Consider the following 41,661-nt stretch of genomic DNA (forward strand, 5'->3'; position numbering starts at 1 on the left):
AGTAACACCCCCGCACCACGATCGGCCCGGACCACGCAGCAGCGCGGTCCGGGCCGATTCGCGTTGCGCGAACCGCACCGCGCCGCGGGCCCGCGCCAGGCAGAACCGGGCGTACCCGGCGGCCGTCGTCGCCCTCGCCACGGGCTGGGCGACACCTCACGCGCTCACGCTCGCGAGAACTGTCGCTCAGCGCGAAAGCCCGGCGACGGCCCGCGCCGCCGCGCCACGGCACCGCTCAGCGGCGGCGCCACCACCGCCGCGGCTTCGCGTCGGCCAGCGCCTGCTCCGCAGCCCGAGCGGCCGCCGCCATGCGCAGCTCGCGGCGCTCCCGCCAGGCGAGCACCTCGGCTTCGACGTCGCGCATCGGCGTGACCACCGGCGGCCCGCCGAGCAGCTGTCGCCGGGCCTCCTTCACCCGTGCGTTGAAGTCCACCAGGACGTCGCGCACATCGGTCTCGAGCGACAGGGCGTCGAGGGCGTCGTCGAGTTCGGCGTCCTCCGTCCGGAGCGCCAGGGCCGGTGGCGCGATGCCCCGGATGTCCTCGCGCTCGATCTTCGACTTGATCCACCAGTCGGGATCGTGTTGGCCGTCGATCCCGGGCAGCGGTTTGCCGTGGTAGGGGTTGCCCTCGAAGACTCCTCGGCGTTCGGCTTCGGCGATCTGCGCCCGCGCGTGGGCCGCGACGTCGGCGGCCTTGAGCAGCCGGCGTTCCTCGCGCTCCGACCGCACCTCGTCGGGGTCGAGTGACCCCCGCTCGATCTCCTGGTCGACGAGCTGCTGGTACCGGTAGCGCGCGGCCCGGCGGAGGCGGTCCATGCGTGCATCGACGTCGTTCATCGTCAGACCATGATGCCCCGCGCCCCCGACGGTTCGTCCAGCCCCGTCAGGACTTCTCTGAGACTTCTTCGATGGTCAGCGCCGCCTGGATGAGCGCCAGGTGCGACAGGCCCTGGGGGATGTTCCCCATGAAGTCCCCGTCGACGGCACTGAGCATCTCGCTGAACAGACCGACGTCGTTCGCCTGCGCCACCATGTCGTCCATCAGGTGCTTCGCGTCGTCGACGCGTCCGACGCAGGCCATCGCCGCAGCGAGCCAGAACGAGCACGCCACGAAGGGCGATTCCTCGTCCTGGATGCCGGAGTACCGGTACACGAGCGGGCCGTGCTGCAGCTGTTCCTCGATGGCCCGGATCGTGGACTCCATGCGGGGCCCGCGGTCGAACGCCGACATCGCGTGCAGCAGGATCGAGCAGTCGAGTGCATCGCTACCCGGGTACATGACGTAGTGGCCGAGCTCCTCGTTCCACCCGTTCTCGGCGACCCAGTCCTCGATGAGCTCGCGGTTCTCGATCCACTTGTCACGGGGGCCGTCGATCATCCCCGCGTCGTGCAGCTCGACCGCGGCGTCGAGCGCCTGCCAGCAGCCGATCTTGCTCGTCGTGTAGTGCTGCGTCTCCTGCAGCTCCCACATGCCCGAGTCTGCTTCCGGCCACCTGTGGCAGGCGTCGTCGGCCAGCCCCTGCAGCACCGACGCGGTCTTGCGGTCGAGCACGTTGCCGGCGCGGACGTACTGGCGCATGATCTCGAACACGTCGCCCCAGACGCCGAGCTGCAGCTGATCGCCCGCCCGGTTGCCGATCGTGACCGGCCCGATGCCGTTCCAGCCGGGGACGTCGCGTTCCTCGACCGAGTCGCTCTTGGACCCGTCGAGTGCGTAGAAGATCGGCATCGTCTCGTCGTGCTCGGCGATCGTGCGCATCACCCACGAGACGGCCGCGTGGGTCTCCTCGCGCAGCCCGAAGCGGGTGAGTGCGTGCACCGTGTACGCCAGGTCGCGCACCCAGGCGAACCGGTAGTCCCAGTTCTTCCCGCCGGTGCGGTCCTCGGGCAGGCTCGTCGTCGGTGCCGCGGCGATCGCACCGGTGGGGGAGAAGATCAGGAGCTTCAGGGCGAGGGCGCTGCGCTGGACGGCATCCGACCACGGCCCGTCGTAGCTGAACTCCTTCGACCAGGTCGCCCAGTTCTCGATCGTGCGGTCGACCCCCTCGAGCGTGCGCTCCGGCTCGGGCAGGAAGATCGGTTCGTCGTACGTGCCGACGATCGTCAGGATCGACTTCGAGCCCTCGGTCGTCGAGAACCGGCCGGAGAACCGGGGTCCGTCGTCGTGGACGGGTTCGAAGCCCTGCTCGACGATCGCGATGGTGACGCCGTCGATCCCGATGACGGTGCCGTTCGCGGTGTCGAGGCGTCGGGGTTCCGCGGTGTTCAGGATCGTGCCGGGCACGACGGCCCACTCCATCTCGACGGAGCCCTGGACCCCCTGGACGCAGCGGCCGATCTCGGCCCACGGCAGACGTCCGGCGACACCGGTGACCATGGCGTCGGTCACGGTGGCGGTGCCGGACGGGGTGGTCCACGTCGTCACGAGCACGTTCGTCCCCGGCAGGTAGGCCCGGGACACCTCCGCCTGGTCGTCGACGGGTCGCAGGGCGACGTGTCCGCCGTGCTCGGCGTCGACGATGCTCGCGAACACCGGCGGCGAGTCCATCGACGGGATCGGCAGCCAGTCGATCCGGCCGTCGAGCGCGATGAGGGCGACGGTCCGCCCGTCACCGATCGCGCCGTAGGAGCGGAGCGGCACGTACCCGTTCGTCCGTTCCTCGTTCTCGGTCGCGTCGGGGGTGTCTCGCGTGCGCTCGGTCATGCGTCCAGCCTGCCCCGGCCCCGGCGGCGACCATCAGGCGGACGTACCCCTCGTGGAGAACGCGCGACGCGCCTCCCGCCTGTGGAGAACCGCCGGAGCACCGCCGGAGCACCCGCGGGGGACAGCCAGGGCACCACCGGCGCGCAGCCGACACGCCCACATGACTTGCGCACCCCGGGCGTGTCGCACTACCGTCGTCCTCCTGCCGATCAGGCAGACCGCCCGCCCCGGGCACACCGGAAGGACCGCGCATGCGCGCCGTGCAGCACAACGAGGAACGCGTCGAGCTCCAGCTCGCCGCGGCCGCCGTGCTGCCCGAGCAGCAGCGGTCCCTCCGCTATCCCGCGTAGGCACGCGACGTCCCACGACGCCTCGTGCCCACCCGGCCCGGGGCGTTCGTCAGCACCGCTTCCTTCCGTCCGCCACGTCCGGCGACGACCAGGAGGCCCGGCGTGCGACCGTCTCGGACCGTCACCTCGACCGTCACGAAAGCGAGACGACACCATGAAGAAGATCAACGACCGGTTGCTCAGCTGGGCCTCGATGCTCGAGGACAACACCGAGCAGCAGGCCCGCACGACCGCGCGCATGCCGTTCGTGTTCCCGCACCTGGCCCTCATGCCCGACGCCCACCTGGGCCTCGGGGCCACCGTCGGGTCCGTCATCCCGACCCTCGGCGCGATCATGCCGGCAGCCGTCGGCGTGGACATCGGCTGCGGCATGATCGCGGTCCGCACGCAGTTCACCGCGAGCGACCTGCCCGCCGACCTGCAGGGTCTGCGCGAGCAGATCGAGCGCGCGATCCCGCTGTCGGCCGGTGCGTCGAACCGGAAGATCGTGGCGACCGCCGCACCCCGGATCGCCGAGCTCGAGGCGATGGCCGAGACCGCCGGGTTCGACCCCGACGGCGTGCACGGCGGCTGGCGCAACCAGCTCGGCACGCTCGGCTCCGGCAACCACTTCATCGAGGTGTCCCTCGACGAGCAGGACCGGGTCTGGCTCTTCCTGCACTCCGGGTCGCGGGGTGTCGGCAACAAGATCGCGCAGCGCCACATCAGGGTCGCCAAGAAGGCCATGGAGCGCTGGTGGATCCAGCTGGCGGACCCCGACCTGGCCTACCTGGTCGAGGGCACGCCGGAGTTCGACCGGTACATCGCCGAGCTGCGGTGGGCCCAGCACTTCGCCCTGCTCAACCGCGAGGAGATGATGGACCGCGTCGTCCGGCAGCTGTCCGAGGCCGTCGGCACGCCCGTCGACGAGCGCGAGCGGATCAACTGCCACCACAACTTCACGCAGCGTGAGACGCACTGGGGCAAGTCCGTGTGGGTCTCGCGCAAGGGTGCGATCCAGGCGAAGGCCGGTCAGCCGGGTCTGATCCCCGGGTCGATGGGCACGGCGTCGTACGTGGTCGAGGGGCTCGGCAACAAGCCGTCGCTCGAGTCGTCCCCGCACGGCGCCGGGCGGCTGTTCTCGCGGAGCGCTGCCCGGCGGACCTTCACCCACGAGCAGCTGCGCGAGGCGATGGTCGGCATCGAGTACCGCGACACCGACGCGTTCCTCGACGAGATCCCGGCCGCCTACAAGCCGATCGACCAGGTGATGACGGACGCCGAGGACCTCGTGTCGATCCGGCACACCCTGCGCCAGGTCGTCAACGTGAAGGGCGACTGAGACGCGCCCACCCAAGGATGGGAGGCCCGTGGCGGCCCCGCCACGGGCCTCCCGTCCGCCACGTGGCGGACCGCACGGCCCGGCGCGCCCCGGACAGGACGGCGCGCGTCGGGCACGCTTGTCCGTGATGAGCGACACGGCGGAGCACGCAGCGAAGGAGACCGGACGACAGGTCCGGCGAGCGGCCGACAGCCGTTGGTTCGAGGTCACGGCACGCGCCGGGTTCGTCGGCAGCGGCATCGTCCACCTGCTGATCGGGTACCTGGCGATCCTGCTCGGCATCGGGAACGCGTCCTCGGGCGGTGAAACCGACCAGTCCGGTGCGCTGCAGCAGATCGCCGCCGTGCCCGGTGGGGTGTTCCTGCTCTGGCTGATCGCCGTCGGCACCGCCGCACTCACCGTGCGTCTGGTCGTCGAGGCGATCGTCGGCGGACGGTCCGACACGACCCGCGGCTGGCTCGCCCGGCTGAAGGACGTGGCGAAGGCCGTGGTCTACGGCGTGATCGCGTACTCGTCGGCCTCGTACGCGCTCGGCGCCGGGTCGAGCTCGAGCAGCTCGTCGCAGAGCGCCGCGGCGAAGACCCTCGCGACGCCGGGCGGGGTGTTCGTGCTGGTGCTGGCCGGGGCGATCGCGGTCGCGGTCGGCATCGGCCTCGTGGTGATCGGCTGCCGTCGGTCGTTCCGGAAGCAGATCACGCGACCGTCGGGCCAACTCGACCGCGTGGTCACCGTCCTCGGCGTCGTCGGGTACGTCGGCAAGGGCATCGCCGTGGTGATCGTGGGCGTGCTCATCGCCGTCGCGGGGCTGCAGAGCGACCCCGACCAGGCCACCGGCCTCGACGCCGCGTTCGACGCCGTCCGGAGCATGCCCGGCGGGGTGTTCGTCCTCGTCGCGATCGGCATCGGGTTCCTGGCGTTCGGCGTCTACAGCTTCTTCCGCGCGCGCTTCGCCCGCCTCTGACCCGCTTCCGCGCCTGAGCGGGCGCGGACCCGCCCCGCGGTAGACGGGGTCGATGAGCACGAACGTCACCACCGGCCCCGCGACCGTCTTCGTCGACGCCCGAGCGGTCCTCGCCGAGAGCATCGTCTGGGACCCGTCCGCGCAGCTCCTCCGGTGGACCGACATCACCCTCGGCACCCTCAACACCGCCGGGGCCGACGGCACCGTCCGGTCGAGCGTGCCGCTGCCGCCCCCGCTGGCGAGCTTCCAGCCCCGCGCCTCCGGCGGGTTCGTCGCGGCCCTCGGCGACGCCGTCGTCGTGACGGACGAGCAGGGGGCCGTGGAGCGTGGGATCGCCCGCGTCACGCACAGCACCTCGGGCAACCGGTTCAACGAGGGCAAGTGCGACCCGTTCGGCCGGTTCCTGGTCGGCAGCATGAACGTGACCACCGGCGAACCCGACGCCGCGCTCTACTCGGTCGAGCCCGACGGCACCGTCCGGCTGCTCCGCGGCGGCTTCGGCGTGACGAACGGCATGGAGTGGTCGGAGGACGGCAGCACCATGTACGTCACCGACACCAGCGCCTCGACGGTCTTCCGGGGGTCGTACGGCCCGGACGGCGAGCTCGGCGAACTCGAGCCGTTGATCGTCGGCCACGCGCACGACGGCCTGGTCCGCGACGACGAGGGCTGCTTCTGGAGCGCGATCTACGGCGGTTCCCGCGTCGAGCGCTACGGTCCCGACGGCTCGCACCTGGAGACGGTGGAGCTCCCCGTCGCCAACCCGACGTCGGTGGCGTTCGGCGGCCCGGACATGTCGACGCTGTTCGTCGGCACGGCCCGCGAGAACCTCACCGAGCAGGACCTGGAGCAGGCGCCGCCCTCCGGCGCCGTCTTCGCGGTGCCGACCACGGTGCACGGCTTCCCCGCGAACACCTTCAGCGGCTGACCACGGCGTCGCCGCCCGAGCGGACGGCGGCCGGGTATCCTGGGCGACCGCCCGACCGGAGGAGACCCACGTGGACGACGAACGCCAGGCACCCCGTCCGGACCCGGCCGGGGAGCTCGCCCAGGCCGAGGACGCCGACGTCACGGTGCAGGTCGACCGGGTCGCACTCGACGGCACCTACGTCCGGGTGAGTTCGATCGGTGAGCCGGGCGAGCGGGCCTTCGTGCTCGTCGCGGGTCTCGGCATCGCGTCGACCTACTACGAGCGGCTCGCGCCGCACCTCAACGAGAACGGACCGGTGCACGCGCTCGACCTGCCGGGCTTCGCGGGCGTCCCGCGGTTCCGTGGGACGGTCTCGATCGAGCGGTACGCCGACGCGGTCGAGCGGGTCATCGACGACCTCGGGCTCGAGGACCCGGTGCTCATCGGGCACTCGATGGGCACCCAGGTCGTCACCGAGGTCGCCGCTCGCCGTCCCGAGCTCTCCGACCTCGTGCTCATCAGCCCCGTGGTCGACTCGTCGGCGCGCACGGTGCGGCAGTCGGCGTTCCGGTTCCTGCGGTCGACGCTGCACGAGCCGGCCGCGGTCCGCTGGCACGGCATCACGGCGTACGCGCTGTGCGGCTGGCACTGGTTCCGCAAGGTCCTGCCGCGCATGATCGCGTTCCCGATCGAGGAGCGTGCCGCGCACGTGCAGGCCCGCACCCTGATCGTCCGCGGCGAGCACGACGCGATGGTGCCGCGCGACTGGGTCCGCCGGCTGGCGCGCGTGTTCCCGTACGCGGTCCTGCGCGAGGTCGTCGACGGTGCGCACTCGGTGATGCACGCGCAGGCCGACGCGGTCGCGCGGCTCGCGGTGGCGCACGTCGACCACCGGATCCCGGACCGCGGCGTGTCCTCGCTGCAGCGGGTGCGTGACGACTCGACGGCGTCGGACCTGGCCCGGCTCAGCCCGGGGGACGCCTGGTTGCTGGTCAAGTCGCGGTTCATCGAGCTGTTCGGGATGGCCCGGAACGACGACGAGACGCTCGAGGCCGCCAAGTCCGCGCACGCCGTCGCGATGGCGGACGGCGACGACCTGCCGGTCGACCCGGCGGACCGCCGGGCGGTCGTCGACGAGGTCGCGCCGGAGTCGAAGTAGCCAGCACCGTCGAAGCAGCCAGCCCCGTCGAGGCGGCGGGCGCCGCGGTGTGCGGGTGACCGGCTGGAGGCCCGGTGCCGGTCCGACGGACCGGCACCGGGCCTCCAGGGCGTCGCGACCACCGCGACGGGCGAGCGATCAGGCCGTGATGCGGCCCGGCAGCATGTCGGGCGTCAGCGAATTCGCCTCGGCGAGCACCTTGCGGGCTTCGTCGGTCTTGTCCCACACGTTCCAGAGCAGCACACCCCGGACCGTGTCGTCGTCGTCCAGGTAGTAGACGACGCCGGTCACGGTGGGGTCCTGCCAGTCCTCGACCGTGCGGAGCTTCGCGCTGACCTGCCCCACGGCCTCGTACCCCATGTCGAAGACGTCGGAGTAGAACATCGGCGTGTGGTCGTAGGTCTCGTCGGCGTCGGCCAGGTTGCGGCCGGCCTGTCGACCCTGCTGCTGGGCGTTGTCGACGTGCTCCACCCGGCGTGTGCCGAGGATCCGGTCCGGGTACTCGGCGACGTCACCGGCAGCGAACACGGAGTCGTCGTCGGTGAGCAGCGTCGAGGACACCACGATGCCGTCGCGGACGGTGAGTCCGGCGTCGGCGGCGAGCTGCGTCGCGGGCTCGATGCCGAGCCCGGCGACGACCGCGTCGGCCTCGACCACGGAACCGTCGTCGAGCGTCAGTCGCACACCGTCGGCCGTCTCGGCGCCCTCGGACACCCGGCGGCCGGTGCGGAGCTCGACGCCGTGGTCGACGAAGCGCTGCTGGAACGCCCGTGCCAGGTCGTCGGGGAACATCCGTCCGCCGACGATCTCGTCCGGGTCGACCAGCGTGACGCGTGCGCCGTTCTGCACGATGCCCGCGGTGATCTCCTGCCCGATGTAGCCGCCACCGACGACGGCGACGTGCGCTCCGGCGTCGGCGAGCTCGCGCAGGCGGCGGTAGTCCGACGCGCTGCGGTAGTCGAGCACGCGTGCCGACGGGGACAGCCCCGGCAGCCCGCGGGGCTTCCCACCGGTCGCGAGCAGGAGCCGCTCGTAGCCGTGGGTCGCACCGTCGGCCGTCGTGACGGTCTTCGCGGCACGGTCGATCGCCGTCACCGCGGTGCCCAGGACGAACTGCGCCCCGGTCTCCTCGGTGTGCAGGTCGACCTTGTCGTCCCAGCTGAAGTCCGGGTCGGTCCAGAGCTTCTTCGAGAGCGCGGGCCGGGCGTAGGGGCGGTCGACGTCCTCGCTGAGGATCCCGATCGACCCGTCGGTGTCGAGCTCGCGGATGCCGCGGGCGGCCGCGTCGGCGACCATCCCGCCGCCGACGATGAGGTAGCGGAAGTCGGTCATGACGCCTCCTGGTTGTGCTGTGGTGCCACGATCAGATCGTCGCGACCGAGCCGGAGTCGACCCGGTAGTTGGCGCCGTTCACGAAGCTGGCCAGGTCGGAGCACAGGAAGGCCACGACGTTGGCGACCTCTTCCGGCTCACCGCGCCGCTTGAGCTCCATGTACGGCCGCTCCTCGTCGAGGAAGCTGCCGATGGCCTCGTCGAACGATGTGCCGCGCTGCTTGGCCCGCTTGTCCATCATCGCGTCGGTCATGGGCGTGTGGATGAACGCGGGCGAGACCGTGTTCACCAGCAGGCCCTCGGAGGCGTAGGAGCGCGAGAGCCCCTTGGCGAACGAGAGCACCCCGGCCTTGGCAGCGCAGTAGGGCAGTTCGTCGTCGTACGGTTGCGAGGCGTCCTCGGACACCAGGTAGACGATGCGTCCCCAGCCGCCCTGTCGCAGGTCGCCGATGAACTCGCGGGTGATCCGCACCGGCCCCATCAGGTCGATGTCGATCGTCTCCGCCCAGCCGGCCTCGTCGATCTCGTGGAACATGCCCTGGGCGCCGGTGACGCCCGAGGACTGCACCAGGATGTCGATCTCGCCGACGGCGTCACGCACCTTGTCGTGCAGGGCGGCGAGGCTCTCGGCGCTCCGGACGTCGGCCGCGAACGCGTGCAGCTTGCCGAGGGGAGCCTCGAGCTGGTCCGCACTGGTGTCGAGACGGCTCTGGTCGATGTCGGTGACGACCACGGTCGCACCCTCTGCCAGCAGGATGCGCGCCGTGTTCCAGCCGATGCCGGAGTCACCGCCGAAGACGAGTGCGGTCTTGCCCTGGATACCGAGGTCCACCCGGGCCCCTACGCGTGCGCCGACGCGTCGGCGACGGCGGGCGTGGTGGCGGACGCCAGCGGGGTGCTGGGCGCGCGGTTCTCGGCGGAGACCATCCAGGCGAGCTGCTCGAGGCGCTCGATGAAGCCGTGGAGCAGGTCCGCGGTCGTCGGGTCTTCCTCGTCGACCTCGTCGTGGACGTCGCGCATGGTGCCGGTCGCCTGGTACAGCCGGAGCGTGACCTGGTCGATGGCGTCGTGCGTGGTGATCTCGCCCGAGGGGAACGCGTCGAGGTGGCTGCCCGCGGAGACGGTCGCCGAGCGGCCGTCCGGCACGAGGTACAGCGCGCGCATGCGCTCGGCGGTGTCGTCGGCGAACTCGCGAGCGGCGTCGACGATCTCGTCGAGCTGCAGGTGGAGGTCGCGGAAGTTGGTGCCCAGGATGTTCCAGTGGGCCTGCTTGCCCTGCAGGTGCAGGTCGATGAGGTCCACGAGGACCGCCTGGAGGTTCTTGGCCATCTTGTCCGAAGCGTGCATGGTTGTGGCTCCTTTCGCGTCGGTGTGACCGTTCCGGTCTACGCGGTGCCGCAGTGCACGTTCTCAGTGCGCTCGGAGGCAGCGTCCCCCGACGACAGTCGGAGGCCTCGGCGCGACGGTGCTCAGTGCGACGGCGCGGGGTCGACCTGGTCGACCGCCTGGCGCATCTGCTCCAGGAAACCGGCGACGACCCGGGCCTCGGACGCGGGGAGTCCCTCGGCGATCGACATCATCCGGCGGTGCATCACGCCGAGCGTGGCGCGGACCTCGTCGTCGGTCTCGGTCGTCGGCGTGATGACGAGGGCCCGGCGGTCGGTGGGGTGCGGATCGCGGCGGACGTGGTTCGACTTCACCAGGCGGTCGATCAGGATCGTCGTCGACGCGGACGAGATCTTGAGGTACGCCGCGAGGTCCTTGGGGCTCACGGACGTGCCGGAGCGCTGCGCCTGCAGCAGGAACCGTACGGCGAGCAGGTCGGTCTCACCCATGCCCATCGAGTCACGGGTCCGGCGGCGCATGGCGGTCTCGGCGGACCGGTACCGGCGCAGGGCGTTCAGCACGGCGACCCCGCGCTGGGTCGCGTCGTCGTCCGGGAACCAGTACCCGGACGCCTCGGTGATCTCCTGCGTGGACATGGCGTTCAGGGTAACCCGTCTCGTATCTCGGTCGTCTAGCGGACTCCCGGGTTCCGCCACGACCGGTGCGTCCGCACCGGACGGACAGGAGGCCCGTGGCGGGGTCGCCACGGGCCTCCTGTCCGGTGGTTCGTCGCGTTACGCGGCTGCGGACTCGTCCGTGCCGGCCGCGGCCTCGGCGAGCGCGGTGAGCGCGCCCTGCACGAGCGTCGTGACCTCGGCGTCCTCGCGCGGGTGGGTCTCGGCGAAACGGACGACCGACTGCGGGATGGCGACCTTGACGTCCTCCAGGACCTTCGCGCCGGCGATGCCGGCGACCTTGCGGGCGTCGTCGTGGGCCCAGACGCCGCCGTACTGGCCGAACGCCGAACCGATGGCGGCGAGCGGCTTGCCGGACAGCGGCGAGGCGCCGAACGGACGCGATGCCCAGTCGAGGGCGTTCTTCAGCACGGCGGGGATGGTGCCGTTGTACTCGGGGGTGACGAGCAGGACGGCGTCCGAGGCGGCGATCGCGTCGCGGAAGGCGACTGCCGGGGCGGGCGGGGTGTCACCGTCGATGTCCTCGTTGTAGAACGGCAGGTCGACGATGCCGTCGAAGGTGTGCAGCTCGATGCCCTCCGGCGCGTGGTGCGCGGCGGCCTCGGCGAGCTTGCGGTTGATGGAGTCGGCGCGCAGGCTGCCGACGAGGACGAGGACGTTCGTCATGGAGCTCCTTCTGTTGCGGGATGCTGTTGCTGGACGGAAAGGTGTCAGCAACAACCAATGCGATCGTAGGGGGCGCTATTCCCGGTCCGCTGAGTACGGTGGCGTCGTGACCACGCTTCGGACCCCGGCCAGCACGCCACGAACCACCGACCCGACCTGGTGGCGCGACGCCGTCGTGTACCAGGTCTACCCACGCAGCTTCGCCGACACGGACGGCGACGGACTCGGTGACGTCGCGGGCATCACGAGCCGGGTGCCGTACCTGGCATCGCTCGGCGTCGACGCGCTGTGGCTCTCCCCGTTCTTCCCGTCGCCCCTGGCCGACGGGGGCTACGACGTCGCCGACTACCGGGCCGTCGACCCGAAGCTCGGGTCCCTCGAGGACCTCGACGCGCTGCTCCGGGCCGCCCACGAGCACGACCTGAAGGTCATCGTCGACATCGTCCCGAACCACACCTCGGACCAGCACGAGTGGTTCCGGGCCGCGTTGGCGTCCGCGCCGGGGTCGCCCGAGCGGGCGCGGTACGTGTTCCGCGAAGGGTCCGGTACCTCCGGCGAACTGCCGCCGAGCGACTGGGTGTCGAACTTCGGCGGCAGCGCCTGGACCCGGGTGCCCGACGGGCAGTGGTACCTGCACCTGTTCGCCCCCGAGCAGCCGGACCTGGACTGGTCGAACCCCGAGGTCCGTGCCGACTTCGAGGACACCCTGCGCTTCTGGTCCGACCGCGGTGTCGACGGGTTCCGCGTGGACGTTGCGCACGGGCTGGCGAAGGACCTGTCGACCCCGTACCGGCCGTCGGACGAGCAGGACCTGCCGCTCGACGGCTCCGACCCGCTGTACGACCGTGACGAGGTGCACGAGATCTTCGCCACGTGGCGTCGGGTGCTCGACGAGTACGACCCGCCCCGCGCCGCGGTCGCCGAGGCCTGGGCTCCGGCACCCCGTCGCGTCCTGTACGCCCGGCCGACCGAGCTCGGGCAGGCCTTCAACTTCGACCTGCTCGAGGCCCCGTTCGAGCCCGATGCGTTCCGTCGGATCATCGAGCGGAACCTGGCCGCCTCGGAGCAGTCCGGCGCCTCGAGCACCTGGGTGCTCTCGAACCACGACGTCGTGCGGCACCCCACCCGCTACGGCCTGCCGGACGGCACGGACACCGATGCCTGGCTCATGACCGACGGCACGACGCCGGAGCTCGACCGCGCACGGGGGCTCCGCCGGGCACGAGCGGCCACCATGCTGATGCTCGCGCTGCCCGGGTCGTCGTACGTCTACCAGGGCGAGGAACTCGGGTTGCACGAGGCCGCCGCGATCCCGCGCGACCTGCTGCAGGACCCGAAGTGGCTCCGCACCGGGCACACCGTGAAGGGCCGCGACGGCTGCCGGGTGCCGATCCCGTGGGCGCGTTCCGGGCCGTCGTTCGGCTTCGGGGACGCCGCGCCGCACCTGCCGCAGCCGCAGGACTTCGGGGAGTCCTCGGTCGAGGCCGAGGACGGCGACCCCGAGTCCACCCTGTCGCTGTACCGCGAGGCGCTCGCCGCCCGCCGTCGCCTGCAGCAGGGGGAGGCCCTGACGTGGCTGGAGTCCGGCTCCGAGGTCGTCGCGTTCGCACGGAACGACGGGTGGCGGTCGGTGACGAACTTCGGCACGGCCCCGGTGCCCCTGCCCGACGGCACGGTCGTCGCCGCGTCCGGGCCGCTCGACGGGGTCGCGCCGGGACTGCTGCCGGGTGAGACGACGGTGTGGCTGGCCTGAGCGGTCCGGTTGCGCCGTTCTTCCTCCACAGCCCGGAGGCCCGTGGGGGCGTTCCACAGATCATCCCGCCGCCGCCCGGGGGTGACGTCCCGGTCGCGAGCATCGGGGCATGACAGATCCCAGTGCTCCTGCTCCAGCTCCTGCCCCTGATCGCCGGTCGCGCCGGTCGTTCCGGTCGCTCCGCTCGCGGGTCGTCCGCCGTGTCGCCGCGGCCTGCGCCACGGTGACCGCGCTCGGCGTGCTCGCGGCGCCCGCCGTCCTGCCGTCCGGGTCGAGCGCCGCGGCCCTCGACTTCCCGTACGTCAACCAGTTCTCCAGCGCGTCCGGCGGCGCCCTGCACGGTGACGCCGCGGTGTCCGGCGGGCGGCTGCGGCTCACCGACGACGTCCTGAACCAGGCGGGAGCGTGGTCGACGAACGACACGTTCCCGTCCGACACCGGACTCGAGATCGAGTTCACCTACGCCATGTACACCGCGAAGGACGACCCCGGGGCCGACGGGCTGCTGCTGTACCTGGCCGACGGGGCCGCAGCACAGGGCGTCGGGTCCTTCGGTGCCGGCCTCGGGTACGCCTGCCGCAAGGAAGCGACCGAGGGCGGCGGGCGGCAGTGCGACCTGCCCGGCGTGCCCGGGGGCTTCGCTGCCGTCGCGATCGACCACTACGGCAACTTCTCGTCGCGCATCAACGGCTCCGGTCCGGGAGCGCAGCCCGACCACGTCGTGGTCCGCGGCTCGGGCAACGGGACAGAGGGGTACCGGTACGTCGCCGGTGCGACCGCTCCCGGTGGCACGGTGACCTCCGGCTCGACGCCCCGCACGGTCCGCATCACCCTGCTGCCCGACGACGACGGCGGGCTCTCCGTCACGGTCCGGCTGCAGGCCGGCTCGACCATGCGCACCGTCCTCGACTCGGTCCCGCTGCACGGCGACGGCCAGGCTCCGTTGCCCAGCACGCTGCGCCTGGGGTTCGCGGGGGCCACGGGCAGCCACGTCGACAAGCACGAGGTCGACGCGCTCCGGGTCTGGAAGCCCGCCGACCTGTCCGTCGAGCACGACCTGCCCACGACCGTGACGGCCGGTGAGTCGCTCCGCTACACCGTGACGGCGCGCAACCCCGGCCCGAACGCCGCCGACCCGAGCCCACTGCAGGTCGACGTGCCCGACGGCGTCGAGGACGTCACCTGGACCTGCACCGCCGCCGAGGGTTCCGCCTGCGCAACCGGGTCGGGCACCGGGGACGTCGCGACCGACCTGTCCCTGCCCCGAGGGGGTTCGGCCGTCGTCACGGTCGAGGGCCGGGTGGCCGAGGGCACGTCCGGAACACTGGAGAGCGTGGCGACGATCGCCCCGCCGACCTCGTTGTCCGACACGAACGAGGCCGACAACACCTCGCGAGCGAGCACGACGGCGACGGCACCGGTCGTCGCGGCACACGTCGAGACCGACAAGTCGGTGTCGCCGTCGACCGTCCAGCCCGGCGACGAGGTCGAGTACCTCGTCACCGCCCGGAACCGGGGCCCGTCGGTGGCGCAGCAGGTCGGTGCGGTCGACGACCTGCCCGAGGCGATGCGGTTCGTGGGCTCCGACGACGGGTGCACCGCCGAGGGCCAGCGGGTGACCTGCAGCTCCGACGTGTCGCTGGACGTGGGCGAGACCCTGGACTTCCGGATCCGTGCCGCGCTCGATCCCGCGTACCGGGGCGACGGCTCCGACGTCGTGAACGTGGCCACCGCGACGTCGCCGACCGACCCGGACGGTGGTGACCCGTCCACCGGCGTCGCGATCGTCGTCGGCCCGGACGACGAGGCGCCGGAGCCGAGCCCTTCGCCCACCACCGGTCCGGTGCCGACGACCGGCCCCGCCACGGACGACGGGGACGGTGACGCCGGTGGTGACGGCCCCGCGCCGGACGGTCGCGACGACGGGGACAGCGGCGCCGGTGACCCCGCGGCCGGTCGTGGTCCGGGTGCCCCCGTCGGAGCCCTCGCCTACACGGGCGCCGAAGGACTCGGCCTCGCCGCGGCGCTCGCCGCAGTGGCCGCCGCGGTGGGCTCCGTGTGCTGGTGGCTCGCCCGACGTCGTGTCCGGCTGGGCGCCCCGGACGACGACCCGCAGCAGCCCTGACACCACGGGGACGGCACCGCAGGACGGTGTCGTCCCCGTGCAGGGGGGTGTGGACGTCCACAGGGGGTCGAGTCCGCTCCGGTCGGGCGCTCACCACACCGGCGGTAGGATCGGATCCACGATCCGCATGCCCGAAAGAGGTCTCGTGTCCGACACCGTGGACGACGCCACCACCGTGGAAGAAGCGACCCAGCGCGCGCGGTACTGGCCGATCCCGATCCTCCGAGCGGTCCCCGCTGCGATCGTCGCGATGGTGATCACCTTCTCGACCAACCACGCCGCGGGCTACGGCCTGCTGCTCTTCGGCGGCTTCGCCCTGGTCGAGGGCCTCGTGCTCCTGTTCGCCGGGATCTCCCGACTGCCCCTCGACGGTCGTTCGCGTCGCACGACCCTGCTGCAGGCCGTCATCACCCTGCTCGCCGCCGTCGCCGCGATCGCGTGCAACGGCTTCGGGCTGCCGGCCTTCATCACGGTCATCGTCGCGTTCGCGGTGCTGACCGGAGCCCTCGAGCTGTCGCAGGGGCTCCGGGCCCGGCGGCGTTCGCCCTTCGCCCGCGACTGGACCACGATCGGCGGCCTCACGCTGCTGCTCGCGGTCGCCTTCCTCGTCACCCCGCCGGACTACTCCCAGCAGCTCGGTGGCGTGGAGAAGGTCACCGGCACCCTCGACGCCTCGATCGTGCTCGTCGGCCTGCTCGGTGCGTACCTCGCCATCACGGCCGTCTTCCACGTGATCGCCGGCCTCTCGCACAAGTGGGGCACGGCCACGCCGGCCGTCGCCCCGGACGGAGCACCACACGCATGACCACCCCCAGCCGACGTGACCGTCTGCGCCCGGTCGAGCTCCTCGGGATCTCCGCGATCATCGCGGTGTTCACCGGGCTCGTCGTGCTGTTCTCGACGCGGGAACTGCAGCTGGCCGTGATCTTCCTCGGCGTCGCGTTCATCGTGGTGGTCGTCGTGCTCGCGATGCTGCAGCTCGCCTCGTCGAGTGACCAGGACGACAACGACATGCTCGGCGGACACAAGACGCCGGCCGAGGGCGACGGCGACGACTTCCACTGAGTCCCGCCGCTGACGGCTGACGGCTGACGGCTGACCCCCAGTCCTGGGCGGACACGCCCGAGGTCACGAATCCGGAACGGTCCTGTCAGGATCGCCTGTCCTGCCGACACCTCTGAGTGAAGGGGGTGGGATGTGGATGTGACGACCGGCACCGACACGGACGAAGGACTCGTCCGTGCGATGGCACAGGGAGACACCGGCGCGCTCGCCCGGGCGTTCGACCGGTACGCCGCCACCCTCACCCGCTACGCGTGGGCGCTGGTCGACGACCGGTCCGACGTCGAGGAGATCGTGCAGGACGCGTTCCTGACGCTCTGGCAGCGCGCCGCGACCCTCGAGCTGCCGGCGGACACGGTGCTGCCGTGGCTGCTCGTCGTGTGCCGCAACCACGCCTTCAACACCGGGCGCAAGCAGGCCCGGCGCCGCACGGACGAGCTCCCGGAGCACCTCGCCTCGCCCGCCGACCACGACGAGGCCCGCGAGACCCTGCGCTGGGTCCGCGCCGAGATCGCCGCGCTCCCGGACCTCGACCGCCGCATCTGCGAGCTCTGCCTGCTCGAGGGGCACTCGTACGCCGAGGCCGCCGAACTCCTCGGACTCACGGTCGGCGCGGTCACCCAGCGGGTGTCCCGCAACCGTCGACGACTCAAGAAGGTGGTGATGCACGATGAACACTGAGCCTCCGCAGGGAGACGACCTGCAGCGCATGCTCGTCTCGATGAAGCAGAACGTCCTCGAACGTGCCACCCCGCTCCCGAAGCGTCGTCGTGGCCGGTCCGGGATAGTCATCGGTGTCGTCGCGCTGCTCGCCGTCGGCACCGCCACCGGCGCCGTCGCCCTGACCCTGTCGCAGCAGAACGCCGACCCGGTCGCCGCTCCCACCCAGACCCGGCAGCCCGAGCCTGCGCCGTCCTCCACGACGCCGAGCTCCGCCCCGATCACGGGTGCCCCGGTGCCGAAGCCCACCCCGACGTCGACACCGACCCCCGTCGCGGCGACGATCCCCACGGACTGTCGCGCGCTCGTCCCCGCCGAGGACTACGACCGCTTCTTCGGTGACACCCCGCTGACGCAGGCCGACCCACCGTCGGGTACCGATCGAGTGCCGGATGGTCAGGACCCGGAGGGCACCCAGTCGAAGGTCTCCTGCTCGTGGCGTGACCCGCGCGCGGACGTGTCCGGGATCGAGGTCCGGGCCGGGACCGCCACCGAGGCGACCATCCAGCGGGAGATCGAGGAGTTCCCCGCGTACGACGGCGGCGGGACCTGCACGGAGCGTGACGGCGGAACCTTCTGCCAGTCCCGCGGGATCGTCGAGCCGTACGGCGTCGAGAAGGCCTACACGTACTTCGCCCGCGGTGACACCTGGATCACCATCGAACAGACCAACGTCCCGACCGACGGGCTCCTGCCCGCCCTCATCGCGACGTTCTGGGGGGACTGACGGACTGGAGGCACGTGGCGGACCCGACCCGTGCCTCCAGTCCGTCGGTGGGGCCGAACCCACCGCCCCGCGTCACCCCACCCGCGCCGCAACGATGTCGCGCGCCAGCGTCCGGACCGCGCGGCTCGGCTCCGGGGACGTCCGGACCGCCAGACCGATGCGGAGCGGGTCGACCTCGTCCTCCAGGTCGAGCACCGCACCGTCGTACCGCACCCCCGAGTCCGGCACGACCCCGACTCCGAGCCCGGCCGAGGCGAACCGGATCACGGCGGGCATGTCGTTCATCTCCGCGACGATGCGCCGACGGATCCCGAGCCGCTCGAGTGCCCCGTCGAGGATGATCCGGTTGCCGAACCCGTGCGCCGTGTCGATGAACGGTTCGTCGGCGAGTTCGGCGAGCGACACCGACGACCGGCCGGCGAGCGGGTGGTCCGCCGCGGTGAACACCCGGAACGGCATCTCCCGCAACGGCTCCACGACGACGCCGGCGGGCACGGTGGGCAGGCCCGTGTAGGCGATGTCGAGCCGCCCGGCGACCAGGTCCTGCACGAGGCCGGTCGTCCCCGACGGCGAGGTCATCAGCTCCACGGCGACGAGCGGGTGCTGCCGCCGGAACCGCTGCAGCACGCCCGTGAGGTCGACGATGTCCATGCTCGTGAAGATGCCGAGCCGCACCCGACCCCGCAGGTCGGCGTCGTCGGCGGTGGCCAGGTCACGCATCCGGTCGAGGGACTCGAGCACCGCGCGGGCATGGGGGAGCAGGTCCTCGCCGGCGGGGGTCAGCACGAGCTGTCGGCCGGTGCGGTCGAAGAGCCGCACGCCGAAGCTGCGCTCGAGCGAGGCGATGCCCGCGGACACCGTGGACTGCGCGGCCCAGAGCCGTTCCGCCGCCCGGGTGACGCTGCCCTCGGCGGCGACGGTGACGAACTGTTCGAGCAGTCGGGTCTCCATCGTCCGAGTATCGAACAGATCGATCGTGCACATCAAGCGCATCCGTTGGACTCGATGCACCGCGAGCGCGATCATCGGAGCATGTCAACCGTCACCGACACCCCGACGGGCACCGTCCCCGCCACCACCGCCGCTCCCGCATCCGCGAGCGACCGTGTCGTCGCCCCGCGCGGACGCCGTGTCCACACCCGTCGGCGCCACGGTTTCGGCTTCTGGGTCGTCGCCTTCGCGTTCCTCGCGGTGATGGCCTTCGCGACCGTCCCCGCACCCCTGTACGTCATCTACCAGGCCCGCGACGGCTTCCCGACCTTCACCACGACGGTCATCTTCGCGGCGTACGGGGTCGGGGTCGTCGGGTCGCTGTACCTGGCGGGACACCTCAGCGACGTGCACGGACGCCGTCCGCTCATCCTGGTGTCGATCGCCCTCGAACTCGTCGCCGCCGTGCTGTTCCTGCTCTGGAACGACGTCACCGGCCTCATCGTCGCCCGGCTCGTGACCGGCCTCGGCGTCGGGACGCTGACGGCGACCGCGACGGCACACCTCGGTGAGCTCCGGGTCCGTGCCACCGGGTCGAGCGACTCCGCGAAGGGCGCGAGCGTCGCTGCCGGGGCGGTGAACCTCGGTGGCCTGTCGCTCGGCGCCCTGGTCGGCGGAGCACTCGCCGAGTTCGTCGGGCAGCCGCTCATGGTCCCGTACGTGGTGTTCGTGATCGCGCTGGCCGTCGCGTTCGTGCTCGTGCTGGCCGCACCGGAGACGGTCGACCGTCCCGAGCAGCCCGTGGCCTACCGCCCGCAGCGCATGCAGGCGCCGGAGGGGCAGGGTGCCGCGTTCTGGGCCGCCGGGGCAGCCGCCTTCGCCGCACTCGCCGTGCAGGGGCTCTTCACCTCGGTCGCGCCGAGCTTCCTCGGTACCACCTTCCACGTCACCGACCGCCTGGCCGCCGGCGCCACGACCTTCGGGGTCTTCGCCGCGAGCGCGTTGTCGCAGATCGTCTTCGCCCGACTGTCGCAGCGGGCGCAGATCCGGCTCGGCATGGTGCTGCTGGTCGTCGGGCTGGTCGTCCTGGCCGTCGCCGCGGTGCTGCTGCAGGTCGCCGGGTTCATCGGCGGCGGGGTCGTCGCGGGTGCCGGCGTCGGCCTGCTGTTCCGTGCCGCGATCGGCAGTGCCGCAGCACTCGTCGGACCGGAGCGTCGGGGTGGCGTGCTCGCAGCCACGTTCCTCATCGCCTACGCCGGGCTCACCGTGCCGGTCGTGGCCGTCGGGGCAGCGCTGCTGGTGATCCCGACGCTGCCCGTCCTGATCGGGTACGTGGTGCTCGTCGCCGTCCTGGCCCTCGTCGCCGGCACCCGGCTGGCCGCGCGCGCCTGACGGCGGGCGGGCTTGGCGTCCGCCTCCCGCACCCGGAACCGGGTTCCGTCCTCCGTGATCCGGCCTGGAGGCGCGACCCACCTCCGGCATACTGGGCGCGTGCCCCAGAACCGCAACCGTCCCGTGATCACGGGGATCGCGGCCGTGGTGGCCGCGGGTCTCCTCGCCGGCGGGCTGTTCCTGACGGCACGGCAGGGCGCGGACGACCCGACCATCGACGTCGGCTCGGCCGCGCGGACGCCGAGCGACGCGTCGACCGCCACCGGCGACGGCACCGTCACGATCACCCGCATGGGGCCGGACCTGCCCGGGTCCGCCGCCCTGGCGCGGTGCGACAGCACTACCCAGGCCGCGGTCGCGCAGTACGAGACCCAGGCCCTGGGCCGCGTCACCCTGCAGTGCGGCACCGCGGCCCAGGGGTACGAGCACATCCGGGTGCGCCACACCGCTGACTGGCGCGACGTCGTCACCGGGCACGGCTCGCGCGACTGGGACGACGCCATGCTCACGGCGGTGCAGACCGCGCTCGAGGACCCCCGCCCCGGGTTCCCGCTCGACGTCGGCGACGGCAAGGTCTGCTACGCCGCACCCGTCCGGTTCGACGACGGTTCGCGCCCCGACGACGAGCCGTGGGTGAAGGTGATCGTCTCGGCCACCACCGACCGGGTGATCACGGCGTACCCCACGCGCACCGACGACTGCTGACCCGGCACCCGCGGACACCCGTTCTGCGACAGACCACGCGTCGATCACCTGGTGGATCGTCGCGGAACCGGGGCGCTGACGCCCGCACGCCCGAGCGCGGGACCCTACGCGTGCACCTCGTACTCGTGCCGCCGGTGCGACACCGGCTCCAACTGGAAGGTCGAGTGCTCCACCGGCACGTCGAAGTGCTCCGCCACACACCGCTGCAGCTCGTCGAGGATCGCAGGGGCGTGCGCTGTCGAGAAGCAGTGGTCGTCCACGACCACGTGCGCGGTCAGGTTCGGTACCCCGGTCGCCACGAGCGTCGCGTGCAGGTCGTGCACCGCGATGACGTGGTCGAGCTCGAGGATGTGGCCGCGCACGTCGTCGAGGTCGAGCCCCGGCGGCGTCGACTCGAGCAGCACGTTCGCGGTCTCACGCAGCAGCCGGATCGCTCGCGGCAGGATGAGCAGACCGATCAGGATCGCGGCGACGGAGTCCGCCCGCTCCCACCCGGTCAGCATGAGCACGATCGCCGCGATGATGACGGCGACCGACCCGAGTGTGTCGTTGAGGACCTCGAGCCGGGCGGCCCGCGAGGTGAACCCCTCGCCCGATGCCCGCAGCAGCACCGCGTAGGCCACCAGGTTGCCGACGAGGCCGACGATGCCGAACACGAGCAGCGGCCCGGAGTGGATCTCCTCCGGCACGACGAGCCGCTGGGCCGCCGAGATGATCACGTAGACCCCGACGGCGAGCAGGATGGCGGCCTGTGCGGTGGCCCCGAGGACCTCGGCCCGCTGGAAGCCCCAGGTGCGCTGCGCGGTCGGCGACCGGCGGGCGAGCCGCGTCGCGACGAGCCCGATGCCGAGTCCGCCGGTGTCGACGACCATGTGCCCGGCGTCGACGAGCAGCGCGAGCGAACCGGTGACCACGGCGCCGACGACCTCGGCCAGCAGGATGCCCGCCGAGATGCAGAACGCGATGAGCAGGGCGCGCTCCGAGGCGTGCCCGACGCCGTGCCCGTGGTCGTGTCCCATGTGCGACATCGTAGGGATCCGCACCGACGACATGCCAGGATCGAACCGTGAGCCGGTCGCGCTGCGCCTGGTCCCCACGCGTGTGACGCTCGTGGAACGATTCGATGACGAAGCCGACCTGCAGCGCGTGTCCCTGGTGCTCGCGGCACCGGTGGTCGGCACGCTGTACCGGTACGAGGGGGCGTTCCGGTACGAGATCGCGCCGGACACAGAACGGGGATGAGATGAGCGACCAGAAGGGCCGCGTCGTGATCGCGGGAGCGAGCGGCTTCGTGGGGCAGTACCTGCGGGACGCCTTCACGGAAGAGGGCTACCAGGTCGTCACGATCGGGCGGACCGGCGACGCCGTGTGGGGCAACACCATGCGCATCCGGGAACTCGTCGACGGCGCCGCCATCGTCGTGAACATGGCGGGCAAGAGCGTCAACTGCCGGTACGGCCGACGCAACCGCGCCGAGATCATGCGCTCGCGGGTGGACACCACGCTCGAGCTCGCCGAGGCCATCCGGACGTCCGAGCACCCGACGCCGCTGTGGTTGAACGCCTCGACCGCGACGATCTACCGGCACGCCGACGACCGCCCGCAGGACGAAGCGACGGGGGAGATCGGCGAGGGGTTCTCGGTCTCGGTGGCGCGCGCGTGGGAGGACGCCTTCTTCGGCGCCGACCTGCCCGGCACCCGTCGTGTGGCACTCCGGATGGCGATCGTGTTCGGCGACGGCAGCGCCCTGCTGCCGCTCCTCCGGCTCGCCCAGGCCGGCCTCGGTGGGCCGCAGTACGACGGGCCGTGGGTGCCGACCCGATCCCGGCTCCGCGCCGGCACCTACCACCACCACCGGCCCACCCACGGTCGGCAGCGGTTCAGCTGGGTGCACATCGCCGACGTCCTCGGGTCGATCCGGTTCCTCCGCGACCACCCGGAGATCGAGGGGCCGGTGAACGTGTCGAGCCCGAACCCGTCCGACAACCGAACCGTCATGGCGACCATCCGCGACGCCGTCGGGCGCCGGTTCGGGGTGCCGACGTTCCGGTGGATGCTCGAGCTCGGGTCGTTCGTGATCCGCACCGAGACCGAACTCGTGCTGAAGAGCCGGTGGGTGGTGCCGACCCGGCTGACCGAGGCCGGCTACGAGTTCCGCTACCCGCACCTGCGTGGGGCGCTCGCCGGGATCATCGCGGAGCGTCGCCAGCACCGGGGCTGAGCACCGTAACCGGGACCCCGTCGATCGGGGCCGGGGCCGGTGCCGGGGCCGGTGCCGGGGCCGCGGCTGGCGCCGGGTACGCTCCCGGCCGTGGCCCGCGGGCCGGGCGCGACGACCACAGCACGGCGGCCACGACGACCGCGCCGGCGAGCACCTCGACCAGGTCGGGCACCTCGCCGAAGGCCGCCCACGACGCGAGCACCCCGACCACCGGCACGAGCATCGAGAACGGTGCGACCGTGCTCGACGGGTAGGCCGCTAGCAGCCGTGACCAGATGCCGTAGCCCACCAGGGTGGCGACGACCACGATGTACAACAGGCCCAGGTCGGCGGGCAGCGCGGCCGCCGTGAACGCCGAACCGAGTGCGGTGCCGATGCGGTCCGGCCCCTCGACCACGAGCGACAGCACAACCATCGGGACCGGTGGCACGACGGACCACCACAGGGTCAGGTGCAGCGGGTTCGCGGCTCCCGCTCGTCGGGTCGCGACGTTGCCGATCGCCCACCCGAGCGCACCGCACAGTGCGAGCACGACCGGCAGCAGCGCGGCGGTCTGCGAGCGGTGCAGGGCGATCGCGGCGAGGGCGGCCACGGCGACGGTGACCCCGACGACCTGCCGTCCGGTCAGCCGCTCGCGCAGGAACACCCCGGCCAGCACCACCGTGAACGGCGCGGAGGCCTGCAGCACCAGCGAGGCGAGCCCCGACGGCATGCCGGACGCCATGCTGAGGTACAGGAACGAGAACTGCAGCACCCCGAGCCCCAGGCCGACGAGCAGCAGCCGCCCGAACGGGATCCGGGGCCGCGGCACGAACAGCAGCGTCGGGACCGCCAGGATCGCGAACCGCAGCGCTGCGAGCAGGAACGGCGGGAAGTGCTCGAGCGCGAGTGCCGTCGCGGGGAAGTTCAGTCCCCAGACCACGGCGACGACGACGGCGAGGAGACGGTCTCGGGCGGTCATGCTCCTCATCGTCCCGGGCACGACGTTGTAGGTCCATCGAAACCTTCGCGAACCACGATGTAGGGTCCCTGCATGGTCGACTTCGACGTGCAGCTGCTGGCGGTCCTGCGGGAGCTCGCCGAGCGGGGGAGTGTCACCGCCGTCGCCGAGGCCACCCACCGCACACCGAGCGCCGTCTCCCAGCAGCTGCATACCCTGCAACGGCAGGTCGGGGTCCCGCTGGTCGAACGCGTCGGCCGCGGGGTCCGGCTGACCCCGCACGGCGAGGTGCTCGCCGGCCTGGCGTCCGGGGTCGCCACCGCCATCGCGCGGGTGGACGCCGCCTGGCAGGAGCACCTGGGCGGGACGACCGGACCGGTGTCGCTGGCGATCTTCCCGTCGGCGGCGGAACTGCTGCTGCCCGGCGTGCTCACCCGGATGCAGGCGCACCCGGGCATCGCGTTGACCCTGGTCGACGTGGACGTCAGCGAGGGAGACTTCGCACCGCTCGCGGCGGACCACGACGTGGTCGTCGGGCACCGGTCGGACGGCGTCCGACCGGCCGACCAAGGATCGGTGGAGACCGTCCCGCTGCTCAGGGAGCCCCTCGACGTGGCCCTGCCACCAGGCCACGCCCTGGCCGGCCGCGCGCGCGTGGGCATCGACGAGGTCGTCGGGGAGACGTGGATCGGCGTCCCGGAGGGGTACCCGATCGACCGGGTCCTGCACGCCATGGCCGCGGCGACGGACACCCCGCCGAGCGTCGCGTTCCGCACGATCCACCTGCCGCTCATCGAGAACCTGGTGGCCGCCGGGCACGGCATCGCGCTCGTCCCGCGGTACACGACGGGCACGCGGGCCGCCGGCCGCTTCCACCTGGCCGAGCTCGCCGACGTCCGTGCCGGACGTCGCATCGAGGCACTCGTCCGCCCCGACCGTGCCGTCCGTCCCGTGGTGCGCACCGTCCTGGAGGCCCTGGTCGCCGTCGCCCTGGACGTCACCACCTGAGACGGTTGCGCCTACTGCCGGGCGCACGCCGTGCCTCCAGGCCGTGGGCGGGCCACGGGCGGGCCGCGGCAGACGCGCTTCTGTGGCGGCGTGACCGCGTCAGCGCACCTGGAACGGGGTGCCGAGCGGCAGGCGCTCCGCCAGCGCGGTGATGTGGTCGTTGTGCATGCGGATGCAGCCGTGCGATGCGGCGGTGCCGATGCTGGACGTGTCGTCGGTGCCGTGCAGCCCGATCTGTCCGGGGCCGCCGCCGAACGAGTTGAGCACGTCCGAGAACGCCGTCGTGCCGTACGCGTACGGGCCGTAGCCCTCGTTCGTCGGCGCGAGCAGCTCGGTCAGGGCGAACCGACCGGTCGGCGACGGGGTGCCACCGGTGCCGGTGGCGACGGGGTAGCTGTCGACGACCTTGCCGGCCTTGTACAGGTCGAGGGTGTTCGTCGAACGGGTGACGACGATCGCGTACGGGTCCTCGGACAGGGTGACGGCGCTGGTCGGCACCCAGCCCGTGCTGCCGTTCGGGCGCTGTGCGAGCTGCACCTCGGCCCAGCCGTCCTGCTGGTCGACGACCCGGAGGACGAGCGGGGCTCCGGACGCCTGCGGGTTCTCGAGGGTCTGCGTCGCCTTGCCACCCGCGCTCGCGCTGACCGGGACGGACGCGCCCGTGGCGGCAGCGACCGTGGTGCTGGTCGGGGCGTCGATCCCGTCGACCGGTGCTGCCGATCGGGTCGGCTTCGGCGTCGTCGGGGTGGGGGTCGGTGCGGCGGCGGACCGCGTGGGGGTCGGGGCGGGTGCGGCTGACAGGGGGCCGAACGCGACGAACGCGACGGCCCCCGCACAGACGACGGCCACGGCGGCGGCGATCACAGTCGCACGCCGCCGTGGCTCGGTCGGGAGGATCGGCAAGATCAGCCCGTGAAGGTCGCCGTTCCGGGCACCGGGACGGCAACCGGAGCCGTGCCCGGGTCGCCGGCGGCGGCCGGGTCGGCGATGAAGGAGCCGTCGGCCGAAGCGGTCTGGCTCGAGGATCGGCCTTCGAGCGTGGCGGTGTACGCGCCGGCGCTCACGGCACCCTCGGGCAGGACCACCACGACGACGACGTCGCCCTCATCGTCCGCCACCGAAGCATTGGTGCGGATCGAGTAGGTCTCGCCGCCCTGCGTGACGGTCGCCGCGACGGACTCGTTCGGGGCGAAGCCTGCACCCGTCACCTGGAATCCGGTGAGGGTCTGCGAAACGCGCAAGGACGTCGGCGCGTCGGCGGTCGCGGTGGGCTGCGGCGTGAAGTACGTCGTGGTGTCGTCGACGCGGAGCGCGGAGATCGAACCGCTGGCGTCGGCGGCGAGGGCCTGGCCGTTGACCTCGAGCGGCGAGGCGAGGCTCTTCAGCTCGGTGCCGGGCACCTCGGCGGTCGGAGCCGGAGCGCCGTTCACGGTCGGGGCCGGGGTGGGCTGGTCGGTCGGGGCCGGCGTCTCGGTGGGCTCGGTCGGCGGAGTGGTGATCTCGCCGGCGATGTCGAGGCCGACGTACACGACGTAGCCGACGACCTCGGCGTCCGCGTCACGCAGGTCGGCGGCGAGCTCGGCCGACGACTCGACGTCACCGGTGGAGGGGTCGATCCAGTTCTTGGTGCCGTCGACGCTCGCGCCGCCATCCGTGACGGGCTCGTCGGTGGCGAAGACCACGGACTGCGCGGTGGAGTCGCCGCCTGCCTGCACGGCGAGACCGAACGACGTCGCCCCGGTCGTCGTCATGCTGATGCCGGAAGCGAGGGCCGGGACGGCGCTCGGGGCCACGGGCTTGTTCAGGCCACGGATCAGTGCAACGGCTTCGCCCTCGGAGACCGACAGGCCGTCCTCGTCGATCGTGGCGTGGTCGGTGATCGTGCCACCGCCGCCCACGTCGGTGATGTCCGCCCAGTACCACTGGTCGGTCAGCGGGAACGTGCCGGTCGGCGCGGCCGTGAAGTCGTCGGCCGAGTCGGTCCAGGTGACGATGGCCGAAGCGGAGCCGTCCGTCGACAGGGCGGTCGAGACCGTCGGGACGAGGGCGGCGGAGACGCCGAGCACGGTGGCGCCGACGGCGGCCGCGGTGATGCGAGAACGAAGCACGGTGTGGAGATCCATCCGGTCAGTGGACAGGGTGCATCCACTGCGACGCCCCCCCGTGCTGAGATGTACTCAGCAGCTCCAACCTATCGAACCGCTCAGGTTTCCGCATCCCCCAGCTCGCGCCGCCGCGCTCAGACGTCGAGGTGGTCGACCAGCTCGTCCGCCAGGCCCGTGTAGGTCGCCGGCGTCAGGTTGGTCAGCCGGGCCTTCGCGCCGTCCGAGATGTCCAGGCGGTTCACGAAGACGATCAGGTCCTGCTGGCTCACCCGCTTGCCCCGCGTGAGCTCCTTGAGCATCGCGTAGGGGTCCTCGATGTTCGACTGTCCGGCGGTGACCTCGGCGCGGATGACCGTCTGGATGGCCTCGGCGAGGACCTCCCAGTTGTGGTCGAGGTCGTCGGCGAGCTTGGCCTCGTTCACGGCGATCTCGCCCAGACCACGGCGCAGGTTGTCGAGCGCGAGCAGCGAGTGCCCGAACGCGACGCCGATGTTCCGCTGCGTCGTGGAGTCGGTCAGGTCGCGCTGCAGGCGGCTCGTCACGAGCGTCTCGGACAGCGTCGAGAAGATCGCCGACGAGATCTCGAGGTTCGCCTCGGCGTTCTCGAACTTGATCGGGTTGATCTTGTGCGGCATGGTCGACGACCCGGTGGCACCCGCGACGGGGATCTGCGTGAAGTACCCCATCGAGATGTAGGTCCACACGTCGGTCGCCAGGTTGTGCAGGATCCGGTTGGCGTGACGCACCCGGTCGTACAGCTCGGCCTGCCAGTCGTGCGACTCGATCTGCGTGGTGAGCGGGTTCCACGTCAGGCCGAGGCCCTCGACGAACTCGCGGGACAGGGCGGGCCAGTCGGCCTCGGGGTCCGCGGCGAGGTGCGCGGAGAAGGTGCCGGTCGCGCCGGAGAACTTGCCGAGGTACTCGCCGCCCTCGATCTGGGCGAGCACGCGCTCGAGCCGGTAGACGACGACCGCGAGCTCCTTACCGAGCGTCGTGGGGGTCGCCGGCTGGCCGTGCGTGTGCGAGAGCATCGGCACGCTCCGCAGCTCGACGGCGAGCGTCCGGAGCTTCTCGAGCACGGCCCGGAAGCCGGGGAGCCAGACCTGCTCGACGGTGTCCCGCACGGTGAGCGCGTAGGACAGGTTGTTGACGTCCTCGCTCGTGGCGGCGAAGTGGGTGAGCTCGGCGATCGCGTCGAGCCCGAGCTCGGACAGTCGGCGGCGCACGAAGTACTCGACGGCCTTCACGTCGTGACGGGTCGTCGCCTCGATCTCGGCGAGCTCCGCGATCTGGTCCTGGCCGAAGGTCTCGACGATCCGACGGAGTGCCGCCTTGTCGTCGACGCTGAGCGGCGACGTGGTGAACATGGCGTGGTCGGTCAGGAAGATGAGCCACTCGACCTCGACCACGATGCGCGCGCGGTTGAGGCCGGCCTCGGAGAGGTGCTCGCCCACCGTGTGCACGATCGGGTAGTAGCGCCCGTCGAGCGGGCTGATCGGCTGCGGGGGAAGGGGGGTCATGGGGCTCCCTGACGGACTGCCGGCTCGAGCTGGTGGAAGAGCGCCCGGCAGGCCCGTTCGACGGTCGAGAGCACTCGGTCGAACTCGTGCCGGTCCGCGTAGTACGGGTCCGGCACGTCGGCCTGCTGGGGCCAGGCGGCGTCGTACCGCAACAGGAGCGTCACCTTGGCGGAGTCGTCCATGGTCGGGGCCCACGAACGCAGGATGCGCTCGTGGGAGCGGTCGAGTGCGACCACCAGGTCGAGGTCCGGGAACCGGTCCGGGTCGAACTGACGGGCGCGATGCCTGCTGCCATCGTATCCGCGCGCCGCCAGCGCTGCGATCGTGCGCTCGTCGGCGGGTTCACCCACGTGCCAGTCACCCGTGCCGGCCGACTCCACCTGGAAACGGTCCGCGAGACCGGCGTCGGCGGCGATCTGCGCGAACACGACACCGGCCATGGGGGAGCGGCAGATGTTGCCGCTGCAGACGAACGAGACGCGGAACGGGGCGTCGACGTCCTGGGTCATGAGCACATCATGACGCAGGGCGGGGTCCTCCGCGAGGTCCGCCGACCTCACGCCCGCTGGCGGTTGAGCACCGGCCGGGCGAAGAGCCCGATCAGCCAGGCGAAGACCGCGAGCACGAAGGCACCGACGATGCCCCAGCCGAAGGAGTCGACCTCGAGCCCGAAGCCGAACGCCTCCGAGATGCCGGCGACGATGAGCAACAGGATCGCGTTGACGACGAACGAGATGAGCCCGAGCGTCAGGATGTAGATCGGGAAGGCCACGATCCGGATCAGCGTGCCGATCACGGCGTTCACGAGGCCGAACACGAACGCCACGAGCAGGAAGGTGAGCACGGTCGCGGTGGTCCCGCCGTCACCGAACGGCGTCACGGAGACGCCGCTGACGATCAGCGTGGTGAGCCAGAGCGCGAGGGCGTTGACGACGAGGCGGACGAGGAATCGCATGCGTCCATGATGCCCTCCGCCACCCGCGCACGGGCCGGTAGCCTGAACCCGTGACCGAGCAGCGTGTGCACATCCGGCCCGAGGTGGCCGTCCTCCCCGCCTACAAGCAGGGACGTCAGGCGTCCGACTCCGCCTTCAAGCTGTCGAGCAACGAGAACCCGTTCCCGCCGCTCCCCGGGGTCGTCCAGGCCGTGCAGGCCCAGACGTCGTTCAACCGCTACCCCGACGCCACGGCCCTCGCCCTGCGCGCCGTGCTGGCCAACCGCTTCGGGCTGACCGCCGAGCAGGTGCACGTCGCCCCGGGCAGCGTGGCGATCCTGCACGAGCTCGCCCGCGCCACCTCCGGCCCCGGTGACGAGATCGTCTACGCCTGGCGTTCGTTCGAGGCCTACCCGGGGGTCGTCACGGTCGCCGGTGCCACGAGCGTGCAGGTGCCGAACCGTGCCGACGGCGGGCACGACCTGGACGCGATGGCCGCTGCCGTCACCGAGCGCACCCGCATGGTGCTCGTCTGCTCACCGAACAACCCGACGGGGCCGATCGTGACCGCCGCGGAGTTCGACGCGTTCATGGCAGCGGTGCCGCAGTCGGTGCTGATCGTGCTCGACGAGGCATACGCCGAGTTCGTGACCGACGAGGCAGCGGTCCACGGCCACCCGCTGCTCGCCGCGCACCCCAACCTCGTGGTCCTCCGCACCTTCTCGAAGGCGTACGGGCTGGCCGGCCTCCGGGTGGGCTACGCGCTCGGTCCGGACTACGTCCTCGACGCCGTCCGTGCCTGCGCCATCCCACTGTCCGTGACCGCCCAGGGCCAGGCTGCAGCGCTCGCCAGCCTGGAACGCGAGGCCGAACTGCTCGAACGCGTGACCGAGATCGCGGCGCTGCGCGACCGGATCGTCGCCGAGCTCCGGGCCCAGGGTTGGGACGTCCCCGACGCCCAGGGCAACTTCCTCTGGCTGCCGACGGGGGACCGCACGGCAACCGCCGCGGCCGCGTTCGAGGACGCCGGGATCATCGTCCGGGCCTTCCCGCCGGAGGGCATCCGCATCTCGATCGGCGAGCACGAAGCTGTGGGAACGCTCCTCGAAACAGCCCGCTCACTTGTGGGGGACCTCCAGGTGGCCGACTAGTGGCTGGCGCTACGCTGGCCCGCATGTCATTCCGCGCCGCGGCTCCCGCGACGACCACCGTCCGGCTCCTCGACCCCCAGGGTCGGTTCGTGGAGACCGACGAGAACGCCGAGTTCGCCGCCGCCGCGCGAGCGATCCCGGACGAGACCCTGCTGGCGATGCACCGCCGCATGGTGCTCACCCGTCGGTTCGACCACGCCGGCCACAACCTGCAGCGCACCGGCCAGCTCGGCCTGTGGGTGCCCAGCCACGGGCAGGAAGCTGCGCAGACCGGCTCCGCCTTCGCCCTTCGCGCCCAGGACCACGTGTTCCCGTCGTACCGCGAGCACGCCGTCACGATGCACCGCGGCGTCGAGCCGATGGAGATCATCGCGATGTACCGCGGGCAGACCCACGGCGGGTGGGACCCGGACCAGCGCGGCAACACGCACATCTCCACCCTGGTGATCGGCTCGCAGACCCTGCACGCCACCGGGTACGCGCTCGGCCAGAAGCTCGACGGCGACGTCGGCACGGGCGACCCGGACCGCGACGCCTGCTCGATCGTCTACTTCGGCGACGGCGCCACCAGCCAGGGCGACGTGAACGAGGCCTTCGTGTTCTCCGCGTCGACCAAGGCGCCGGTCGTCTTCTTCCTGCAGAACAACCACTGGGCCATCTCGGTGCCGGTGTCGGTGCAGTCCCCGACGCCGCTCGTCGACCGCCCGCGCGGCTTCGGGATCCCGAGCGTCCTGATCGACGGCAACGACATCCTCGCGTCCTACACGGCCTCGGTCGTCGCGACCGAGCACGCCCGCAGCGGCCAGGGCCCGGCCTTCATCGAGGCCGACACCTACCGCATCGGTGCGCACACCAGCTCGGACGACCCGAGCCGCTACCGCGCCGACGGGGAGCTCGAGGAGTGGGTCCTCCGCGACCCGATCGTCCGGTCCGAGGCGTACCTGCGCTCGAAGGGCGCGACGGACGAGCAGTTCGCCGCGTTCGACGCAGAGGGCGAGGACATCGCCGCCGACGTCCGCCGCCGAACCGTCGCCCTGACAGCACCGTCCGTCGACGTCATGTTCGACAACGTGTACCGCGAACCGCACCCGCGGATCGCCGAGCAGAAGGCCTGGCTCGCCCAGTACGAGGCCGGCTTCGAAGGGGGCGCCCACGCATGAGCACCACCGAGCAGCTCTTCGACTACACCCTGCGCTCCCACCCGGGCGCCGGCGAGGTCCCGAGCGACCCCACCCCGACCCTGCCGATGGCCAAGGCCCTGAACGCCGGGCTCGCCGCGGCCATGGAAGCGGACGACAAGGTCCTGCTGATGGGCGAGGACATCGGCCAGCTGGGCGGCGTCTTCCGCATCACCGAGGGCCTGCAGGACCGCTTCGGGCCCGAGCGCGTGCGGGACACCCCGCTCGCCGAGGCCGGCATCATCGGCACCGCGATCGGCCTCGCCCTGCGCGGCTACCGCCCGGTCGTCGAGATCCAGTTCGACGGCTTCGTGTGGCCCGGTTTCGACCAGATCACCTCGCAGCTCGCGAAGATGGCGAACCGCCTGCCGGCGCACATGTCGTTGCCCGTCGTCATCCGCATCCCGTACGGCGGCCACATCGGCGCCGTGGAGCACCACCAGGAATCCCCCGAGGCGTACTTCGCGCACACCCCGGGTCTGCGGGTCGTCAGCCCGAGCACCCCGAACGACGCCTACTGGATGATCCAGGAAGCCATCGCGTCCAAGGACCCGGTGGTCTTCCTCGAGCCGAAGTCGCGCTACTGGCCCAAGGGCCAGGTGGACCTGGTCGACGGCCACGTCCCGATGCACACCACCCGCGTCGCCCGCACCGGCACCGAGGTCACCCTCGTCGGCCACGGCGCGATGGTCGCCACCCTGATGCAGGCCGCGGACATCGCCGAGGCCGAGGGCACCAGCTGCGAGGTCATCGACCTCCGCTCGATCTCGCCGATCGACTGGGAGCCGCTGGTCGCATCGGTCCGCAAGACCGGTCGCCTGGTCATCGCGCAAGAGGCCTCCGGCTTCGTCAGCGTCGGCAGCGAGATCGCCGCGACCGTCGCCGAGCGGGCGTTCTACACGATGCAGGCACCGCCGCTCCGGGTCTCCGGGTTCGACGTGCCGTTCCCGGTCTCGAAGCTCGAGCACCTGCACCTGCCGGATGCGGACCGCATCCTCGAGGCCGTCGACCGCGCCCTCGCCTACTGACCCGTCCGACCGAGGACCCGTCCGACCGAGCTCGACCAGATCCACGAAGGAGCCGTAGTGGCCGCCGCCGAATTCCCCCTGCCCGACGTGGGTGAAGGTCTCACCGAGGCCGAGATCGTGCAGTGGCGCGTCGCGATCGGCGACGAGATCGCCGTCGACCAGGTGCTCGTCGAGATCGAGACCGCGAAGTCGCTGGTCGAGCTGCCGTCGCCGTTCGCCGGCACCGTCACCGGCCTGCTGGTGTCCGAGGGTGACACGGTCGAGGTCGGCAAGCCGATCATCCGCGTCGACTCGGACGCGTCGGTCGCGTCCGGAGCCGCGCTCACGCCCCCTGCCGAGCAGCCTGTCGAGCAGCCCGTCGAGCAGCCTGGAGGCGCGACGCCCGTCGCCCAGACCGCCCCGGTCTCGCCGGTGGTCGCGTCCACCCCTCCGGCCGCCGCCGCCCCGTCGGCCCCGGTCGCGCAGACCCCTCCCGCTCCCGCGGCAGCCGCGGCCCCGGCACCGGTCGCGCCTGCTCCGGCTGCTGCCCCCGCGGCAGCTGCGGCACCCGCGACGCCGGCCCAGCCGGTCGCGGTCGACGCCTCCGTCCACGGGACGGACGAGTCCTCCGGCGCCGTCCTCGTCGGCTACGGCTCGGCGACCTCGTCGCCGTCCCGTCGCAAGCCGGGCGCCCGCCGGGCCGCAGCGCTCGCGGCTGAGGCGAGCCGTGCCTCCAGTGCGGACACCGCGGCGGCGGCCGAAGCCTCCGTCGACCCGGGCGAGGAGCGCACGGCCGAGGCCATCAGCGCTCTCGGGACGGGCTCCGCGCACAAGCAGAGCACCGCGACCAACGTGCTGGCGAAGCCGCCGATCCGGAAGCTCGCGAAGGACCTCGGCGTCGAACTGACCGAGATCGTCGCGACCGGTCTCGCCGGCGAGGTCACCCGCGACGACGTCATCCGGCACGCGAAGCAGGCCAGCGTCTTCCGCAACATCGAGACGCCCGAGTGGGGCGAGGTCCGCAGCGAGACGATCCCGGTCAAGGGCGTCCGCAAGGCCATTGCCACCGCGATGACGACGTCCGCGTTCACGGCACCGCACGTGTCGCTCTTCGTCGACGTCGACGCGACCCACACGATGGAGTTCGTCAAGCGGCTCAAGGCCTCGCCGACGTTCGCCGGCGTCAAGGTCTCGCCGCTGCTCATCGTCGCGAAGGCCGTCATCTGGGCCGTCCGCCGCAACCGTTCGGTGAACTCGACCTGGACCGACCGCGAGATCATCGTCCACCACTTCGTGAACCTCGGCATCGCCGCGGCGACCCCCCGCGGGCTCATCGTGCCGAACATCAAGGACGCGCAGGACATGTCGCTGCTCGAGCTGGCGCAGGCGCTCGAGGAACTCACCCTGACCGCCCGCGACGGGAAGACGACGCCGAAGCAGATGGCGAACGGCACCGTGTCGATCACGAACATCGGTGTGTTCGGCATGGACACCGGCACCCCGATCCTCAACCCGGGCGAGGTCGCGATCGTCGCCATGGGCACGATCAAGCCGAAGCCGTGGGTCGTCGACGGCGAGGTCCGCTCGCGCATGGTGACGACCATCGGTGCCTCGTTCGACCACCGGGTCGTCGACGGTGACGTGGCCTCCCGCTTCGTGCACGACGTCGCTTCGGTGCTCGAGGAGCCCGCGCTCCTGCTCGACTGAGCGCCGGTCAGCGGCTCTCTCGTCGGTCGTTCCGCTTCGTGAGCAGAAATGGTCGGGTTGCTTCGAGCCACTCGACCATTTCTGTTCCCCATCTGCGGGCTTCCGCAAACGTCGCGTGGTGTTCACACGGATGTCGGGGGTCGGCGGCATGATCAGTGCATGGTCCACCAGCTCCTGACCCCCTCGCAGGAGATCCGAACGGATCGCCTCCTGCTCGCCCCGCTGACGCCGGCCGACATCGACGACGTGCACGCGCTCTTCTCGGACGCCCGCACGTGGCAGCACCTGCCCACCGGACGGCACGTGGCGCGGAGCTCGAGTGTGGACATGGTCCAGCGCAAGATCGGCGGTCGTGCGCGGCACGGCCTCGGGTCGTGGGCTGTCCGCAGCGCCTCGGACCACGCCTTCGTCGGCGTCGGGGGGATCGACATGACCGCCGGCGGGGTCTGGAACCTCGGCTACCGCCTGGCGCCGGCCGCCTGGGGGCAGGGTTTCGCGTCCGAGATCGCGCTCGCTGCCGTCCGTGCCGCCGGCGACACCGCTCCCGACGTCCCGGTGACCGGCCGGGTGCTCACGAACAACCCTGCTTCCGCCGCTGTACTGCGTCGAGCTGGGCTGTCGCTGGTGTGGCAGGGGGCTCCCGCCGCGCAGAACCGTGCGGCCGCCGGCGTCGAGGGGCAGGTCTGGACCGATCGGCTGCTCTCCGACGAGCAGTTCGCCTGGCTCGTCGCCAACGCCTGACCCGTCAGCGAGCGGGTCCACTGAGCGTGATGCTCCGTGCGGCGCGCGCTTCGACCGATGACGAGTGTGTCGCGATCAGGACGGCCGCTCCGTCGGCCGCCAGTTCGTCCAGCAGGTCGAGCACCATCGCGGCGTTGCCGTCGTCGAGGGCACTCGTCGGCTCGTCCGCGAGGATGACCGACGGACGCTTCACCAGGAGCCGTGCCATCGCGACGCGCTGCTGCTCGCCGCCGCTGAGCTCGTGGACCCGGTCGGTTCCGCGTCCGGCCAGACCGACACGTTCCAGGGCCTCACCCGTCCGGAGGCCTCGGTGTCTCCGCCGTCCGTCCGGCAGGCGAACCACGTCGACGTTCGACTGGACCGTCATGTCGGGTACCAACCCGAAGTCCTGGAACAGGTACCCGAGGTGGCGCCGCCGGATCAGTCGTGCTCGCCGCTCGTTCGAGCCTGCCGACTCACCGTTGATCCGGATCGTGCCGCCGTCGAGCGCATCGATGTGCCCGACACAGTCGAGCAGCGTCGACTTCCCGCAGCCGCTCGGCCCGACCAAGCCGACGATCTCACCCCGTGCCACATCGAACGTCAGGTCGTGCCACAGTGCATGGCCTCCGCGACGCTTCGACGCGTTCCGTACCTCGATCATCGTGATCCGTTCCCTCGGTTGCGTGCAGTCCTCCGTGCCGTGACGGCCATGACGACGAGGCTGGTGGCGCTCACCGCCGCGAGTGTCACGAGGGCGAGCGCCGCGGCGACTCCGGCCGACTGCACGACCGGGTCGAGTGCCGATCTGAGCCCGCTTCCGTCCGGCCGTTGCGACCACCAGGTGTTGACGACGGCGATGACGGCGATCGATACCAGGCCGGCTTCGATCGTCAACAGGCCAGCATCGGTGCGGACGGGCGAGACGCCACTGGTGAACTTCGCGAACATCGCGCGGCCGTGACGGCGTCGGTGCGCGATCGTGGCGACCATACCGAGCATGACGCTGACGGCGAGGGTGCTGACCAGGGTGCCCGTCCCGATCGCCACGGTCATCGCTGCATGCCGTGCCTGTTCCGCCGCAGACTGACCCACCGCGACGACCGCGCTGAACTCGGTGCGGAGGCCCGATGCGCCGATCGACCGCTCGGCGGCAGCACGGGATGTGAAGACGACGTCTCCGGTCGACAACCACGATCCGAGTTCATCGGCCGAGAAGACGTCGCCCGGTGTGGGGACGACCACGATCACGGCGTCTTCGAGCCACGCGCGCGACGACGCGTCGTCCGGGTACGAGTAGACCTGCTGACGTGCCAGCGTGCCACCGGTGACGTGCTCGAGGAGGGCCGCGGGTGCGTCCCGCAACTGCCATTCGGTCAAGCCCTCGACGAGCCGCTCGCGGGAGAGGCCACTGTCGGCGGGCATCCACACGGCGATCTCCGCGCCGTCGGTGGTGATGCGGGCCCCGTCCTCGGAACGGACGTCCTGCAGGTCGAGGTAGCCCTGGTCGACGACGAGCGCAGGGACCGTGGACTTCCCGCTGCCACTCGACACCTCGACCGCAGCGGCGAGGAACGCATCACGCCGTTCGAGTGCCCCGCCGGCGAAGTCACCGATGCTGTCCCAGTAGGCCTGCTCCTCGACCGGGCGCGGATCCGGGGTGACCCAGAGCTGGACGGTTTCGCCGGCCGCCCGCAGATCCCGTTCAGCCGTCCCCTGTCGTGCGGTGGTCACCGCGCCGGTCAGTTCGAAGACGGCCGCGACGAGCACCAGCAGCGCGGGCACCCGCGCGATCTGTGCGACGAGCAGGAGCGCGCCCGCTGGTCGAGCGCCTCGCAGTGCGCCGACCAACGGCTGTCGGCACGCGACCACCGTGCCCATCGTGTGCGCGACGACGACCGGTACGAGCAGCCCCACGCAGAACGCGGAGATCGCGACGGCGAGGGTCGCCGCCGAAGCGAGCCCGTTGTAGAACCAGAGCCCGATGGCGGCGACGGGTACCCCGATGGCGGTGACGAGCACGGCGGTCCGGAGCTCAGCCAGTTCCTGGATGACGATGGCGGCTGTGGTGTCTCCGTGCAGTCGGCGGACTGCGCTGCGGCGAGGGGCCCCGACGGTCGTCATCAGACAGAGCGCCACGCATCCCGAGACGAGTGCTCCGACCAGGGCCAGGGTCTGATCCAGGCCGTCGGTGACGCCGATGCGTTGCAGGAGCGGCACGCGCTCCACGCTGACCTCGTACCCGGCGTCGGCCAGTGCGCGCACGGTGGCTCGCCGAGCGTCGTCGTCCCCGAATACCGAGTACGAGCCGGTCGGGTCGAACTGGTCGAGTTCCGACATCGGACGGACGGTGGTGACCATCGACCTCGTGAAGTCCTCGTACCCGTCGAGGAGCCAGCCGGCACCGCGGCTCGAAGGCGCGTCGGTGACGAGCGCCACGCGGCGCGTCGTCGGAGCCGCGCGGTCCGCCACCATCCGCGCGATCGTCGCGTGCTCGGCCTCGGCGACCTGCTTGAGTGCGGTCGCGACCCGCTGGTTCGATCCGGTCTCGGCACCGGCGGCAGCGGTCACCACGGACGAGGCGCCCACGATGCCGGCTTCGCTGACCTGCACCAGGCCGACGAAGCCCAGGACGGAAGCCAGGAGGGGTGGGACGAGGTAGGCGAGCGTCACCGAGCGGATGTTCATGGTCCCCCTTGCGGCGAGCGTGAGCCGGAGCGGACGGTCGCTCGGGACCGCCCGCTCCCGGTCTCAGCAGTTGTGGTAGTACGCCTTGTTGCCGCTGCGTGCCTTCGGTGTCATCGCCATCGCGTACCGGCCGCCTGGCACGTTCGTGACGCGCTTCGACTTCTTGCCGACCGCAGTCGCGCCGTGGCACCGCTTCTCGCGGAAGTAGTTCGACCAGGTGTCGTCCTTGCCGACGCCCCACTGCCAGAAGCTCCCGCCCCCGCCGTCGTTGTTGGTACCGATGCCGCTGGTCTCACCGCCTGCACTCCCGCCGGATGCAGCGACGGCCACTCCGCCGGCTTCCGACCCTGATCCCATGACCTCGAACTGCGCAGCTGAGGCCGCCGTCGCAGTGCCCGTGATCAGGCCGACGGTGAGACCGAGGCCGACGAGCATCTTCGTTCTGGACTTGCGCACGACTGTTTCCTCCCATGTGCCCCCCGATGAGGCTCGACCGATCGTGGCAGCCATGCACAACTGATGTCAAGAATCTGAAATGCATGTGTCACCGAGACCGGGTTGGCTGACGTTGGTCTTCCCGGCCTGACTCGCTACTGTGATGGGGACTGGTCATGTCCGCGCATGACCACCGCCCAGGACCAGCAACGGAGCACGAGGGACGCATGACGAGCCGCATCACCGAGGGTGCCGAACCGAAGCACCAGCAGCTGCGGCGCATCCTGCTCGACCTCGTCACCACGCGGCTGGCTCCCGGTGCTGCGATCCCGTCCGAACGGCAGCTCATCGCCGAGTACGGCGTCTCACGGATCACCGTGCGTGAGGCCCTCGGGCAGCTGGTCAACGAGGGCTACCTGGAGCGCGTCCGTGGCAAGGGCACCTTCGTGGCGCACCGGCCCGTGCAGTCGACGCTGCACCTCGCCTCGTTCACCGAGGAGATGCGGGCGATGGGACACGAGCCGACCACCGTCGTGCTCGTGCGCGAGGAGCGGGTGCCGCCGGCCGACACTGCGGCGGCCCTGCGGATCGACCCCGACGTGCCGGCCTTCCACGTGAAGCGCCTGCGGATGGCCGATGGTGCCCCGGTGTCGATCGACGACGCCTGGCTCGTGGCCGATGCGTTCCCGGGCCTGCTCGACCATGACCTGTCGGGGTCGGTGTACTCGATCATCGCCACGGAGTACGGCACCCCGATCGACCGCGCGCAGCAGACCGTCGCGGCGAACCCGGCGGCCGACGACGTCGCGACGCTGCTCGGCACGAAGACCGGAGCGCCGGTGCTCGAGTTCGACCGGGTGTCGTACGCGGGGGAGCGGCCCGTGGAGCACACCCGCAGCTGGTACCGCTCGGACCGCTACCGCGTGCAGATGGAGGTCACCGCGACCCCCGCGGTCGCGTAGTCCGCCCGACAACGCGAAAGCGACTGTGTGCTGCGGGTGTTCCGCAGTACCCAGTCGCTCTGGCGAGGAAGAACCCCTAGACCTCGTACAGGGTGTCGCCGTCGAGCACCGTGGTGCCGACGGTTCCCTGGTCGATGCTGTCCGGCGTCGAACCGAGCACGACGACCGGGCAGATCGGCGAGTACCCGGCAGCCGAGATCACCGAGGGGGTGAACCGGACGACGGGGTCGCCGGCGGTGACGGTGTCGCCCTCGGTCGCGAGGAGCTCGAAGCCCTCGCCGGCGAGCTTCACTGTGTCGATGCCGACGTGCACCAGGACGTCGGCACCAGCGGCACCCTGCAGGGCGAATGCGTGCGGGTGCAGCTTGACGATGGTGCCGTCGACGGGGGCCACCGCGGTGACCGCACCCTCGACACCCGTCGGGTCGACCGCGACGCCGGCGCCGACGAGCTGCCCGGCGAACACGGGGTCGGGCACGTCGGCGAGGGCGACGACCGGTCCGCCGAAGGGGGTGCGGACGACGGTCACAGTTCGTCCTGGATGTCCTGCGCGAGGTTGTCGGCGACCGTGCCGACGATGACCTGCCAGCCGGTGCCGCCACCGACGACGGCCTGGGCTCCGGCTGCCTGCAGGGCGGCCTTGTCGACCAGGTCCCCGTCCTCGACCTCGACGCGGAGGCGCGTGATGCAGCCCTCGACCTCTTCGATGTTCTCGGCGCCGCCGAGTGCGGCGATGATGTCGGCTGCCTTGATGTCGGCCATCGTTTCCTCCTCGTTAAGGGTTTGCGTCGCAGGTTGACACCGGACCGCTCTCGGATCAGACTACGGAACTGGTCATGACCGGACAGGACCGGACCTGGCGACACCGCCGAGGTTACCTGCGCTGGCTGCACGACTCAACTCACCCCGACAGCTCCACCCAATGACGAGAGGACCTCCGATGAGCGCCACCACTGCCGCGGATGTGCCGGAGAAGAAGAAGCCGAAGAAGCAGTCACGGCTGTTCGCACAAGCCCAGCGCCTCGGACGGAGCCTGCTCCTGCCGATCGCGGTCATGCCCGCCGCGGGCATCCTGCTCCGCATCGGCCAGCCAGACCTCCTCGGGGCGATCCCCGGCTTCGGCAAGTGGGCCGGAGTCATCTCGGCTGCTGGCAACGGTGTCTTCAACTGGCTGCCGTTGCTCTTCGCGGTGGGCATCGCGATCGGCTGGGCGAAGAAGTCGGACGGCACCACCGCCCTCGCCGCGGTCGTCGGCTACATGGTCATGTTCGAGGTCTGGAAGGTGATGTCGCCGATCGTCCTCGACGGCGTGAAGGACGCCAACGGCGACCAGGCGATGATCAACTTCGGGGTGCTCGGCGGCATCGTGATGGGGCTCGTCTCCGCGGTCATGTGGGAGAAGTTCCACCGTACGAAGATGCCCGACTTCCTGGGGTTCTTCTCGGGCCGCCGCCTCGTCCCCATCCTCACCGCGGTCGCGGGTCTCGTCATCGCCGTCGCGATGTCGTTCGTCTACCGCTACTTCGACATCGCGCTGACCGCGGCGGGGACGGCCGTGGCCGACAACGCCGTCATCGGCGGCGGCATCTTCGGCTTCGTGAACCGCATGCTCATCCCGATCGGGCTGCACCAGCTGCTCAACTTCTTCCCGTGGTTCCAGCTCGGCAGCTTCACGGGCGCGGACGGCGTGATCTACCACGGCGACATCGCTCGGTTCCTCAACGGCGACCCGACCGCCGGCATCTTCCAGACCGGCTTCTTCCCGATCATGATGTTCGCGCTGCCCGCCGGTGCCCTGGCGATCTGGCGCAACGCCAAGCCGCAGAACCGCAAGCTCGTCGGCGGCATCATGATCTCCGCCGCACTGACCTCGTTCGTGACGGGCATCACCGAGCCGCTCGAGTACTCGTTCATGTTCGTCGCGTTCCCGCTCTACGTGATCCACGCGGTGCTCACGGGTACGTCCCTCGCCCTGGTGAACGCCCTGGGGATCCACGACGGCTTCTCGTTCTCGGCCGGTGCGATCGACTACGTGCTGAACTTCGGCAAGGCGGACGGTGCGATCTGGCTCATCCCGATCGGCCTCGGCTACGCGGTCGTCTACTACTTCCTGTTCAGTTTCGTGATCAAGAAGTGGAACCTCCGCACGCCCGGGCGTGAAGAGGACACGATCGCCGAGAACACGATCGACGCGGCCACCAAGCCGTAGACGCGAGCGTCTCTGAAACGGGAGGCCCGGTGCCAGC

42 protein-coding genes are annotated in these 41,661 nt (G+C 71.4%); 22 read left to right on the forward strand and 20 right to left on the reverse strand.

The genetic code is table 11. The features are described 5' to 3' along the window. Positions 1-235: 235 nt before the first annotated feature. Positions 236-838, reverse strand: coding sequence for a DUF1992 domain-containing protein (locus BIU95_RS08690; RefSeq protein WP_017886505.1), 603 nt, complete (start codon positions 836-838; stop codon positions 236-238). A 46-nt stretch (positions 839-884) separates the two neighbouring features. Further along, complete coding sequence (locus BIU95_RS08695; RefSeq protein WP_042538339.1) at positions 885-2,705, reverse strand: glycoside hydrolase family 15 protein; 1,821 nt, start codon at positions 2,703-2,705, stop codon at positions 885-887. A gap of 504 nt (positions 2,706-3,209) precedes the next feature. Here BIU95_RS08695 and BIU95_RS08700 point away from each other — a divergent pair. From BIU95_RS08700 to BIU95_RS08715, 4 genes are all read left to right on the forward strand, one after another. Then, entirely contained in the window at positions 3,210-4,376 is a 1,167-nt protein-coding gene (locus BIU95_RS08700) for an RtcB family protein (RefSeq protein ID WP_071251473.1), read from the forward strand. Positions 4,377-4,503: 127 nt separating this feature from the next. Beyond that, a complete protein-coding gene (locus tag BIU95_RS08705; protein ID WP_017886500.1) occupies positions 4,504-5,337 on the forward strand; it encodes a DUF1206 domain-containing protein in 834 nt (277 codons plus the stop codon). A 52-nt stretch (positions 5,338-5,389) separates the two neighbouring features. Next, positions 5,390-6,265, forward strand: coding sequence for an SMP-30/gluconolactonase/LRE family protein (locus tag BIU95_RS08710; protein ID WP_071251474.1), 876 nt, complete (start codon positions 5,390-5,392; stop codon positions 6,263-6,265). A 70-nt stretch (positions 6,266-6,335) separates the two neighbouring features. After that, positions 6,336-7,406, forward strand: coding sequence for an alpha/beta fold hydrolase (locus BIU95_RS08715; protein ID WP_071251475.1), 1,071 nt, complete (start codon positions 6,336-6,338; stop codon positions 7,404-7,406). Between the two features lie 138 nt (positions 7,407-7,544). Here the strand turns inward: BIU95_RS08715 and BIU95_RS08720 are convergent, their stop codons facing one another. The 5 genes from BIU95_RS08720 to BIU95_RS08740 all read right to left on the reverse strand — a co-directional run bounded on the left by BIU95_RS08720 (position 7,545) and on the right by BIU95_RS08740 (position 11,425). Next, positions 7,545-8,738: an NAD(P)/FAD-dependent oxidoreductase gene (locus BIU95_RS08720; RefSeq protein ID WP_017886497.1), complete on the reverse strand. Its 1,194-nt coding sequence runs from the start codon at positions 8,736-8,738 to the stop codon at positions 7,545-7,547. A gap of 31 nt (positions 8,739-8,769) precedes the next feature. Then, the gene (locus BIU95_RS08725) at positions 8,770-9,570 is read right to left on the reverse strand and encodes an SDR family NAD(P)-dependent oxidoreductase (protein WP_017886496.1); all 801 of its coding nucleotides are present in this window, start codon (positions 9,568-9,570) and stop codon (positions 8,770-8,772) included. A gap of 8 nt (positions 9,571-9,578) precedes the next feature. Further along, a complete protein-coding gene (locus BIU95_RS08730) occupies positions 9,579-10,085 on the reverse strand; it encodes a Dps family protein (RefSeq protein WP_017886495.1) in 507 nt (168 codons plus the stop codon). A gap of 122 nt (positions 10,086-10,207) precedes the next feature. Beyond that, on the reverse strand, positions 10,208-10,720 hold the full coding sequence (locus BIU95_RS08735) for a MarR family winged helix-turn-helix transcriptional regulator (RefSeq protein ID WP_017886494.1): 513 nt from the start codon (positions 10,718-10,720) through the stop codon (positions 10,208-10,210). A 138-nt stretch (positions 10,721-10,858) separates the two neighbouring features. Next, complete coding sequence (locus tag BIU95_RS08740) at positions 10,859-11,425, reverse strand: NADPH-dependent FMN reductase (RefSeq protein WP_017886493.1); 567 nt, start codon at positions 11,423-11,425, stop codon at positions 10,859-10,861. Positions 11,426-11,531: 106 nt separating this feature from the next. On the opposite strand from BIU95_RS08740, the gene BIU95_RS08745 reads away from it, so the two are divergent. From BIU95_RS08745 to BIU95_RS08770, 6 genes are all read left to right on the forward strand, one after another. Continuing rightward, entirely contained in the window at positions 11,532-13,178 is a 1,647-nt protein-coding gene (locus BIU95_RS08745; protein WP_071251476.1) for a glycoside hydrolase family 13 protein, read from the forward strand. A 109-nt stretch (positions 13,179-13,287) separates the two neighbouring features. Then, complete coding sequence (locus BIU95_RS08750; protein ID WP_139179715.1) at positions 13,288-15,303, forward strand: DUF11 domain-containing protein; 2,016 nt, start codon at positions 13,288-13,290, stop codon at positions 15,301-15,303. A gap of 145 nt (positions 15,304-15,448) precedes the next feature. Continuing rightward, on the forward strand, positions 15,449-16,108 hold the full coding sequence (locus tag BIU95_RS08755; protein WP_017886490.1) for a DUF308 domain-containing protein: 660 nt from the start codon (positions 15,449-15,451) through the stop codon (positions 16,106-16,108). After that, on the forward strand, positions 16,105-16,368 hold the full coding sequence (locus tag BIU95_RS08760; RefSeq protein ID WP_017886489.1) for a hypothetical protein: 264 nt from the start codon (positions 16,105-16,107) through the stop codon (positions 16,366-16,368). The genes BIU95_RS08755 and BIU95_RS08760 overlap by 4 nt, the downstream gene beginning before the upstream one ends. Positions 16,369-16,506: 138 nt before the next feature. Next, positions 16,507-17,046: an RNA polymerase sigma factor gene (locus tag BIU95_RS08765; protein WP_017886488.1), complete on the forward strand. Its 540-nt coding sequence runs from the start codon at positions 16,507-16,509 to the stop codon at positions 17,044-17,046. Then, positions 17,036-17,812 carry a hypothetical protein gene (locus tag BIU95_RS08770; RefSeq protein WP_139179716.1) on the forward strand — a complete coding sequence of 259 codons (777 nt, stop codon included), beginning with the start codon at positions 17,036-17,038 and terminating at the stop codon, positions 17,810-17,812. Before BIU95_RS08765 ends, BIU95_RS08770 begins: the two co-directional genes overlap by 11 nt. 72 nt (positions 17,813-17,884) lie before the next feature. Here the strand turns inward: BIU95_RS08770 and BIU95_RS08775 are convergent, their stop codons facing one another. Further along, positions 17,885-18,763, reverse strand: a complete 879-nt coding sequence (locus tag BIU95_RS08775) for a LysR family transcriptional regulator (RefSeq protein WP_017886487.1) — start codon at positions 18,761-18,763, stop codon at positions 17,885-17,887. A gap of 81 nt (positions 18,764-18,844) precedes the next feature. Here BIU95_RS08775 and BIU95_RS08780 point away from each other — a divergent pair, with 81 nt between their 5' ends. Together BIU95_RS08780 and BIU95_RS08785 are read left to right on the forward strand one after the other, a co-directional pair. After that, positions 18,845-20,134, forward strand: coding sequence for an MFS transporter (locus BIU95_RS08780; RefSeq protein ID WP_017886486.1), 1,290 nt, complete (start codon positions 18,845-18,847; stop codon positions 20,132-20,134). A gap of 99 nt (positions 20,135-20,233) precedes the next feature. Further along, entirely contained in the window at positions 20,234-20,839 is a 606-nt protein-coding gene (locus tag BIU95_RS08785) for a hypothetical protein (protein ID WP_017886485.1), read from the forward strand. A gap of 104 nt (positions 20,840-20,943) precedes the next feature. Here BIU95_RS08785 and BIU95_RS08790 read toward each other — a convergent pair whose 3' ends face one another. Continuing rightward, complete coding sequence (locus tag BIU95_RS08790) at positions 20,944-21,858, reverse strand: cation diffusion facilitator family transporter (RefSeq protein WP_017886484.1); 915 nt, start codon at positions 21,856-21,858, stop codon at positions 20,944-20,946. Here BIU95_RS08790 and BIU95_RS08795 point away from each other — a divergent pair. Together BIU95_RS08795 and BIU95_RS08800 are read left to right on the forward strand one after the other, a co-directional pair. Further along, complete coding sequence (locus BIU95_RS08795) at positions 21,857-22,081, forward strand: hypothetical protein (protein ID WP_017886483.1); 225 nt, start codon at positions 21,857-21,859, stop codon at positions 22,079-22,081. The two genes, BIU95_RS08790 and BIU95_RS08795, sit on opposite strands and share 2 nt — an antisense overlap. A gap of 1 nt (position 22,082) precedes the next feature. Further along, entirely contained in the window at positions 22,083-23,060 is a 978-nt protein-coding gene (locus tag BIU95_RS08800) for an epimerase (RefSeq protein ID WP_017886482.1), read from the forward strand. Here BIU95_RS08800 and BIU95_RS08805 read toward each other — a convergent pair. Further along, positions 23,029-24,021, reverse strand: coding sequence for an EamA family transporter (locus BIU95_RS08805; RefSeq protein ID WP_071251477.1), 993 nt, complete (start codon positions 24,019-24,021; stop codon positions 23,029-23,031). The genes BIU95_RS08800 and BIU95_RS08805 overlap by 32 nt on opposite strands. A 72-nt stretch (positions 24,022-24,093) precedes the next feature. Between BIU95_RS08805 and BIU95_RS08810 the strand changes: the two genes are divergently transcribed. Further along, complete coding sequence (locus BIU95_RS08810; protein ID WP_042538353.1) at positions 24,094-25,008, forward strand: LysR family transcriptional regulator; 915 nt, start codon at positions 24,094-24,096, stop codon at positions 25,006-25,008. Between the two features lie 99 nt (positions 25,009-25,107). Here BIU95_RS08810 and BIU95_RS08815 read toward each other — a convergent pair whose 3' ends face one another. The 5 genes from BIU95_RS08815 to BIU95_RS08835 all read right to left on the reverse strand — a co-directional run bounded on the left by BIU95_RS08815 (position 25,108) and on the right by BIU95_RS08835 (position 29,588). After that, entirely contained in the window at positions 25,108-25,872 is a 765-nt protein-coding gene (locus tag BIU95_RS08815) for a L,D-transpeptidase family protein (RefSeq protein WP_052481717.1), read from the reverse strand. Between the two features lie 41 nt (positions 25,873-25,913). Continuing rightward, positions 25,914-27,116, reverse strand: coding sequence for a hypothetical protein (locus BIU95_RS08820; RefSeq protein ID WP_152427194.1), 1,203 nt, complete (start codon positions 27,114-27,116; stop codon positions 25,914-25,916). A gap of 131 nt (positions 27,117-27,247) precedes the next feature. Further along, on the reverse strand, positions 27,248-28,633 hold the full coding sequence (gene purB / locus BIU95_RS08825; RefSeq protein ID WP_042538357.1) for an adenylosuccinate lyase: 1,386 nt from the start codon (positions 28,631-28,633) through the stop codon (positions 27,248-27,250). Next, positions 28,630-29,142, reverse strand: a complete 513-nt coding sequence (locus tag BIU95_RS08830; RefSeq protein ID WP_017886476.1) for a low molecular weight protein-tyrosine-phosphatase — start codon at positions 29,140-29,142, stop codon at positions 28,630-28,632. Before BIU95_RS08830 ends, purB begins: the two co-directional genes overlap by 4 nt. A gap of 47 nt (positions 29,143-29,189) precedes the next feature. Next, the gene (locus tag BIU95_RS08835) at positions 29,190-29,588 is read right to left on the reverse strand and encodes a phage holin family protein (protein WP_017886475.1); all 399 of its coding nucleotides are present in this window, start codon (positions 29,586-29,588) and stop codon (positions 29,190-29,192) included. Positions 29,589-29,638: 50 nt separating this feature from the next. Here BIU95_RS08835 and BIU95_RS08840 point away from each other — a divergent pair, with 50 nt between their 5' ends. The 5 genes from BIU95_RS08840 (at position 29,639) to BIU95_RS08860 (ending at position 35,351) form a co-directional block, all read left to right on the forward strand. Further along, entirely contained in the window at positions 29,639-30,718 is a 1,080-nt protein-coding gene (locus BIU95_RS08840; protein ID WP_017886474.1) for a histidinol-phosphate transaminase, read from the forward strand. Positions 30,719-30,741: 23 nt separating this feature from the next. After that, a complete protein-coding gene (locus BIU95_RS08845; RefSeq protein WP_042538360.1) occupies positions 30,742-31,878 on the forward strand; it encodes a thiamine pyrophosphate-dependent dehydrogenase E1 component subunit alpha in 1,137 nt (378 codons plus the stop codon). Between the two features lie 86 nt (positions 31,879-31,964). Next, positions 31,965-32,924 carry an alpha-ketoacid dehydrogenase subunit beta gene (locus BIU95_RS08850; RefSeq protein ID WP_071251492.1) on the forward strand — a complete coding sequence of 320 codons (960 nt, stop codon included), beginning with the start codon at positions 31,965-31,967 and terminating at the stop codon, positions 32,922-32,924. Between the two features lie 57 nt (positions 32,925-32,981). Then, positions 32,982-34,610: a dihydrolipoamide acetyltransferase family protein gene (locus BIU95_RS08855; RefSeq protein ID WP_071251478.1), complete on the forward strand. Its 1,629-nt coding sequence runs from the start codon at positions 32,982-32,984 to the stop codon at positions 34,608-34,610. A gap of 159 nt (positions 34,611-34,769) precedes the next feature. Continuing rightward, entirely contained in the window at positions 34,770-35,351 is a 582-nt protein-coding gene (locus tag BIU95_RS08860; protein ID WP_056069697.1) for a GNAT family N-acetyltransferase, read from the forward strand. A gap of 4 nt (positions 35,352-35,355) precedes the next feature. Here the strand turns inward: BIU95_RS08860 and BIU95_RS08865 are convergent, their stop codons facing one another. From BIU95_RS08865 to BIU95_RS08875, 3 genes are all read right to left on the reverse strand, one after another. Continuing rightward, a complete protein-coding gene (locus BIU95_RS08865; RefSeq protein ID WP_017886469.1) occupies positions 35,356-35,994 on the reverse strand; it encodes an ABC transporter ATP-binding protein in 639 nt (212 codons plus the stop codon). Then, the gene (locus tag BIU95_RS08870; protein ID WP_071251479.1) at positions 35,991-38,018 is read right to left on the reverse strand and encodes a hypothetical protein; all 2,028 of its coding nucleotides are present in this window, start codon (positions 38,016-38,018) and stop codon (positions 35,991-35,993) included. Before BIU95_RS08870 ends, BIU95_RS08865 begins: the two co-directional genes overlap by 4 nt. 63 nt (positions 38,019-38,081) lie before the next feature. Beyond that, entirely contained in the window at positions 38,082-38,474 is a 393-nt protein-coding gene (locus BIU95_RS08875) for a lactococcin 972 family bacteriocin (RefSeq protein WP_161598079.1), read from the reverse strand. Positions 38,475-38,680: 206 nt separating this feature from the next. Between BIU95_RS08875 and BIU95_RS08880 the strand changes: the two genes are divergently transcribed. Further along, positions 38,681-39,415: a GntR family transcriptional regulator gene (locus BIU95_RS08880; RefSeq protein ID WP_017886466.1), complete on the forward strand. Its 735-nt coding sequence runs from the start codon at positions 38,681-38,683 to the stop codon at positions 39,413-39,415. A gap of 76 nt (positions 39,416-39,491) precedes the next feature. Here the strand turns inward: BIU95_RS08880 and BIU95_RS08885 are convergent, their stop codons facing one another. Both BIU95_RS08885 and BIU95_RS08890 read right to left on the reverse strand, forming a co-directional pair. Next, on the reverse strand, positions 39,492-39,944 hold the full coding sequence (locus BIU95_RS08885) for a glucose PTS transporter subunit IIA (RefSeq protein ID WP_017886465.1): 453 nt from the start codon (positions 39,942-39,944) through the stop codon (positions 39,492-39,494). Then, positions 39,941-40,177, reverse strand: a complete 237-nt coding sequence (locus BIU95_RS08890; protein ID WP_017886464.1) for a PTS transporter subunit EIIB — start codon at positions 40,175-40,177, stop codon at positions 39,941-39,943. Before BIU95_RS08890 ends, BIU95_RS08885 begins: the two co-directional genes overlap by 4 nt. A gap of 178 nt (positions 40,178-40,355) precedes the next feature. On the opposite strand from BIU95_RS08890, the gene BIU95_RS08895 reads away from it, so the two are divergent. Continuing rightward, on the forward strand, positions 40,356-41,624 hold the full coding sequence (locus tag BIU95_RS08895) for a PTS transporter subunit EIIC (protein WP_017886463.1): 1,269 nt from the start codon (positions 40,356-40,358) through the stop codon (positions 41,622-41,624). Positions 41,625-41,661: the final 37 nt, after the last annotated feature.

The sequence above is a fragment of the Curtobacterium sp. MCBA15_007 genome (assembly GCF_001864905.1).
In the GTDB taxonomy this organism is placed as follows: Bacteria; Actinomycetota; Actinomycetes; order Actinomycetales; family Microbacteriaceae; genus Curtobacterium; species Curtobacterium poinsettiae.

Coding starts and splice junctions, on each gene's coding strand:
- BIU95_RS08845 (WP_042538360.1), top strand. CDS start 30,742: ATGTCATTCCGCGCCGCGGCTCCCGCGACGACCACCGTCCGGCTCCTC.
- BIU95_RS08770 (WP_139179716.1), top strand. CDS start 17,036: ATGAACACTGAGCCTCCGCAGGGAGACGACCTGCAGCGCATGCTCGTC.
- BIU95_RS08735 (WP_017886494.1), bottom strand. CDS start 10,720: ATGTCCACGCAGGAGATCACCGAGGCGTCCGGGTACTGGTTCCCGGAC.
- BIU95_RS08830 (WP_017886476.1), bottom strand. CDS start 29,142: ATGACCCAGGACGTCGACGCCCCGTTCCGCGTCTCGTTCGTCTGCAGC.
- BIU95_RS08870 (WP_071251479.1), bottom strand. CDS start 38,018: ATGAACATCCGCTCGGTGACGCTCGCCTACCTCGTCCCACCCCTCCTG.
- purB (WP_042538357.1), bottom strand. CDS start 28,633: ATGACCCCCCTTCCCCCGCAGCCGATCAGCCCGCTCGACGGGCGCTAC.
- BIU95_RS08695 (WP_042538339.1), bottom strand. CDS start 2,705: ATGACCGAGCGCACGCGAGACACCCCCGACGCGACCGAGAACGAGGAA.
- BIU95_RS08780 (WP_017886486.1), top strand. CDS start 18,845: ATGTCAACCGTCACCGACACCCCGACGGGCACCGTCCCCGCCACCACC.
- BIU95_RS08760 (WP_017886489.1), top strand. CDS start 16,105: ATGACCACCCCCAGCCGACGTGACCGTCTGCGCCCGGTCGAGCTCCTC.
- BIU95_RS08880 (WP_017886466.1), top strand. CDS start 38,681: ATGACGAGCCGCATCACCGAGGGTGCCGAACCGAAGCACCAGCAGCTG.
- BIU95_RS08805 (WP_071251477.1), bottom strand. CDS start 24,021: ATGACCGCCCGAGACCGTCTCCTCGCCGTCGTCGTCGCCGTGGTCTGG.
- BIU95_RS08720 (WP_017886497.1), bottom strand. CDS start 8,738: ATGACCGACTTCCGCTACCTCATCGTCGGCGGCGGGATGGTCGCCGAC.
- BIU95_RS08690 (WP_017886505.1), bottom strand. CDS start 838: ATGAACGACGTCGATGCACGCATGGACCGCCTCCGCCGGGCCGCGCGC.
- BIU95_RS08860 (WP_056069697.1), top strand. CDS start 34,770: ATGGTCCACCAGCTCCTGACCCCCTCGCAGGAGATCCGAACGGATCGC.
- BIU95_RS08795 (WP_017886483.1), top strand. CDS start 21,857: ATGTGCGACATCGTAGGGATCCGCACCGACGACATGCCAGGATCGAAC.
- BIU95_RS08800 (WP_017886482.1), top strand. CDS start 22,083: ATGAGCGACCAGAAGGGCCGCGTCGTGATCGCGGGAGCGAGCGGCTTC.
- BIU95_RS08710 (WP_071251474.1), top strand. CDS start 5,390: ATGAGCACGAACGTCACCACCGGCCCCGCGACCGTCTTCGTCGACGCC.
- BIU95_RS08850 (WP_071251492.1), top strand. CDS start 31,965: ATGGCCAAGGCCCTGAACGCCGGGCTCGCCGCGGCCATGGAAGCGGAC.
- BIU95_RS08790 (WP_017886484.1), bottom strand. CDS start 21,858: ATGGGACACGACCACGGGCACGGCGTCGGGCACGCCTCGGAGCGCGCC.
- BIU95_RS08810 (WP_042538353.1), top strand. CDS start 24,094: ATGGTCGACTTCGACGTGCAGCTGCTGGCGGTCCTGCGGGAGCTCGCC.
- BIU95_RS08835 (WP_017886475.1), bottom strand. CDS start 29,588: ATGCGATTCCTCGTCCGCCTCGTCGTCAACGCCCTCGCGCTCTGGCTC.
- BIU95_RS08750 (WP_139179715.1), top strand. CDS start 13,288: ATGACAGATCCCAGTGCTCCTGCTCCAGCTCCTGCCCCTGATCGCCGG.
- BIU95_RS08865 (WP_017886469.1), bottom strand. CDS start 35,994: ATGATCGAGGTACGGAACGCGTCGAAGCGTCGCGGAGGCCATGCACTG.
- BIU95_RS08775 (WP_017886487.1), bottom strand. CDS start 18,763: ATGGAGACCCGACTGCTCGAACAGTTCGTCACCGTCGCCGCCGAGGGC.
- BIU95_RS08890 (WP_017886464.1), bottom strand. CDS start 40,177: ATGGCCGACATCAAGGCAGCCGACATCATCGCCGCACTCGGCGGCGCC.
- BIU95_RS08730 (WP_017886495.1), bottom strand. CDS start 10,085: ATGCACGCTTCGGACAAGATGGCCAAGAACCTCCAGGCGGTCCTCGTG.
- BIU95_RS08700 (WP_071251473.1), top strand. CDS start 3,210: ATGAAGAAGATCAACGACCGGTTGCTCAGCTGGGCCTCGATGCTCGAG.
- BIU95_RS08895 (WP_017886463.1), top strand. CDS start 40,356: ATGAGCGCCACCACTGCCGCGGATGTGCCGGAGAAGAAGAAGCCGAAG.
- BIU95_RS08740 (WP_017886493.1), bottom strand. CDS start 11,425: ATGACGAACGTCCTCGTCCTCGTCGGCAGCCTGCGCGCCGACTCCATC.
- BIU95_RS08705 (WP_017886500.1), top strand. CDS start 4,504: ATGAGCGACACGGCGGAGCACGCAGCGAAGGAGACCGGACGACAGGTC.